The following is a 57,671-nucleotide window of genomic DNA, read 5'->3' on the forward strand; positions in this document are numbered from 1 at the left end:
AACCTAATGCAGAGGATGGTGCAGGCACAACCTTGTTATATCAAAAATATTAGTAATTAAATGCCTAAGTCAATAAAATTATTAGTACGAGCAAAAAGAATCTGAAGTAGTAATATTTATTACTTTAAAGTTACATTCAAACCGTTGATAAATTATTAGATTAAGATTAAGCGACTGTTACATAGATATCTTATTATATGCGTAAATTAACTCTATGTATTGTTACATTGGTAAATTATTACATTAACCTATTTGTATATTAGTACATTGATAACTTAGTACATTGTTAAATTGGTATACTAAACCATTGTTACATTGGTAAATTATTACATTAACCTATTAACATATGCTCGATAAAAACGGAATAGCAAAACGCATCGCACAGGAGGTTAAAGATGGGTACTATGTTAATTTAGGCATTGGAATCCCTACTTTGGTAGCAAACTACGTTAGAGAAGATATCAGTGTGGAATTTCAAAGTGAAAACGGCGTATTGGGCATGGGACCATTTCCTTTTGAAGGAGAAGAAGATGCCGATATTATTAACGCAGGAAAACAAACAATTACGACCTTACCGGGAGCTTCCTTCTTCGATTCGGCCACCAGTTTTGGAATGATCCGAGGGCAGCATGTAGACTTAACTATTTTAGGCGCCATGGAAGTTGCCGAAAATGGGGATATAGCCAATTGGAAAATTCCCGGCAAAATGGTGAAAGGCATGGGTGGCGCCATGGATTTGGTAGCCTCTGCCGAAAATATTATTGTGGCCATGATGCACACCAACAAAGCCGGCGAGTCTAAACTTTTAAAGCGATGTTCCTTGCCGCTAACCGGTGTAGGCTGCGTTAAAAAAATCGTAACCAATTTGGCGGTACTGGAAGTTACCGATGAAGGTTTTTTGCTTTTAGAAAGAGCACCCGGCATATCTGTAGAGACCATAAAGGAAGCCACCGAAGGCACGCTCATCGTTAAAACTAATATTCCGGAAATTGTGATCTAGGCAAAGTAGTCATCGTAGGTTGTCAAACCTATACTTTTTCGCGTTTTACCACATTTTCCTGGAATTTTACAACAAGATGTAAAAGGATGTTTGGATTTTAATTATATTTAATCCGAACTTAAATGTTGAACCCCGAATTTAACATTTTTAAACCTATTGCTTATGGAACCTCAAACGAATCATGCCCCACCGCCGGAAGATGAAATCTATGTGTATCGAAACAGCTTTTCAAGAGGCATCTTGGAGTTGACGAAAAAGCTTTTTATGCTGTAATTCCCATTCTTAGAATGCGAATGCTAAAAAGGAGCAGTGCTTGTGGGTACTGCTCCTTTTTGTTTGCCTTTTTTGCTAAAGAAAAGGATCTAAAAACGTATTTTTAGGACTATATATAGAATATGAACCTCCGATTCCACAGATGTACCTTAGCCGATTTGGAGGCTGTTTCAAAACTCTCTAAAAGCACATTTTGCACTGCATTTGAAGCCCAAAATAATCCGGAAGACTTTAAGACCTATGTGGAGTTTGCCTTTGATAAAAAAAAGCTAAAACAGGAACTGCTATGCGTACATTCTTCCTTTTATTTTGCATACTATAATGATATATTGGCGGGTTATTTTAAAACGAACGAATCTACCGCCCAGACCGATCTCAAGATCGAAGAAGCTTTAGAAATTGAACGCATTTATGTAACTAAAGATTTTCAAGGGAAGGGTCTTGGTCATAACATGATACAGTATATAAAACAAATAGCCTTTGCCAAAGAAAAGCGATTTTTGTGGTTGGGGGTATGGGAAAAGAATACCAAGGCCATTGCATTTTACCAGCGAGAGGGGTTTATACAGTTTGGTACCCATCCTTACTCTATTGGCACAGACCAACAAACAGATTGGCTCATGCGGTTAGATTTACTTACCTTAGACAAGGCTTAATTGTTTTAATGTATGAAGAAGTGTATCAAAATATTTTTGTTAGTCCTAGTTGTAAAGGTTGGTTCGCTAGCCGCTCAAGAAGGCTATTACTTTCCGGAGCGCAATGCCGAATGGCGTATAAAAACTCCGGATGAACTTCAGGTAAACGCCAAAAAATTAGATGTAGCTGTGGCCTTTGCTGCGAATAATGAATATTCGGAGCCCAGAGATTTACGCATAGCCATCCTAAAAGGATTTGAACGAGAACCTTTTCATGAATTATTAGGACCCACCAAAAAAAGGGGCGGCCCTGCAGGAGTGGTGTTAAAAAAGGGATATATCATAGCACAATGGGGCGATCCTAAACGGGTAGACATGACGTTTAGCGTTACCAAAAGTTTTTTGGCTACCCTAGCGGGCTTGGCAGAAGATCATGGCTTAATTGCCGATGTAAATGATAGGGTAGATTCCTATATCTGGGACGGCACCTTTGAAGGCGAACACAACCGTAAAATTACGTGGGAACATTTATTGCACCAAACTTCGGACTGGTCCGGAGAATTATGGGGCGGTAAGGACTGGGCAGACCGACCACCGCGCGAAGGAGGTTTAGACGACTGGAAATACCGAAAATTGAACGAACCGGGCACAGTAATGGAATACAATGATGTGCGTGTAAATGTGTTGGCCTATGCCTTAACGCATTTGTGGCGTAAACCACTACCCGCCGTACTTAAAGAACAGGTAATGGATAAAATTGGCGCATCTACCACATGGCGTTGGTTTGGCTATGACCATGCTTGGACGGAGATTGATGGCGTACAAATAAAATCGGTTACCGGAGGTGGACATTCAGGAGGCGGACTCTTCATCAACACCTTAGATATGGCTCGTTTTGGACTATTATTCTTGCACAATGGCAAATGGCAATCCGAACAAATCATTAGTGAATCTTGGATAAAAAAAGCGCTAAAACCCTCTGTGCCAAATGCCAATTACGGGTATATGTGGTGGTTAAACACAAAAGGTTCCAGGCATTGGGCTGGTCTTTCCGAAACGATCTACTATGCCACGGGTTTTGGGGGCAATTTTATCATCATCGACAAAGCCAATGACCTCGTTGTAGTAACGCGTTGGATTCAACCCGATAAGGTTGCCGAATTTATGTCCTTGGTACATGCCGCACTAAAGTAGCCAAAATACAACAGGTTCATTTTATGGTTAAGAAGCGTATCACTCCCAACTTTTTTAGAGCGCAGCGAGAATTTCTGCCGCCTGTTGTAGCGTATCTTCTGTCTTGGCAAAGCAAATACGAATAATCTTATCATCGCGCTCGCCCTCATTGAAAACAGAAATAGGAATAGTAGCTAATTTGTGCTCTAAAATGAGTCGTTTTGTAAGGGCTACATCGGCTTCATCGGAAAGGTTGGCATAACGCAGCAATTGAAAATAAGTGCCTTGAGACGGCGTAAAAGTAAATTTAGATCCTTGAAGACCGGAAAGGAAAAAATTACGCTTGTTTTGATAAAAATCAGTAAGCCCCAAGTAATTTTGTCTGTCCTGCAGGTATTCTGCCAGAGCATGTTGCATGGGGTGGTTTACACAGAATACATTGAATTGATGTGTTTTTCGAAATTCGTGCATTAGGGTTGCAGGTGCTGCACAATAGCCCATTTTCCATCCAGTAGCATGAAAGGTTTTTCCGAAAGAGGCACAAACAAAACTCCGCATAGCTAAGTCTTCAAAACGAGAGACGCTTTCATGTTCCTTTCCATCAAAAACTATATGCTCATATACCTCATCACTAACCACTAAAATTTGGGTGTCTTGAAGAATATGTTGCAGTTGCATCATATCTTCTTTCGAAAAAATACGTCCGCTTGGGTTATGCGGGGTATTTATAATTACCATTCTTGTTTTCGACGAAATCTTGCTTTGGAATTCTGACCAATCCATGGCATAGTTCGGCGCTGCCAGTTGCACAAAAACCGGAGTTCCGCCATTAACCACAATAGCCGGCTCATAACAATCATACGCCGGTTTTATAACGACAACCTCGTCTCCGGGATGTACAAATGCAGTTATAATGGTAAAAATGGCTTGTGTGGCTCCTACGGTAATGGTTATTTCAGATTCGGAATCATAGGTTTTTCCATGAAGAAAAGCTATTTTCTCCGAAATAGTATCACGTAAAGGTGCGGCTCCTATCATGGGTGCATATTGGTTGTGACCATTGGCCATTGCCTTAGTTACCAAGGCAAGTAACGCAGGATCCGGATCAAAGTTGGGAAATCCTTGGGAAACGTCTAAGGCTTGGTTTGCCCGCGCCATGTTGCCCACCGTAGTAAAAATAGTAGTTTTTACGTCGGGTAATTTGGAGTGGAAACTGGGTGTAAACGAGGACATTCTAAAAAATTAAAATTCTACGATCTCAAAGGTACGTATTTGTCGTAAACCATGAATAAGGATGCAAATAGGCACTAATGTCCGTTTTCTAAAAGGCATCTAAATATTTTCTGACGTTGTTCGCTCAATTTTTTACCCAAGGTTCTTCTAACAATGTAAATTTCGCTTGGATAAACGTCTTTACATAGTTTTTAAATGCGGTTAGCAAGCGGCGTTTATTTGTCAAACTATTTTTTTTGACGCTTACAGAAGTTACGTCCCCAAAAAATAAAATCTACTTAAACAACCATTTGTAAAGGTCATTGCCGTTGGCGAACAACAATAAGGCAATTAAAATGAGGAAACCGGTTATTTGGGCATACTCTAAAAACTTATCGCTCGGCTTTCTTCCTGTGACCATTTCGTACAATAAAAAGACGACATGTCCGCCATCTAAGGCAGGAATGGGCAATATGTTCATAAACGCTAGGATGATCGATATAAATGCTGTGGTAGCCCAAAAAGCAGGCCAATTCCAGGTGCTTGGAAACATGCCTCCAATAGCTGCAAAGCCGCCCACCTCTTTGTAAGCGCCTGTATCTGGATTAAATATCATTTTCATTCCTCGAATATAGTCGGTAAGCACTTTTACACCTCGATCCCACCCGGCGGGAATAGATTCTAAAACACCATATTTTTTGGTTTCTACCCTCAAAATACCTCGTTTGGCATACTCTTCAAAAGATCCGGCTAGCGCAATTCCTAATTTTCCTTCTGTGGATACTGTGGGGTGTAGTACGGCCAAGCTTCCATCTTCTCGCAGCACATTCACTTCAATGGTCTTACCTTTGTTTTGCTCTAAAATGGGAACAATCTCGTCCATATAGCTTACGCTTTCCCCATTGATGGCTGTAATTTCGTCGTTTTCCCTAAAATCAATATTGGTATTGGGGGAATCTTTTGAAACCTCTCGCACAATAAATGGCGTTCTAAAGCTTATAAATGGCGTACGCTGTTTGCGGTCTGACAGGGAAGCTATAAAATCTATTGGGATTTCCTGTTCAAAAGTGCGACCGTCGCGTTCTATGGTCATGACACTTCCGTAAATAATTTCGGGCATTATGCTTTGCAATGATTTTATGGGCTCTCCATCTACGGCACGCACATGGTCGCCTGTTTTTAAACCCAATTTATCACCCAATTCCGGTTCTACCACATAAATACCGTCTCGCAAACTATCAGCCGGGATATACTCTTCTCCATAGGTAAAAACCAACCCAATAAATATGACTACCGCCAAAACAAAATTTACGGTAACTCCGCCTAACATAATAATAAGCCGTTGCCATGCCGGTTTACTTCGAAATTCCCATGGTTTGGGTTCTTCTTTCATGGCTTCGGTATCCATACTTTCGTCGATCATCCCGGCAATCTTTACATAACCGCCAAGGGGCAACCAACCTATGCCATACACGGTTTCTCCTATTTTCTTTTTAAAGAGGGAGAATTTTACATCAAAAAATAAGTAAAACTTTTCTACTCTGGTTTTGAACAATTTAGCCGGTATAAAGTGTCCTAACTCGTGCAGCACTATTAATAGGGACAGACTAAGAAAAAACTGAATGGTTTTGATTAGTATGGGACTCATGTAGGATATCTAAAATTTAAAACGCACAAAAGTACACTTTTAGCTAGTCTTAAAAAAAGAAACTCGAGATGCGACAATTATTTTAAGAAAGTTTTGGCATCAAAACCCTTTGCTATTTTTTTTCATTGCGTGCAGCACCTTACCTTTGCCTTAAAAAAGATGGTGTCCTTTTTTAGCAGATTCAAGTTGTTTGGATGGGTATTATTAGGGCTGTCTGCCCTTATCATCACCTTATTTTACAATGCACTTACCCCAAAAAAAACACTGCCTATTTACCAACCCGCTATGGTAAATCCGGAATTGGTAGACAGTAGCTTGCATTACACAAAACGCTATCATACCATAGCCGATTTTTCGCTCATCAACCAAAATGGGGAAACCATAACCCAAGCGGACTATACCGATAAAATTTATATAGCCGACTTCTTCTTTACAACTTGCCCTACCATTTGCCCTATAATGACTACAAACATGGTTGCCATACAAAAGCACATCCAAGATGATGCAAACGTGCTTTTATTGTCTCATTCTGTAACCCCTGAGATCGATTCCGTTGCCCAATTAAAAAAATACGCTTTGGAAAAAGGGGTAAACGACCAAAAATGGAATTTAGTCACCGGAGATAAAAAACAAATTTATGAACTGGCGCGCAAATCGTACCTCGCCGTTAAAACCGATGGCGATGGGGGTCCGTTTGATATGATCCATACCGAGAATTTTATTTTGGTAGACAAACAGCGCCGTATTAGAGGCTTTTACGACGGTACAAATACAGAAGAAATACAAAAGTTGCTCAGCGATATCGAAGTTTTGAAAGCCACGTATCGCTAAGCCAAGTTGCACTAACGCGTACGGCATTATTGCCTCCTTTCAGAACCCGATCGTCTTGGTCTCGTTTTTCAGTCTAATTTCACATAAAACAACCTCATTTATCGGTATATCCTTAAAATGAACCGATAATTTTATGCTTTTGTGATGTTAAATTCAATAAACGGTCTGTTATTTCAGCTTTTTCTCTTACTTTTGTTCTTACTTAAAATCAATCTAAATAAAAATTGATCATTACAGTCGCAGATTTAAAACGAGGCCAAAAGGGCATCATTAAAGAATTTATAGAAGATATACTTCCTATAAAACTCTTAGAATTGGGTTGTTTGCCGGGTAATGAAATAGAATTGGTACAAGTGGCTCCTTTACGAGATCCAATTTACATTAATGTTAATGGTTCTCATATCGCTATACGAAGATCTGTAGCTCAATTGATAGAGCTAGAGCTTATAGAAGAATCCCGAATCCTATGAGCAAAAACATTAATGTAGCCCTTATCGGGAATCCTAATACAGGCAAAACCTCGGTATTTAATGAACTTACCGGACTGCAACAAAAAGTAGGGAATTATCCCGGTATTACGGTAGAGAAAAAAGAAGGCCTTTGCAAACTGCCCCGGGGGGTTAAAGCCCACATTTTAGATTTACCGGGCACCTACAGTTTAAACACCACCTCTTTGGATGAAAGTGTGGCCGTAGAATTACTGTTGAACAAAAACAGTAAAGATTTTCCGGATGTGGCTGTTGTGATTGCCGATGTGGAAAACCTAAAACGCAACTTGCTCTTATTTACCCAAATTAAGGATTTAAAAATACCGGTTATTTTGGCCATTAATATGGCCGATAGAATGTCTAGAAGAGGAATTTCATTAGATATTGCACTATTGGAAGAGAAGTTAGACACCAAAATAGCCCTCGTAAGTACCCGAAAAGGCTACGGCATAGACCGCTTGAAAGAACTCATTGCCGACTATAAAAATATTTCTACCAAGGCCAATATTGATACTACGGTAATAGCTCCGAATTATTTTGAGAAATTAAAAAAAGCCTTTCCCAAAGAAGAGGTGTATAAATTGTGGTTGGTTATTACGCAGGATGTTAATTTCATGCCCATCGAAAAAAATGTAATCCCGGACACCTCTGCATTCGCCACTAAATCGAAATCGGAACTGAAGCGGCTTCAGCAAAAGGAAACTATTTTGCGGTATCAGTTTATCAATGGCATCTTAAAACAGGCACAGAAAATTGATGTAAACGCCGCCAAAGGACTAAGAGCCAACTTAGATAAAATCTTAACCCATAAAATCTTTGGATACCTTATTTTCTTTTTAATACTGCTCACTATTTTTCAGGCTATATATGACTGGAGCAGTTACCCCATGGATTTTATTGACGAATTCTTTGCTTCTGCAAGTGAGTGGGTAAAAGACACCCTACCTCCGGGTGTTTTCACCAATTTATTGGCTGAAGGTGTTTTGGCCGGTATAGGAGGCATCGTTATTTTTATTCCGCAAATTGCGTTCTTGTTTTTATTTATTTCCCTTTTAGAGGAATCCGGATACATGAGTAGGGTGGTCTTTTTAATGGATCGCGTAATGCGCCCATTTGGACTTAGCGGTAAAAGTATTGTGCCTTTAATTTCGGGTACAGCCTGCGCCATACCCGCGGTTATGGCAACCCGTACCATTGAAAACTGGAAAGAACGACTCATCACCATTTTGGTAACTCCGTTTACGACGTGTTCTGCCCGACTCCCGGTGTACCTTATCATCATTGCCCTAGTCATTCCGGAAGGGCGGTTTTTTGGATTGGGCTATCAGGCATTAACCCTAATGCTGCTTTACCTCATTGGTTTTGCAGCGGCCATCTTTTCGGCCATGATTTTAAACCGTATTCTCAAGATAAAAAGCAAAACGTTTTTTGTGGTAGAAATGCCAAATTATAAACTGCCCCTATTTAAAAATGTGGCGTATACTGTTTTGGAGAAAACCAAAAGTTTTGTTATTGGTGCAGGGAAAATTATTTTGGCTATTTCTATTGTGCTTTGGTTTTTAGGGTCTAATGGCATCTCTCATCAGTTTAAAAATGCAGAAACCATTGTACAAAAAAGAATTGCGGTCGAGGGATTTTCCGATTACAATCAATCGCTTATCGCAACAAATTTGAGCCTATATGAAGCTGCCTTACTAGAAGACAGCACTAAAGACAATGTCATTACTGCAGCTGCAATCGCAGATTCCCTGGAGGTGCGCAAAGACCTTCTTTATGACCGTGCCACCCACGAGGAAATTGCAAGTCATAAATTGGAAAATTCGTATATGGGCTATATGGGCAAAGCTATTGAACCCGTTGTGCAACCGCTAGGGTATGATTGGAAAATAGGGATTGCCGTATTAACGTCCTTTGCCGCCAGAGAAGTATTTGTAGGTACACTAGCTACGATCTACAGCGTAGGTAGCGATGAAGAGGAGACTATAAAAAACAGAATGGCTGCAGAAGTAAACCCTGTTACTAAAAAGCCTTTGTTTAATTTGGCGTCTGGCATTTCATTGATGTTGTTTTATGCATTTGCCATGCAGTGCATGAGCACCTTAGCCATTGTAAAACGGGAGACCAACACCTGGAAATGGCCTATTCTACAATTAGGTATTATGAGCATTTTTGCGTATATTGTAGCGTTCATAGCCTATCAAATTCTAAAATAAATGAGTAGTCTACAGCCCATTTTAGTGTATGTGCTTTTGTCCATAGCCGTGGGGTATTTGGCTAAAAAGTTTGTACTGCCTAAGTCCCTTTTTTCCTCAAAAAAAGGAAAGTCTAGCGGTTGCGGTGATGGAGAATGCGGGTGTCATTAGTTTTCCAAAAGATTACCGAACGGAACTGCGTCCAGATCTAGGATCGAATCTTTTATTTTTAGTATTACTTCGCTAATGCTGTTGCAACAAAATCCATCTATAATCGTCTCCCTTCTATAAAAGGGCTTATTCTTAAACAAAGACTAAATCTTTCCTAAAGAAAATAGAAAGTCTGTCGATTTTAAAATAGCAATTCTTTAGTTTGTGCACACAAAACTAGTTGTACCTATGGAAAAAATAGCATCTTGGCTTCTAGCCCTGTTTCTCTCCTTATATTTTTCCACTCTCACAGCACAAACCTTAAGCGCTAAGGTACTAGATGCTGTTACTCAAGAACCCATTGCCTACGCTACCGTACAGCTCAAGAAAAAGGGTGTAATTACCAATGAAGAAGGCCGCTTTAATTTGCTCATAGAAACTGATTTTACCCCTACAGACTCGCTTTTTATCTCCTATATGGGGTACGAAACCCTAGGCAAACCCATTCGGGAATTTACGGACGCTGTCATCTATCTGAGGCCACAGCCCATAGAACTTAGGCCTGTTATTGTGAGCAATAAAAATTTTACGGCCGATGAAATCATGGATTTAGTCAAAAAAAACATCGCTACAAATTATGGTAAAGAAGGCAGTAAAAGGCGCTTTTTCTTCCGAGATTCTCATCATCAAGCCTTACAAAAAATGGACTATACGTTTGTAAAATCGACCATAGACGAGCTCAATATACCCTTTTTAGATCAGGTGCTTCACTCCCTACCCAAAAGCAGCAGCTACTACACAGAAATTTTGGCAGACCTCTATGAGCATCCGACCGAAAAAGACCATAAAATAGAAGTAATTAGAGCTTCCGAATTGTACGACAAAAACAAAGAATTAGACATGAACGCTTTAGAAGAAAAGTTCAATGCCATCATAAAAGCGAATGTAAAACCCAATTCCTATTTCAAAGTAAAATCGGGGCTTTTTGGAACAAAAATAAAAGGAGAAGATTTTGATGAACTCTATAAACCCGAAAAAGATTCATTAGACGCCCAGATGTTGGAAAAAGAATTGGAAGCACAAAAGAAAAAGGAAGTAGAACGAAAGACCAATTTTGCCAAGTACCGTAAAAAAACTGTTGCGCGGATGCTTCAAAATCAGTTTTATTTGAAAGACGCCAAAGTAAATCTCATCCAAAAGACTCGAAAATATGAATTTACACTGGCAGACTTTACCTATTTTGGAGCGGATGCGGTCTATATTTTGGATTTTACCCCAAAAGGTTCGGCAGATTACCGAGGAAGAATTTATGTAAATGCCGATGATTTTGCCATTATTCGGCTCGACTATGAAAACATAAAACCGATAAAAACGTTCAAATTACTGGGCATTTCCATGAACAATTACCTCTCCAAAGGAAAGATGATTTATGCCAAGAACGACCAAGCCTTGTATGCCATTCGCTATCTTGAAGAAGAATTTGGGACACACATTGGCGTAAAGCGCCCTTTAAAAATCATCGAAGTAAATAATCACGTTAAAGGAAGGAACAAGCAAAACGAACTTGCCCTAAAACTAGATATGGCTACCACCAGCACCAACAAACACGAACTCATCATCTTTGAACACCAACCTATCAGTACAGCCACCTATGATGCGTTTGCGGAAAACAATACGGTATTGCCCACATACATGCCCAATTACGATCCTAATTTCTGGGCAGATTATAGTATTATAGAACCCAATAAAGCGATTACGGAGTTTACTTCTGAATAAGGTTTTTCGTTAAAACTACGAAGTGGGAAAGTGGAGCGAAATTAGAATTCTGAATTCTGAAAACCCAATAGCCAAAAGCCATAAAGCACGAAGTGGGAAAGTAAAGCAAAATTAGAATTCTGAATTCTGAAAACCCAACAGCTAAAAGCGAATAGCCAAGAGCCATAAAGCACGAAGTAGGAAATTCATTCTAAAGTCTCATTTCCACACCAAACGATGAACTCTCAACAGACAACGAGCACAGGTTTGCGAATTTGATAATGTGTTGATTTGAAAATGTACCAATGCAGTAATGAAACAATTTACCATCAACAAACAACTAAAAAAATCTGGTTTGAATTTGTTTTTGTTTTTTGAATTTATTTTGCGCTTTACTCTTGCCTATTTTTACTCTTTTCCTTTACTATCAACAAGCAACCAACAACGGATAACGAGAGTTTTACACAAACTCCGCCACAAAATAATAAGCCAACAAAGCCCAACCCACAGCCAAAAACAGGCCTCCTAAGGGCGTTATAGGGCCTAAAAATGGTAGCTTTTTTCCTTTGGAAGCACTCAAACACAGTCCATAAATGCTGAAAGAGAACAAAAATGTTCCGACAATAAAGCAAAAAACGATGACATTTTCCAGCTGTGAGTTGAAACCAAAATTAAATCCAATAACTATCAATAGTATAGCGTGGTACATCTGGTACTTTACGCCAGTTTCAAAACTTTGGAGTTGCTCGGAAGTAAATCTTTTTTTAAGACGATGCGCCCCAAATGCACCGAAAAGTATGGCTAAAAAACCCAAGAGAGCGCCGATAAATGGTGTTAGTAAAATCATATTACGTTTTTAGCCAAAAATAAGGAACTAGCGGTTACATCGGTACTTTCGCGGTTCACTTCTACAAAAAAGCACCTAGCGAGCACCATAGCGCTAGGTAATTTAATGGAATGCCATAACTAGGGTTCTGTCGTTTTGAAGAGGAAAAGCACAGTCTTCAAAACAAGGAGGACCAAATTTCTTCATTTTCGACTTTGAGAATGCCACACGCTCCTTAGGAATACCCAACCAATTGGTGTCTAACTGTTTGTTGCTATTGATATCATGAAAAAGGGCAATTGCGTAGACCCCTTCCGGCAAATTTTCAATGGTAAATGCTGTGGTTCCTTGCTGTGCCTTGGTGCTATCGGCTTTAAACGCACGATCGAATTTTAAAAAACCATGTGCCTCATTGTAGAGGGCAATATTAATTTCACCTTCAGAAGATTTTACGCCTTCTACGGTCACAGAAAGGCGATGTTGCGCTGAAACTGCTATAACACATAGAAGAAAAAGTACCGTTGTAATTTTCATAAGATTTTTAAATAAGAGCCCAATAGGAACTGCAAAAATGGAGGAAAACGCCTATGAATGCAAATTTTTGTTTACTCTTTTTTGTTAAATTTTATACAAAAATCAAATGAATTTTTATTGCAAACTATTCATAATGTGGATGCCAAGGACATTCTTACTTGAGTGGCTCCTTGGTTTTAGAATGCAAAAACTCAAACAATTTTCGGGTTCTTGTAGTGTCCTTAAGGTTTAGGTACAGTTGTAATGAATCTTGATAGACCAACCTTATCTTGGGATACCTTAAATCATCGATATATACCCTAACAGTATGGCCCGTTATGGAATCCTTGAAAATGCCCTTTTCCAGAGCCATTGCAGAAAACCCATTAATACGTTCCATTTGAGGAATTTTGGGAGCGATGGTTACCGTTCCCAAATTGGAAAAAGGAATTTTAGTATAATATATCCCCGAAAAGACGCTCACATAATCCTTTTCTATCGTAATCCAGTTTTTGCAATGGGCCGTAAACGCCATCGCAACGCCAAAGAGTACTACTACTATCAGGAGATTCCAAAACCAATGTTTCTTTTGATGTGTCATACGTTCGTAAGTGAACTCCAATTCCTATGCGGCTGCAAGGTACATCATCCCGATAAAAAAAAGAACTACGTAAGAGGCTTAAATGTAACGCTTCCGTTTAGGAATCTAGGCACAAATCCTAAGGCGCAAAGCTGTACCTAAACCCTAAAATAACAAGATCTGTGGTCATATCAAAGGCGACTTCACTACCTGGAACAGCCCCTGTGGGATTTGTAATTGCGTTCCAAGGACCACCTGCAATATCTGGTGTGGGATTTAGTAAAGGCCCTTTTGTGCTGCCACTGCTACTGCCGTGATGATAGGTGGCGTCCAAATGCAGTCGGTCATGAATCGCATAACTAAATCCGAACTGAAACGCATTCTTTATAATGGCGGTGGCCGGAGATGAAAGAAATGCAAATTTCTCATCGATAGGATTTTCACTGTACGTATACCCAATCCGTAGCGGGAGTTTTGCGATTCCTTTGTATTGCAGCCCGGTAGAGATTACAGAAATACTTTGCCATCCAAATCCTTGCACAGCTCCGGTAGGAAATCCGGCAAAATCGCCACTCTCGGCCAATTGCCAGCCTGCCTTTTTAAACCCATCCGTATTTTCATAGTCAATATAACGATAATCTAAGGCATAGTCAAACTGTCCTTTGGAGTAGCCTAACCCCAAAGAATAAATCGCAGGGTAGTCCATGTTAAAGTCAACCCCCGGTGCTTCACTGCCGTCCAAAAAGGTATTGTTAAAATTGAAATCGCTAAACAGTTGGGGCGATTTATAAGAAGCCCCCAATTTTAATCCACTTCCTGAATCATAAAAAACACCTACTTGTACCCCAAAACCGATCGCATCTGCGGTATCACTATTAGGATAACCCAGCGTCTGGCTGGGTGTAGCCAACGGATTCGGATTTACTTCTAGGGTGGCATAATTAAGATTAGGTTGTATGCCGATAGCAATTTTATCGGTGAGTTGGTACGCATACGCAAAACTAAGCTGTAATAAGGCATAATCCGATTCTATACGGCCAAAACCACCCGCGCTCTGCGGTAAGGTAATAGGATTGTCTTGGCTTTCGGGAAAGGTTACCCCAAACCCGGATACGCCAAAGGCCGAAACCCCAAAGGTATGTTTGCTATCCGGTTTGCCCCAAACATAGGCCAAGGAAGGCAAAAGAGAGGTGCCGCGATCATCGGCCGTGTGGCCACTGAATGGGCCATTTTCCGTGGGAACGGTAGACGAAATAGACGGATCGGAAAAAAACAAACCTGCATTGAATGACAAATGCCTTCCGCTAAAAGCAGAAAGCGAAGCCGGATTCCATAGTAGGGCTCCGTTAATATCCAAAGGTTGCCCCGTAGCGGCTCCACCCATAGCGGTATTGGTGGCGCCAACGCCTTGGAGAACGTGACCTACTTGTGCTTCAGAATGTCCATACAGCAGCGCAAATAATATCACAAGATATAGGGTACGCTTCGGAGTAACAGAAAACTTAATGCTTATTTTAGACATGAGTATGTATAGTTTATACGTTGTAAAATAGCCCACTTTTTTAGGGTTCTTTAAATCCGACACAAACTTATAAAATAAATTCTATAGATTTAATAGGTTAATATAAATTATTTTATGTTGGATATTCTTTTTTATACCATCATTAAAAAACAAGAAGCAAGTGCACATGAAAGTACGTTGCACGATAGCTGCAGCAATGTACCATTGTGTTGGAATTCAAAAAAAACAAACCATCACTACTGGGATAATGGGGTTATCCCAAACCAACATCGAGTGCCATCATAATGATAAATCCTCCAATAAATCCCAATGTGGCAATATCAGTATGGTTGTCTTGTTGGGTCTCTGGGATTACTTCCTCTACGACCACAAAAATCATTGCGCCAGCCGCAAAGGAAAGGGCATAGGGCAAAATGGGCTGAAAAGTTAGAACCGCCCAGGCTCCTATTACGGCGGCTATAGGCTCCACGAGTGCGGAGGCCTGACCGTACAAAAAACTTTTGGTTCTGCTTAGTCCTTGTCGGCGCAACGGCATGGCTACTGCAAAACCTTCAGGAAAATTTTGTAACCCGATGCCCATGGCCAAGGCTACTGCACCCCCTATGGTAGCGCCATCAAAACCCGCTGCGACACCTCCAAACAAGACCCCTACAGCCAAACCTTCCGGAATGTTATGCAACGTAATCGCTAACGTTAATAAGGTGGTTTTATGCCAAGGTGTTTTGATGCCTTCCTTCTCACTTTCCTTAAAATTGATGTGCAAGTGGGGTAGAATTTTGTCCATTCCATATAAAAAAAGCGCCCCAAGCAAAAAGCCCACTGCTGCGGGAATCACTTTTACAAAGCCTTCTCCCGGACTCATTTCTATTCCCGGAGCCAAAAGGCTCCAAAAACTGGCAGCAACCATAACACCGCCCGTAAATCCCAACATGCCATCTAGCAGGGCTCTGTTCATCGTTTTAAAGAAAAAAACCAAGCCTGCACCCAAAGCGGTAAGTCCCCACGTAAACAAGGTAGCATAAAAAGCTGCCAAGATGGGATTTATAGATTCAAAGTAATGCACAATAGCTTCCATAGGAATCCGGATTTAAATTTTTAAATATAGGTTAGATGCAATTTGATAGGAAATACGTACGTCCCGATTGGAGATTTGCAATAACAAAGAGCCGTCGAAAGCCTCTCTTTCTAGGACTTTAATATGCTGCCCCAATGCAATATTGTGCCGGTCTAAAAACTGCAAAAATGTAGTAGAAGAATCCTTAACACCCACACAAATCCCTTCTTTATGTACAGCAACTTCGCTCAGTAACTGCCTATCGCGATCCTTAACGTTTCCATTTTTATCGGGTATAGGATCACCATGTGGGTCGTATTTGGGATATTCCAAAAGCCAGTCTAATTTATCTATTAATTTCTCACTATTGATATGTTCCAATTGCTCTGCCACTTCATGTACCTCATCCCATGAAAAGTGCAGTTTCTCTACCAGAAACACCTCCCATAGGCGATGCTTCCGCACAATGGAAAGGGCCTTGGATTTTCCCAACTCCGTTAAGCGCACCCCTTGGTATTTCTTGTAATAAAGCAGCTCCTTATCAGCCAATTTACGCACCATATCTGTTACCGAGGAGGGCTTGGTGTCCATTTGCTCGGCAATGGCGTTCGTATTTACTTCCTGCGAGCCGCCCCGCCCCAAATGAAAAATAATTTTTAAATAGTTTTCTTCAGAATGCGTCATCTTGTTTAGAATGTCATTAAAGGCTCATGAATATGGGACGAAGCCCTATCCCTAATGCTTCTCTCATCGCATTCGCAATCCATCACTATAGATGAACATTAGAAACAAAATGGGAAAGATTTTCAAGAGCAAAAAATCATCGACACAAAAATACATTTTTATTTGTAAAAACAAATTTTTAGATTTGTCTAAATTTATATTTAGATGAATAAAATATACATTTTTGTTTTGGCACTCTCTTATCTTTTAATTAGCGTGCCGCTTTGGGCTCAGGAAACTTATGTAATTCAGGGAGATGTTACTGCCAACGGAGTGCCCATTGCCTTTGCCCAAATATGGATGCAAAACACTGCTTTGGGAGCGCAATCCGATGCCGAGGGTCATTTTATACTACAAGTTCCATACCCTCATTTTACGCTGGAAGTACGGTCTATGGGCTACCTGCCCTTTACGAAAACCTTTGATTTGGATAACACACCAAATAGACACTTACAAATCCATCTACAAGAATCGGCCATAGCGCTGGAGGGTGTTGTTCTTTTGGATAAACAATCGGGGCTTACACGGCGCACACCTTACGCTATTGCTACTATGGAAACGCAATCTATCACCAAAATGGCCAATCCTGGCGGCGTGGCTGGGCTCTTAAAAGAAATCCCCGGAATAAGTGGTGCGGAGATGGGGCCGGGCATTGTAAAGCCTTTTATTCGGGGACTCGGCTTTTCTCGGGTGGTAACTCTTTTTCAAAATAACAAATTAGAAAATCATCCTTGGGGTCAAGACCATGGTCTTGGACTCAATGCAGTAGGGGTTAAGGGGGTAGATGTTATTAAAGGACCTGCTTCCATACTGTACGGATCGGGTGCCGTCGGCGGGGTTCTTTTGGTGCGGGACGATGAGGAGTATTTGTCTTCCGAAGGTTCTACTGCCACCATTGGAAGCAGTTTTAACGGCGTTTCTAATGGTATTCGAAACTTCGTCTCGGTAGGAAATACGTTTACGAACGGACTTTTTATGGCACTTGATGCGGGCATAGAAAGCCATGCCGATTATAAAGACGGCAACAACCGCATTATTGGGAATAGTCGCTTCAACAACAAAACCATAAGAATCCATTCTGGTATTTATCAAAAGAACCAATTCAAAAATAAGCTCTCCTTTACTTTTCATGAACAGCAATTGGGCATCATAGACGACAATGAAATGCAAGTTTCGTTGACAACTTCGAGAAACGATAGAAAGCTGCAATTGCCCTTTCAAAAAATCCGGGATTATTTGCTTTCCTATACCCAGGAACACACTTTTGACAACAGCGAAATTAATTTTCATCTTTCGCATCATTTTAATGATCGAAACGAAATAGAAACCGATTTCGACGCGATCGATTTAGGATTGAAACAATATCATACCTTCATGGCTACACGATTTACATGGAAACCAAAAAATGGATTTATACACACTTTGGGCACTCAAGGCAGTCTTATTAAAACCCGCAACAAAAAGGGTACTTTGGAACTCCTGATTCCGAATGCCAATACGGCAGACATTGGCTTCTATTATTTAGGAAGCAAACCCTTGGGAAAGTTCTATCTACAGACCGGCCTTCGTTTTGATTACCGAAGGATAAGGGCCTTGGCCAATTCACAAGATTTTATAGATTTTGGCTTTACGCTAGCGGGAGACCCGGAAAATAGAACCCTTACGACAGACTTTAGTGGGTTTACCGGTTCCTTGGGCGTAAGTTATACTCCAGATGATCGGCAACAATGGAAGCTGAATTTCTCCTCCGGTTTTAGGGCGCCCGATTCGGCCGAGCTGTTCTCAAACGGAAACCACCCGGGAACAAGCAGGTTTGAAGTAGGAAGTCCAACTTTTAACAGAGAGCAAAGCCTGCAAACCGATCTCAGCTATTCCTTTGCTTCATCGGCGATTTCCTTCGGAGCTTCCGTGTACACCAATGTGATTTCCAATTATATTTTCTTTACAAATACAGGAGAAGTACGACAGGAAGACGGATTGGAAATCTGGGCCTTTCAACAGGCCGACGCCCTGCTTTATGGCTCGGAATGGGAACTAACCTATAACCCACTGGACGATGCCTCGCTTCAATTTAACCTAAATGGTGCTGTAGTTCGTGGTCGCCTTTCAGATTCAAAGGAAAACCTAACCTTTATTCCGGCTGATAACTTTGGATTTTCTACTACCTACAAACCCTCCTTTTTGGAGGATTACAAGTTCAATACACAAATAACACACCACAGCACACAGTCCCGTCCGGGTTTTAATGAACTTTCTACGCCACGCTACACCCTTGTGCAAGCCGGTATTTCCAAAGCGTTTCGGTTACCCAAAGGCACCCTAAATACCAGCCTTAGCGTACAAAATCTATTCAACAAAACGTATCTGGATCACCTATCCATATTGCGTGCCTTTGCGATTCCGCATCCGGGAAGAAATTGGCAATTGGCCATCATGTATCGTTTATAGGGTGATATTCAACAGATATAAAGTTTCGGCTTTTACGCACTATAGTTTTAACTGTACGGTGTAGAACTTTATTAACAGGGTTCATCTGCAGAAAAAACATATCGAGAATGAATCAAAAATCAATAAAACCTCACTTTTGAGCGTATTCCCCTACTATTTTATTCACATTAAAGATAACAAACGTTAAATACACACTTAGAAAACATAAAAAAAGCCCGATTTAACATAAAATTATGCAAAATTACTATATTTGTTAATCTAACAACTTTTACACTCTAATTTTATGAACTACCAAACAAAGCAAAGTGCAAAGTGCGCATTTCGTAATTATGCGCTACTTATGATGTTTTTACTGTCTGGAGGGCTCTTTTGTACCTCCGCTCAAGGACAAGGAATTACGGTTACAGGAACGGTAACCGCTGAGTCGGATGGATTGCCGTTACCCGGTGCTTCCATCGTGGACGCCAACGACCCTACCAAAGGGGTGATTACCGATTTTGATGGGAATTATTCCATTACCCTATCCTCCGGAACTACCAGCCTCCGCTTTAGTTCTATAGGATTCAAAACGGTTTTAATTGCCGTAAACAATCGTTCTACGGTCAACGTGGTGATGGAAGACGATGTGGCCAACTTAGATGAAGTTGTGGTCGTGGGTTATGGTACCCAGAAAAAGGCCACCGTTACAGGTGCCGTAACGGCAGTAAAAGGGGATGTTTTAGAAATCGCTCCGGCCATAAGTTTTTCCAATACCTTAGCCGGTAGGCTTCCGGGGGTGGTCATTATTCAGACGAATGGGGAACCTGGGAACGATGAATCTACCATTACCATCAGGGGAAATAACACGCTTGGAAACAGCAGTCCCCTAATCGTTATTGATGGTATTCCCGATCGTGATGGTGGTATCGGAAGGTTAAATGGACGCGACATTGAAAACGTTACCGTCTTAAAGGATGCCTCTGCGGCCATTTATGGTGCTAGAGCCGCCAATGGCGCATTAATTGTTACCACCAAGCAAGGAAAAACAGGCAAACCAACCATTACCTATGATGCCGACTTTGGTATTAACCAACCTACAAGAGTACCGGCAATGGCGAATGCCAGACAGTATGCCAATATCAGGAACGAGCTTCCTATTTACAATTTGCCTTCTAACGAGTGGGCTGCCGCTTCCAGTGCCATACAGTCGGCTGGTTTCTACACCTCTCCTACACCGGGGCTGGGTACTATCGACGCTGTTTTCAGCCCGGATGCTGTTAGTCAATTTGGAACCGATCCATACCTTTTTCCCGATACAGATTGGTTTGGAGCCACCTTTAAGGAGTGGGCCGAACAGAGCAACCACAACCTTTCTATAAGCGGAGGTAGCGAAGACATCAAGTATTTTTCTTCCGTAGGGTATCAAAACCAAGACGGTATTTATAAGAATTCCAATACTCGTTTCCAGCAGTATAACTTTAGGATCAATACCGACATTAAGATAAATGACTATATCAGCACTAAACTAGGGGTCATGTTCCGTAAAGAAGAACGCAAACTGCCCACCGAAGAGGCCGGTGCTATCTTTAGAATGTTGATGCGAGGCAGGCCCACCGATGTGGCTATTTTTCCCAACGGCTTGCCAGGTCCTGATATTGAAAACGGTCAAAACCCGGTAGTGATTACCACCAATGCCACCGGATTTGACAGCAGACCAACCGATTTCACCCAATTTACGGGCTCTGTGGATATTAAAAATCCTTGGGTAAAGGGACTAAAACTCACCTTGCTCGCCGGAGTCGATTTAAGCAACGAACGTCAGAAAAAATGGGAAACCCCATGGACATTGTATAGCTTGGATAGAGCCACCTATTTGGACACTGGTGTACCTGTGTTAAATAGTTCTATTCGTTCTACCTTTACGGATGCCCGTTTATTCGAAGCTTCTTCCAATATCACCAATACCAATTTAACAGCAATGTTGAACTATGATTTCAATCTGGGAGAAGACAATACTTTCAATATTTTGGCGGGTGTTACCCAAGAAAAATTCAGAGGTAATTTCTTCTCTGCGTTTAGACGTAACTTTATTTCTACCGCTATTGACCAATTGTTTGCGGGAGGCTCTGAACAGCAAGACACCAACGGTTCTGCCTTTAATAGAGCAAGATTGGGCTATTACGGGAGAGCGCAATACAATTACAAGGAGAAATACTTGGCTGAATTTATATGGAGATACGATGGTTCCTTTATTTTCCCTGAAGCAGATCGCTTCGGTTTCTTTCCCGGGTTTTTGGCCGGTTGGAACGTATCTAATGAAGACTTCTTCAACGTAAAATTTGTTGATTTTCTTAAAATTCGCGGTTCGTATGGAGAAATGGGGAACGATCAGGTGTTTTTTGGCGGAGAATTACAGGAGTTTGCCTTCTTATCTAATTTTGCGTTCAACCAGTTCCCGGTAAACAATCAGGTGGTTACCACCCTAGAGGAGGCCATTTTGGCCAACCCCAACTTTACTTGGGAAAAAGCCAAAAACTTTAACATTGGTTTGGATGCCATCTTATTTAATGGGAAAATTGATCTTACCTTAGAATATTTCCTTAACCAAAGAGAACAGATTTTGATTCAGCAAACGGGATCTACGCCCGGCTCTTCCGGAATTGGAAATTTGCTACCTCCTGTAAATGCAGGAGAAGTAGATAACGAAGGTTTTGAATTTGCCATTAACTACAATGGCGGTAAGGATGGGGGTTTAAAGTATGACATAGGTTTCAATGGAGGCTATGCCCAAAATGAGGTTGTCTTTATGGATGAAATTCCCGGGGCACCCTCTTACCAACGGCAAGAAGGCAAGGCCATTGGCGGACGTCTAGTATATCTGTCTGATGGGGCTTTTTTAAACCAAGCAGAAATTGATGCCAACACCATAGATTACAGTGCAGCTACGGCCACTTTACGTCCTGGAGATATGAAATTCAAGGATTTCAATGGGGACGGTAGAATTGATGCCGATGACCAAGTGCGTCTGGATGAAGGAATTACCCCAACCTTTAATTTCGGAGTCACTATGAACCTACATTACAAAGGGTTCGATGTATCCGTTTTGTTCCAAGGAGCCACCGGTGCTTCCCTGCCCATACAAACGGAGTCCGGGGATATAGGGAACTATTTGGCGTGGAGTGCCAACAACCGTTGGAGTATTGACAATCCGAGCAGTGTACACCCCAGATTAGCAAGTAGAGGAGATACCTTCTTTACCGGAGGTAATTTTGGCAACAACACCTACTTCCTTTTCAGCAAGGATTATGTGCGGCTTAAAAACCTTCAAGTAGCCTATAATTTTCCATCGAAACTGGTAGAGCCTTTCGGTCTATCCAACTTTAAAGTGTATGTAAGCGGGCTTAATTTACTAACTTGGGCTAAAAGTGATATCTTTGATCCTGAATCCACTAACGGTGCAGGTACTATTTATCCCCAATCCAGAGTCATTAACACAGGTTTTAGTTTAACCTTTTAATACATAGTTATGAAAAAAAGAAGATTATTTCCATTTTACACGTTCCTCATTGCTGTGGCATTGACCGCATGCAACGACGATTTTTTGAACACAAAGCCACTGGATTCCATTTCCAGTGAAGCCACATGGGCCGATGGTGCCCTTTCTGAAGCATTTCTATTTAATGTCTATGCCTCTTTGGGCAAAGGTGGTTTTGAAGAGCAAGGGCTCTCAGCAATAACCGATGAGGCCATGTTTACCCACTCCGGGCGAAACATAGATCCTTTTATGGAAGGCACCGAAACCCCAGGGGCAGTAGCATGGATGAGTGAAACCTATGCGTGGGACAATATGTTTGCTGCCATCCGCAAAGCCAACATTGCCATAGAACAATTGCCTGAGGCCAGCTTTACAGATACGGTCTTAAAAGAAAGGTTGCTGGGAGAAGCTCATTTTTTAAGAGCCTATTACTACCACCAATTGTTGCGTTTCTATGGCGGTGCACCCATCATAGACCGAAGCTTTAATCTTGGGGAAGATCTGTCTGTGGCAAGAAATACCTTTGCCGAAAACGTAGACTTTATTGTCAGTGATTTAGACCAAGCTGCTGCTTTATTGCAAGGTAAGGAATTTACCCCGGGTCGTGCCACGCAGTTGGCTGCCCTAGCTTTAAAATCGAGAGTGCTTTTATATGCCGCAAGTGATTTGCGTGATGGCCCTACAGCCTCGGCTACATCTTCCGTTCTAGGATCGTATTCTAATTTGGAGCTTATTGCCTATCCTTCAGGAGATAGAACAGCACGATGGATCGCAGCCAAAAACGCTGCTCAAGCTGCTTTAGACTTAGGTACCGGTTACAAATTGAATTTAGGCGCTCCGGTTTCTGCGGAAGAAGGAAAGGCCAATTACCTGTCTATAGCCATGGGTGGTGGTAGTGCTGTTGGAGACGCAGCAGCACGATCAGAATTAATTTTCGAACGTACCCATACTGCCCTTTTTGTGCCGGACACGGAATGGCCCTTAGGTGGAGTGCATAACGGTATTAACAATGGCCCGAACGGGTACCACAACTGGGCCGGTAATACACCTATTCAACAATTGGTAGATGATTATGAAATGATGGACGGTTCCAAATTTGATTGGAACAATCCTGCACACGCTGCCGATCCGTATGCCAATAGGGATCCCCGTTTTTACATGACCATTCTTTACGATGGAGCCGATTGGAAACCCCGCCCGGATGATGTGGTGAGTTTTGATCAAGTAGACCAAGTACAAACAGGGACCTATGATAACGGAAGTGGCGGTACCGTTCCTGGCGTGGACACACGATCGTCTCCCATTGAAGACTGGAACGGCAGTAGATCGGGCTATTATGTTCGTAAATACATTGATGCCGATCCTTCTATGACGGATAATCAATCGAATACGCAAGTGGTGCCATGGCCTTTTATTCGCTACACCGAAGTTGTACTAAACTTTATAGAAGCTGCTATTGAAACCGGAGATGAAGCTGCCGCCAGAGATTGGCTCAATAAAATTAGGTTTAGAGCAGGAATGCCCGCTGTAACGGAATCGGGAACGGCGCTTAGAGATCGTTACAGGAATGAACGACGCATCGAAATGGCCTACGAAGAGCAACGATACCACGATGCACGACGTTGGATGATTCCGGCAGAAACGGTGGGCAGAGGTATTAAAGTCATAAATGTCCGCGGCACCTTAAAACCGGGAGCTACACCACATTCTCCCTATCGTCATGACAAAAACGTATACAACTATACGTATAGCGTGGTGGATAATACGGACAATGAAACAAGAGTATGGAATGATAAAATGTATTATCGACCCATTAGCAGGGATGAGATTAACAGAAATGACTTGTTGATTCAAAATCCAGGATATTAGGTTCATTTAATTTAGAATAATTAAAAAATCTATCCTTAGAAAAGGATAGATTTTTTAATTTTAAGGTAGTATAAATGTCTTCACCTTGCTAGAACGGCAAGGTTGTTGGCGCTTACTAAGTGGGACGTATGTTTTGCTACTTTCGCAAAATCCGACATTCTTGAGCGTTAGATCCACTGTTTTTTTTGACGGTGATACCCGGCAGAACAATGGTATCGATACCGCGTTTGCATTGACAAGGTTTGGCTGTTCTCGATACTTGTTTTCATTTTCCCTGCCTTGCTCTGCAAAATGAAAACCAAAATCGCACGAACGATAATTTCGATTGACTATTAAAAAAAGCTGAAGTTAAAAATAAAGAAATGAAGGGATTGGGATCGCCAACTATTTTTTGCATAATTGCCACGATTGTTATGGTAGCATTTTTGAGCTGTAAAAGAACGGCACCCGTAGGCGGATCAGAAGAAACGGAAAGGAGGCCACCACTTTTTACACTATTATCCCCAACCGAGACCCATATCGATTTTCAGAACACCCTTATTGAAGGGCTAAACACCAATGTATTGATGTACGAATACCTCTATAATGGAGGTGGTGTGGCCACAGCGGATTTTAACGGAGATGGTCTTATCGATATCTATTTCACCTCCAATATGAGCGAGAACAAATTGTATCTCAATAAAGGTACTATGGAGTTCGAAGATATTACCACCCGAGCTAAAGTTTCGGGTAGATCCGGGCCATGGAAGACAGGGGTGACCGCAGTGGATATTAACGGGGATCACCAAATGGATTTGTACCTATCCTATTCCGGTGCAATGCCGCCTGACAAGCGCACCAATCAATTGTTTATAAACATGGGTAACGATGAGAACGGCGTACCTTTTTTTGAAGAAAGGGGAGCCGCATACGGGCTAGATAGCCCCGCCTTTAGCAATCAGGCTTATTTTTTTGATTATGATCATGATGGCGATTTGGATATGCTCTTATTAAACCACAATCCGAAATCACTTCCCATCTTAAATGAAGTTAGCACCGCAAATTTGCTTAAAAAGGACGGCCCTCTTCAAGGGGTACGTCTCTTTCAACAAACCGACGGAAAGTTTACCGATGTTACCCTAAAAGCGGGTATCAGCGGATCTGCGCTCACCTATGGTCTGGGAATAGGAATAAGCGACATCAACAACGATGGATGGGAAGATTTCTATGTTTCCAATGATTATGCAGTACCCGACTATCTTTATCTCAACAACAAAGATGGCACCTTTACGGATGTCTTGTCGCAAAGCCTCGGACATATCAGTCAATTCTCCATGGGGAACGATATTGCAGATGTAAATAATGACGGCTGGGCAGACATCCTCACGCTGGACATGCTTCCGGAAGACAACCGCCGGCAAAAATTGCTATTGGCGCCGGATAATTATGAAAAATTTGACTTAAATGTGCGCAGCGGATTTCACCATCAATATATGCGCAACATGTTGCAATTAAATAACGGCAACGGTACGTTTAGTGAAATAGGCCAGTTCGCAGGCATATCGAATACCGATTGGAGCTGGGCCGCCTTACTCGCAGATTATGACAATGACGGTTGGAAAGATTTGTACGTAACTAATGGCTATGTACGAGATTATACAAATCTAGATTTTATCAACTATATGGATTCGTACGCCCAGACCAAAGGACGGTTACAACGGGAAGACGTATTGGAAATAATTAAAAAAATGCCCGCCTCAGATATTCCAAATTATATGTTTCAGAATGTTAATGGCACTATGTTTATAAATAGCACAGTGCTTTTTGGCCTGGATAATGTAGCCAATAGTAATGGTGCGGCCTACGCCGATTTGGATAACGATGGCGATTTGGATCTTGTAGTAAATAACATCAATAAACCTGCCTTTATTTACAGAAATGAGTCCCAGCAATCGGGTAATAACTACCTAAAAGTGCAACTCCTTGGAGCCGGATTAAATACACAAGGCATCGGCGCAAAGGTTACGCTATTTTCGGGTGACAGTCTACAAACGCTTGCCCAATTTCCAACACGTGGCTACTTATCTTCTATATCACCCATACTACATTTTGGATGGGGTACCGTGCAAAGAATGGACTCTTTAACGGTGAAGTGGAATTCCGGAAAACAAGAAACCCTTCATGGTGTAGTGGCAAATCAACTGATAACGCTTCAGGAAACCAACGCAAAACCCCAAAGAGCTTCAGCCGAAAAGGTAAAGTCCATTTTTTCGGAGGTTACAACTCCCATTCGATATCAACATCCTATCGATAATACAAATGATTTTAAACGGCAACCTTTGTTAACAGCGCAATTATCGCATACGGGTGCGCTCCTGGTTAAAGGTGATATGAACAATGATGGGCTTGAAGATTTATTTATTGGAGGTCCCAAAGGGCATAGTGCCACTTTCTTCATTCAGCAAAGCAATGGAACATTTACAAAGGGCAATAGCACCGTTTTTGATGAAGACCGCGAAAGCCATGATACTGCGGCGGCATTTGTAGATGTAAATGGTGACGGATATGTAGATATTTATGTGGCTAGTGGGGGATACCATAATTACGAAGAAAAAGATCTAAGGCTCCAAGACCGCCTCTATCTTGGTGATGGCAAGGGCAACTTTAGAAAGGCTGAGAATGCGCTTCCAAAAATGTATTCTTCCAAAAGCTGCGTAGCAGTACATGACATTAATGGTGACGGATACCCCGATATTTTTTTAGGCAGTAGGCATATTCCCGGGAAGTATCCGGTAATCCCTGAAAGTTACATCCTTATAAATGATGGAAAGGGTAATTTCTCTAATCAGATTGGCACTATTGCTCCCGAACTGCAGTTCATAGGTCTGGTAACCGATGCCCTTTGGGTAGATTTAGATTTGGACGCACAAAAGGAATTGATCGTGGTAGGCGAATGGATGCCTATTTCGGTTTTTAAAAATAAAAAGGGGGCACTAGAAAACAGCACTACAACCTTCTTTGAGCATTCCTACAGCGGCTGGTGGAATACAATCGAAGCAACGGACCTAAACCAAGATGGAAAGCCCGATTTAGTGGTGGGAAACCTTGGAACAAACACTCAATTTAAAGCCTCTGATGAAGAACCCCTAACCCTACACTATGATGATTTTGACAAAAACGGATCTATAGATCCCCTTTTTTCATACACTATTCAAGGGCAAAGTTATCCGTATATTACCCGAGACGAAATATTGGGTCAGCTTGCGGGACTACGATCTAAATTCAACAATTATGAGAGTTATGCCAATGCCAACTTGACCGATATTCTAAGCTCAAATGAGGTAGAAAATGCGAAAGTGCTAAAAGCCAATCATATGCATACAAGTTTGTTTTTAAGTACGCCTACTTCCATCCTAAAAATAAGTGAACTTCCGGAACGGGTACAGTACGCACCCGTACATACCATAAATATCAACGATTATAACGGCGACGGAAACAACGATATGTTACTCTTTGGTAATAGTGCTCATTATAAATTACGTATCGGTAAGTTTGATGCCAATTACGGCACACTACTAATTGGAAATGGAAAAGGAGAATTTGAGTATGCGCCGCAAAAAGTATCCGGATTTAATGTAACCGGAGATGTTCGAAGTGCTGTTGAGCTGAATGGGAAATTATTTCTAGGTATTAGTCATGATCATATAAAAACCTACAATCCGAATTTTTAAACTATTTTATACAATTAGGCATGAAAAACAATAACGCAATATGGAGTCCGAAGCTGTTGTTCGGCCTTCTAAGTGTTCTCTTAGTAGTGCGCTGTAGTGTGCCCGAAATAAAAGATTACACACCACAGGATGTGGCCTTAGAATGGGCAAAAATGGCGCTTTATATCACCCAGCATACACCACAAAACTCACCTCCCTATTCTGCCCGGGGATTTGGTTATATCGGGTACACCATGTACGAAAGTGTAGTACACAGTTCGCCGAAGCATCAATCTGTGGCAGGTGAACTAAACGATTTACAAAAACTACCCGAACCCGAAGCAGGCGCTCCCTACGATTGGGTAATCTCTCTCAACGCTGGTCAAGCAAGTATTCTTAAAAACATTTACAATCAGACTTCGGACGACAATAAGGCCAAAATAGATTCCTTGGAACAGCTTTTTAATACCTACTTTTCTAATAAAATCAATGATGACGAAATCTTTAACAGATCTGTGGCGTATGGCAAATCTATAGCCAACACCATTTTTGAATGGTCTAAAACCGATGGGGGGCACAGAGCGTATTTAAAGAATTATGACAAGGAAGCCCTATTTACGGAAAAACCCGGTTCTTGGAAACCTCCTTTATACTCCCAATCGATAAGTCATGTACCCTTATTACATGAATGGGGAAACAATAGGACATTCTTAAAGGCTAATCGAGAAATGCCCACCCCGTATATGATTCCTTATGACACGGTACCGGGAAGTCCTTATTATGAGGAATTCATGGAGGTTTATAAAACTGATTTAGTATTAACTCAAGAACAAAAAGAAACCGCCATTTGGTGGGGCGATGATCCGGATGTAAGTTTTACCCCTTCGGGTCATTCCTATTACATTGCAACAATAGCCTTAGACCAGACCAGACCTTCCCTTATAGATTGTGCAGAAACCTATGCAAAAGTAGGAATGGCCGTAGCAGACGCCGTACTAAAGTGCTGGGAATGGAAATATCACTATTTTTCTGAAAGACCCAATACCTTTATTCCTCAGTTTATAGATCCCGACTGGGTCTCTTTTTGGCCCGATCCTCCGTTTCCCGCATTTCCTTCAGCACATGCCGTTCAGGCAGCCGCAGCCGCAGTGGTATTGGAAGATATGCTCGGAAATCCTTTTCACTTTACGGATAATGCCCATTTGGGTCGCGAACGTGATGAGGTGCGCGATGTAGATTTTGTACCCCGCTCTTTCAACACCTTCTGGGATGCCGCACAAGAAACTGCAGATTCTAGACTCTACGGAGGTATTCACACGCCACAAGATAATATCGTGGGGCTGGAAGAAGGAAAAAAAGTAGCCGAAAATATAAATTCACTGCAGTGGAAAAATGAATAACTAGTTATTCCCTATTATATTATGAGAGTCTTCGTTCTTTTTCTATTCACACCCCTTTTGTTAAATGCGCAAACTGGCTTTACTGACATTACTGAAGCGGCAGGGATTGACCATTATTTCGAAGTTTATGAAGGCTTGTTTGGCGGAGGCATTGCGGTATTAGACCTCAACAATGACGGCTATGAGGATTTTTACATGACCAGTGGAATGCGTAACGATGTGTTGTATCTCAACAATGGGAATGGAACTTTTACTGATATCCATAAAAAAGCGGGCTTAGGCATTACCTATAATTATGTCACTCAAGCTGTTGTAAGTGCAGATTTCAACCGGGATGGTTGGGTAGACCTATTAGTTACTACCATAAACTCCAAAGACAATCTGCAACAAATTCCGCGTGCTAAAAATCTTGTTTTTCTAAATAATGGAGATTATACATTTCGTGATGTAACGACTGAATATGGTCTGGATGATATGTATTCCTTTAGCACGGGTGCTAATGTAGGCGATATCAATGCCGATGGGTATCCCGATGTATATATTGGGAACTATTTTTTGGAGTACGAAGGTAAGTTAAGCCATATCAGTGATGCCACTATTGTTAATGCCAACAACAAAGCCAAGGGGTATTTACTGATGAACAAGAACGGAAAAAGGTTTGAAAACGAATATGCCAAGTATGGCCTAACCCATACCGGATTTGGGTTTGGGGGACTTTTCACCGATTACGATAATGATGGAGATCAAGATCTTTTTATAGTTAATGATTTCGGTTACAAAGCCATCCCCAATTTTGTATGGGAGAATTTATTCCCAAAAAAGAAATTCAAAGACGTTTCTAAAGAACTGGAAATGGATCTTAAAATAAATTCTATGGGCGCAGCGGTGGGTGATTATAATAATGACGGCTATTTAGATTATTTTATGACCAATATTCGGGTGAATAAATTTATGGTGAATCAAGGTCCGGGAAATGCCTTTGTAGATCAACTTAAAGAACTGGGATTGAAGTATATTGGCATAAGCTGGGGTGCCAATTTTGCAGACTTCGACCATGACGGGGATCTCGATCTTTTTGTAACCAATGGCGATCTTAACCCCAATTGTGTGCCCATGGGCAATTTTTATTTTGAAAATGAGCATGGGGTTTTTAAAGAAAAAGGGAGGGAAATGGGCGTTAACGACTACGGATTAGGACGTGGCTCTGTTATTTTGGATATCGATAATGATGGCGATATGGATATTTTATTCATCAATCAAAAAGCGGTTTTAGAGTATCCGGTAGCGTCTACCACCCGGCTTTTACGAAATGATCTAGCCAAAGGCAATTGGCTGAAGGTTCAATTAAAGGGCATTGAGGCGGAATCTAACGGTATTGGCTCTAGGGTACAAATTGTGGTCGGAAATACCCGTATGTTACGAGAAATAGATGGTGGCGGATCCAGTCATATGTCCCAAAACTCTACCATTGCCCATTTTGGACTTGGTACCGCTACTAAAGTAGACTCAGTAATCGTTACCTGGCTCGGCAATAAAAAACAAATACTGCTGAATCAGGAGGTTAACCAGCTCCTGACAATTACAGAAAATCAATTGAGTCCTTCCTACCTTACCTGGTATACTATCGTTATCGTACTAGGTATTGCTTTGGCTTCAATACTGATAATATATTTCAAAAAAAGTACTAAAAGAGCACATTGAGAATGCAGTCGTTATATCGTATGGCATTGCTTCAAATTTTCTCCGTGCTGCTTTTCTTATTTCTCTACTGTGAATTTATCAAAAATAAATTCCGCTACGGAACTGATATGGGTTTTGCAGCCTTTTAATTTTATAGTCGTTATATTGCAATTTAATTTGTGTCCTCTTTCTACATTTCTTCTGTGATAGAATGTGTGAGAGCTATTTTTAATTCGGCGTTTAGTACGCCTAATTCGGTTCCTATAAAAAATGACCTACGACTACATTATCATTGGTGCCGGTGCCGCAGGATTACAGTTAACCGTGGCTATGGGTAAAAGCAGTTTTTTTGACCAAAAATCCATTTTATTGATAGACAAGGATGCTAAAAAAACCAACGACCGCAGTTGGTGTTTTTGGGAACAAGGCCTAGGGTCTTTTGACGTCATTGTACACCGGCACTGGGATCAGGTTTATTTTGCCGGAAAATCTTTTTCACAAACGCTAGCTATTGCGCCGTATCAGTATAAAATGGTGAGAGGAATTGATTTTTACACCTCACTTATCGCGCAGCTAAAAACCTTCCCTAACGTTCAATTTTTACAGGAGACCGTCACCGAAATAACCGAAGACAAGCATAGCGTACAGTTGCATACGGCTCAGGGTATTTTTTTAGGAAAGCAAGTTTTTAACAGTATGTTGTCTGCCAAACCAATGCAGCTGCAAAAAAAGTACCCTGTTTTACAGCAACATTTTTTGGGTTGGTTTGTTGAAACGACAACCCCTGTTTTTGATGCGGGCCAGGCTACCTTCATGGATTTCTCCATACCCCAAAAAAACAATACCCGTTTTATGTATGTGCTGCCATTTTCGGCTACCACTGCCTTAGTAGAATACACCCTATTTTCGGAGCATCTCTTAGCTGAAAAGGAATACGAAACGGCGATAGAGGCATACCTAAAAGAAAAATACAATTGCGAATCGTATCGCATTCTGGATAGGGAAAAAGGGAGCATTCCGATGACATGCTACAATTTTGCTTCTCAAAATACCCAACGCCTTATGCATATTGGTACCGCAGGCGGATGGACCAAAGCAAGTACAGGCTATACCTTTCAAAACACTAGCAAACAGATACGCAAGCTCATAGCCCAAATGGAAGCCGGTACGCCAAGGCATAGGCCATCTCGGAAAACCAAGTTTTGGTTCTATGATCTCATTTTGTTAGATGTCCTGCACCAACATAATGACCAAGGTCAGTTGATTTTTGAGTCGCTTTTTAAAAAGAGAGACCCCCGATTAATCTTAAAATTTTTGGATGAAGAAACCACGCTTTGGGAAGATCTTTTAATCATATCGGCCTGTCCGAAACGCCTCTTTATTACCACCTTTTTTCGTAGGTTGCGCTATACGTTGCGTTGAACAAGACTTTCGCCAATACGTTGTAGCAACTGTTTTTTTTCTAAATCGATATCTAAAAGCTCTAGAAGCTGAAAAGCCTTGTCGGTATATGATTTCATTTCGGCTCTAATACGTTTGGATGCGCCCGTGGCCGTATAGAGCGATTTTACCGCTTGGATTTTGGTGGTATTGTCGTTTGACCCTTTAGAAAATAAATGGGCTAATTCTTGTTTTTGAGCGCTATTGCCCATAGCCATGGCTTGAAGGTATAAAAAGGTTTTTTTGTTGGCTATTATATCGCCACCTACTTGTTTTCCAAAGGTTTGTGGATCACCATAAGCATCTAAATAGTCGTCCTGCAATTGAAAGGCAATACCAAGATTTTCGCCAAAGTTATAGATGGTTTGCTGATCCTTAACCGAAGCACCTGCAATTAAAGCGCCCATTTTTAGTGCAGCACCCAACAGCACAGAGGTCTTGTAGGCAATCATTTTAAGATATTGGGCAACGGTAACATCGGTTCTGGTTTCAAATTCAATGTCGTACTGCTGGCCTTCACAAACGGCAACGGCTGTTTCACTAAATAAGGCTACCAAATCCTTGAATAAAACAGTGTCATACGCCTCTAAAAACTGATACGCTTTTATTAACATGACATCTCCGGATAAAATACCGGTGTTGATGTTCCATTTTTCATGTACTGTTTTTTTTCCTCTTCGCAAAGGTGCACCATCCATAATATCATCGTGAACTAGTGAAAAATTATGAAAAACTTCTATGGCTAAAGCCGCATGTAACCCCTTTTTATACGATTCTCCAAAAATCTCTGTAGCAATTAGCGTAAGCACGGGGCGTAAACGCTTGCCCCCTAGCCCCATTATATAAATCATAGGGTCGTACAAATTGGTTGGCATTACTGGCAGCAGCACTTTTTCCTGATACGCTATAAATTCATTTCGGTAAAATTCAATACTATGCATGTGCAACTTTTTTTCAAAAATACGATAATTGATTTTATCCCTGTTGGTTGTGCAGCTATGGTAAGCCATTGTAACAAAAATGACTAAATGAGTACCAATCGATGGACATTGTTAAGAAATTGCAAAACTTTAGAAACTTTTTTTGTTTCCAAAGTTTCCTGCATTACATTTGCCCCCGATTATGAAAGCTAAAATTTTAGAAAAGGCCGAAGACCTGTTTATAACCCTTGGTTTCAAAAGTGTTACCATGGACGATTTGGCCAATGCATTAGGAGTTTCAAAAAAAACCATTTACCATCATTTTCCCAATAAAACGAAATTGGTAGAAGAGACCACCTTAAATTTGTTTTCAAAAATTAATGCCCGTGTAGATCATATTAGAGCCGAGGCCAAAAATCCCATTGAAGAGCTTTACGAGATCAAGAAGTTTGTGATGCATTATTTGAAGGATGAAAAATCCTCACCTCAGCATCAACTTCAAAAATATTATCCAAAAATATTTAATAACATCCGTCAAAAACAATTTAATATGATGGAAACGTGCACGGTAGATAATGTGAAGCGAGGCATACAACAAGGGATCTACAGAGAAAATCTGAATATAGATTTTATATCTCGAATCTACTTCTCGGGAGTTATTAGTATTAAAGATCCTGTGCTTTTTCCCGTGGAAAAATTTCCCGTAGTAGCCTTACAGGATGATTTTTTGGAGTACCATCTTCGGGGAATTGTAACACCCAAGGGAAGAAAAATCTTAAATGAAATCATCAATTCAAATCACGATTAAATGAAGTTATACCCTATACTATTTTTAGTGCTTATGGCACAGCTTAGCGCATTTTCTCAAGAAAGTCAGCAAGGTTTCAGCCTACAGGAAGCTATAGCGTATGCGTTAGCACATAATTACAGCGTTATTAATGCCGGGCGAGATGAAATTGATGCACAAAAGCAAAAATGGGAAACTATTGCCGGCGGATTGCCTCAAATTAGTGGCGATATTAGCTATCAAAACAGACTTAAACAACCTATCTCCCTTATTCCGGCAGAATTTACCGGTGGAGAACCGGGCACGTTTCTTCCTATCGTTTTTGGTCAGCCGCAACAAGCCACCGCCACGGCTACGCTGCGTCAACAAATTTTTGACGGCTCCTACATAGTGGGCATACAAGCCACCAAAGCATTTATTGCTTTTAGCGCCAACAATAAGGAGAAAACAGATTTGGAAGTGCGCAAATCGGTGGTAGCGGCCTATGGCAATGTGTTACTAGCCAAAGAAAGTGTTGCCATTCTTCAAAAAAATAAAACAGCACTGGACAAAAATCTTTTGGAAACACGAAAAATATACGAGAATGGCTTGGGCGATGAAGAGAGTGTAGAGCAATTACAGATTACCTTGTCTTCCATAGACAACCAATTGCGAAACGCCATTCGACTAGAAAGCATTACGCTTCAGATGCTAAATTTGGTCATGGGGCTTCCCATAGACACCCCAACCTTGTTATCCGAAAATTTAGATGCATTGGCGCAGAAACAAATCGACCTTCAACTCTTAGAAAGCGATTTTAATGTGGCTAATAACGTAGATTACAAATTAGCTCTAAACCTAAACCAGCAACGTTTTTACGAAATGAAACTAGCCAAAAGCAGGGCGCTACCCACATTAAATGCGTTTATAAATTATGGATCTTCTGCTTTTAGCGATTCGTTTACCTTCTTAAACAGCGACCAAGAGTGGTTTGATTCTTCTGTACTTGGTTTTGATCTCAGCATTCCCATTTTTAGCTCTTTCCGGCGCAGTGCCAGCACACAACGCGCTAAAATTGCTTTGGAAAAAGCCAAAACACAATTAAAGGAAGCCGAAGAAACCATACGCTTGCAGCTAGAACAAGGCCAAAGCGATTATTTGTTAGCGATAGAACAGTACAACGCTGCCAAAGAAAACCTCAGACTATCGGAGCGCATAGAACAAAAAAATCAAATAAAGTATACCGAAGGCCTTGCCACCAGTTTTGATTTACGACAAGCGCAGACGCAACTCTATGCCATTCAACAAGAATATTTGCAATCTATGGTCGATGTCATCAATAGAAAAACTGAACTGGAAACACTAATCAATAACTAAAAAATTGCATATAAAACGACCCTTATACTGTACCATTATGAAAAACACTTTGTTTTTATTTATTATCATAGGCACTCTCTTTTCCTGCGGAAATACATCCGAAAAATCAATTGAAGGTATTCTGGATCAGGGCGATCTAAAAACCATTAGAGCCACAAAAAATGAACTCGCTACCAAACAACGATCCTTACAATTAGACATTGCAAAACTCGACTCCATGATTGGTGTTCTGGAAGGTGCCGATAAATTGCCTTTGGTAACTACTTTGGCCGTGCAAACACAAGCCTTTAATCACTATTTAGAATTGCAAGGCGATGTCATGACCAAGCAAAATGTTTTAATATTTCCTGAGATACAGGGCACTTTACTCAACGTTTATGTTAAAGAAGGGCAACGGGTAACTAAAGGGCAACACTTGGCTACCATCGACGATGGGGGCTTGGCCAGTCAGTTACAACAATTAAAAACACAGGCCGAGCTTTCTAAAACCACCTTTGAGCGTCAAAAAAGACTGTGGGAGCAGCATATAGGCTCCGAAATACAGTACTTGCAGGCAAAAGCCAGCTATGAAGGACAAGAAAATACAGTAAACCAAATGCAGGCGCAACTGGCAAAAACCCAAATACGCGCGCCCTTCTCGGGGATTATAGACGACGTAATTAAAGATCAGGGAACCGTGGTATCGCCGGGTCCCGGTTCGGAAATTTTCAGAATAGTAAACCTATCCGAGATGTTTATACAGGTAGATGTTCCCGAAACGTATTTAGCGGACATTGTAGTGGGCAAAGAGGCTCAGATTTATTTTCCGGTGCTTCAGGATACTGTTTTTTCTAAAATTCGCCAGACCAGCAACTTCATTAAACCGGGAAATCGTTCCTTTAGTGTAGAAATACCTGTACCCAATGCTAATGAACTCATAAAACCAAATCTTAATGCCAAAGTACGGCTAAACGATTATTCTAATACGCAAGCTATTTTGGTTCCTCAGAGTATTATATCAGAAAATTCGGAAGGCCAACAGTACATCTATGTCGCTGAAATTGATGGTTCAGATACAGAGGCTGAGGTACACAAAGCCATAGTTACTACCGGAAAAACACAGAATGGTTATGTAGAAATTCTGTCAGGCATCGCCGCAGGAAGCCATATCATTAAAGAAGGCGCTCGGAGTGTAAAGGAGGGACAAAAAGTAAAAATCGCAAACTAGGCCAATTATGAGTAAACATAAGAAAAACGCTGAAAAAGAATTTCGTCTTTCCTCTTGGGCCATAGACAACCCCTCGGTAATCTATGTAATGATTGGTCTTTTTTTATGGATTGGTTTCAATTCATATATGGCCATGCCAAGAGAAGATTTTCCGGAAATTGTAGAAACCAAAATTTATATTAGCACACCTTACCCCGAAAACACCGCAGAAGACATAGAAAAACTGATTACAGATCCGTTAGAAGACCGTCTGAAAAACATCAGTAACGTAGTGGAAATTGTGTCAACTTCGCAAGAAGATTATGCCATAATTACCGTAGAATTTGACGAGGAACTTACGGTGGAAGCGGCCAAACAAAAGGTTAAAGATGAGGTAGACAGTGAAAAGGCCAGTGAAGATTGGCCTACATTTAATGGCGCCAAGGTAGAACCCAATGTGTTCGATCTTAATTTTTCTGAAGAGGTGCCCATAATGAATATCAATTTTACCGGAGATTATCCGGTAGAGCGGTTAAAGGAGTTTGCGGAGTACTTGCAAGATGAAATAGAAGACTTACCCGAGGTAAAGAAGGCAGATATTCGCGGCGCCCAAGAAAAGGAAGTAGAAGTTGCCGTAGATGTGTACAAAATGATGGCGGCCAAGGTAAGTTTTGACGATATATTAGGTGCCATAAACAATGGTAATATGACCTTGTCTGCCGGTAATTTTAAGGCTAGTGGGCAACGCCGCACCATTCGTATTTTAGGTGAGATCGAAAACCCTGCCCAGTTGAAGGATTTTGTGGTAAAATCTGAAAATGGTACGGTATACTTAAAAGATATCGCCCAAGTTCATTTTAATGAAAAAGATAAAACTACGTTTGCGCGCGAATTTGGGGAAAATGTGGTGATGCTCGATGTAAAGAAAAGAGCCGGGCGCAATGCCATATCTGCCGCAGATCAGATTCGGGAAATTATCGCAAACACCAAGGCCACGTATTTCCCCGGTGATCTGCACATTTCTATTGCCAACGACTCCTCTACCAAAACCTTAAATCAGGTAGACGATCTGGTAAACAACATCATTTTTGGGATTATTTTGGTGGTCACCGTGCTTATGTTCTTTTTAGGCTTTCGAAATGCCCTTTTTGTAGGTTTTGCCATCCCCATGTCGATGTTTATGTCCTTTATGATCCTTTCCTTATTGGGGTACACCCTGAATACCATGATCCTTTTTGGGATGATCATGGGTCTTGGTATGCTGGTAGACAACGGTATTGTGGTTGTAGAAAACGTGTATCGCCTCATGGACGAGGGCATGCCCCGTATTGAGGCAGCCAAAAAGGGCATCGGAGAAATTGCGGTACCCATTATCATTTCCACGGCTACTACCGTCGCCGCTTTTGTGCCTCTCGGACTTTGGCCGGGCATCTTTGGCCAGTTTATGATTTATTTCCCCATTACGCTTTCCGTGGTTTTGGGCTCTTCCCTATTTGTTGCCATCTTTATGAATTCGATGCTGGTTTCCAACTTCATGGAGGTGGGGGAAAAGGAATTAACCCGGAAACAACTCATCCGAATTAGTGCTATTCTAGGCGGTCTAGGTCTTTTAATCCTCATCTTTGGGGGTGCCCTTAGAGGATTGGGTAGCGTCATGATCATTACGGCAGCCATGTTTTGGGTCTACAAGTATTTTCTAAAAAAATGGGCTTTGCGTTTTCAAAAAAACACGATGGTTCGTTTTGAAAATTGGTATGAAAAACGCTTGGCGCATGCCCTCCGAGGTGCTAATGTGTATTGGTATTTTGGGTTTACTTTTTTATTGTTGCTGGTTGTTTTTATGCTTTTTGGCGCATCGGTGGGAAGTGGACGTACTAAAATAGAATTTTTTCCGGATAATAAACCCAATGAAATCTATGTGTATATAGAATATCCAGAAGGTACCGCCATAGAAAAGACCAATACATTAACCCTAGATGTAGAAAAGATAGTCTATGCCGTGGTAAACGATGATACATACCTTGCCAGCGGAAACAATTTTATGGTTACTTCGGCAGTTTCTCAAGTTGGTGAGGGAGCCGGAAACCCGTTGACCGATGGTGGTTCTGCAGCCGAAATGCCACATCGAGGAAAAATAACGGTAAACTTTAGCGAGTACAAATATCGAAACGGCATTAATACCGAAGACATTAGAGCAAAGGTGCAAGAAGCTGTTGGGGGCGTTTTCCCGGGTGTGAGTATTTCGGTAGAAAAGGATGCCAATGGGCCTCCGGCAGGGTATCCTATCAATATAGAAATAGAAGGTAAGGATTACGACCTCCTTATTAATACAGCAGAAGACATCCGTAACTTTATCAATACCAAAAATATTGCCGGCATAGAAGAGCTAAAAATTGACGTAAATAAGAGCAAACCCTCTATGCAGGTGCTTGTAGATCGCGAAAAGGCGGGTGCCTTAGGTGTTGCCGTGGGCCAAGTGGGGAATCAGTTACGGCGCTCCTTGTTTGGAGAAAAAGCCGGTGTGTTTAAAGAAAGTGGGGAGGACTATGATATTAACGTACGGTTTAACCAAGATCTTCGCTATAATAAAAGTGCCCTATTTAATCAGAACATTGTCTTTAGGGATCCTGCCAACGGGCAAATCAAGGAAATTCCTATTTCTGCTGTGGCTCAAGAACGAAATACCTCTGCATTTAGCGCCATAAAACACCGAGACGGCAAGCGTGTGGTTACCGTATACTCCGGTCTTAAACCCGGATTTACCGATGCTGCTGCGATTGTAGGAGAAATTCAGAAAGAAATGGAGAATTTTGAAGGTTTGCCAGACAGCGTTTCTATCGATTATACCGGACAGATCGAGGAACAAAACAAGCAAATGCTTTTTTTGGTAGGTGCCTTCTTTTCCGGTTTGGGATTAATTCTGTTGATCTTGATTTTCCAGTTTGGGGGTATCTCTAAACCCATCATCATTATGTTGGCTATTTTCTTAAGTTTTATTGGGGTTTTCGGAGGTTTAATGCTCACCGGGTGGTCTTTTGTGATTATGATGTCGATGATGGGCATTATTTCGTTGGCGGGTATCGTGGTCAATAATGGGGTAGTACTGCTCGATTATACTCAAATTTTAATAGATCGTAAAAAATTAAAATTAAAATTGGACGAAAAAGATCTTTTATCCAGAGATGCCGTTACGGAGGTCATCATTAAAGGAGGTAAGGCGCGATTGCGACCTGTGCTGCTCACCGCCATTACTACCGTTTTGGGCCTTATCCCGTTGGCTATTGGGTTAAACATTGATTTCTTTTCGTTGTTTACGTCCTTTAACCCCAATATCTATGTGGGTGGGGACAATGTGATCTTTTGGGGGCCATTGGCATGGACGGTGATTTTCGGCCTTATCGTGGCCACCTTTCTCACTTTAATCATTGTGCCGGTGCTTTTCAATATTGCATATCGTTTTAAAATAAGGCTAAAAGGCACACCCGTAGAAGTTAAACCTATAGGTATTCAGGATTTGGCATAAACCAAAATTTTTTCGTTTTTTGTGACGATGGGCATTGTCATTAGGTTTTTTTTGCTGCATCTTCGCAGTTGTGCGACAAATACCGAAGGAACTGAAACGAAAGCGTCTAATCATGAAAATCATCCGCATTCAGTGCTCCTCGCAGGTTGTCTGTGATATCCCGAAGGATTTTGGCCAATTGTTTTTGGTCTTTACGTTGAGACGCAAGATTTTGCGTCTGTACAGGATTCTTTGATTTCATTTAAAAAATTTATCCCCTTTCCAATTGGCGGGGTTATTTATAATGTAATTGGAAATGTTTTGAAATGATTTATCATCGCGGATGATGTGGTCGTGAAACCGTGATTGCCATTGAAAATCAGGATGAATCAATCGGGCGTTTTTTGTGACCCCAATTTTAAAACCACGTATGATGGATGCTAAATTTTTGGATTGCGGCCCAAATTGGTTTCTGGGTTTGTCCAATTCTGTTGGTGGCGTTGGTAGAGACGCAGAATTTTGCGTCTCTACGTTTTGTCCATCAACCGATTTATTGATAATCACAATTCCGTGAACGTGATTAGGCATAATAATATGGACACCCAATTCAACAAATGGGAAATGGGTAGGTATTTCCAACCAACAGGAATTTGCAATATTTCCAATGGCAGATAATTCCATCTTGCGGCCCTTCATATCACCAAACCAATATAACCTATTTTGGGTGCAAATGGTAACAAAATACGCTGCATTCCAACCATAATCCCAAAACGAGGCACGGGCAGAAGAAATGCGGTATTTGTTGTTGTATTTTTTCATTTTTTATATTCCTTTTGGAGGCGCAATGCATTGCATCTTTACGGAAACAAACCCTGCATCAAACCCATTGTCTGAACCACTGATTTGTTAGATTTTTGGATTACCTTAATTCTTCTCCATTTCGTAATTCGTAATTCGTAATTAATTTCGGAATAAATGGCTTTCTTAATCTAGAATAAACCCATTGGTATGTTATGCCCTTACTGCGTCAGCACTGTTCTTGCTTCGTCTAAAAGGGCAAGTCGCTTTTCCAAATCCATTTCTAAAGGTAATTGTGCCAAGCCCAACATACGCCGAAGCAGTTCAATGGCCGTAAACTTTTGGCGAAGAGTATCCTCTAAAGGTGCCAAGGCAGTATAGTGTGCCAAGCCTTTTGAAATAAGTGTTTCAGGTTGGTCTGCCATTTTTAAGTGTGCAATGGTGACGCCTATCTCAAATTCCGGCGGGCCAAAAAAACAAAATTCGGGGTCTATGACTTTTACGCCATGTGCCGTGCGCAACCAACTCCCCGGAAAATAGTCGCCATGCAAGAGACTAGGCCCATCTGCCAGGTATAACTCGCCCAATTCGGATGCTCTTTGCGCTAATAGGACATCATTTTTAAAGGGTTGGGCTGCTGCCTTTAGTCCAGGGAGTACCATCTCTAAATCTAAACCGTTGTCCTGTAAAAAGGGATACCGAAATATATGTTCGTGGTTTAGAGCCCGCATTTCCCTATTGTAGATGATTTTTGATGTGGTATTGCTCCGAATCCCCAGATGTAATTTGGCCGCAAATTCCATAAGAGCCAACAGCTCATTTTCCGGCATTAACGCTCCTATGCGATAGAGATAGGTATAATCGTTTCCCTTACCTAAATCGTCCATGAGCATTATGCTGTTAGCCGCATCGAGTCCAATAAGACCGGGCATCATAGCCGCCAATTCCGGTATCGTTTCAACTAAAGCGTAAAACTCGGTCTCTTTGACCACTCTGTCTTTTGGAGCTGCTAATTGCGGATATTTTTCTACGTATTCCCGGCTTTGTTTTACAATGAAGGAACGCTTGGTAGTCGCTACCCGTAATGTAAAATTCATGTTTCCCTCTCCGGGTTTTTCTATGTATAGCACAGTTTCATTAGCGGACAACCAGCCGTTTTCTTTCAGGTATTGGGCTATAGCATTGGTATCGGCGGTTAATTTTCTCATAGGGTGTTTACTTTTAAGCTTTGTAGCAGAAGATTGTGGTAGGCGGGCACCACATCATAACAATAGGTTACCGGATAACCGGATTGTGTATCGCATAGTAAATAGGCTTTAAACACCTGGTTTTTATTTTCTTTGACGGTATCGTCCGGATGTATTTCCAAACGAGCATATAATGGCTCTAAAACGAGGTCTTGGGGGGCTATAATATAATGGCTCGCTAACACATCAAAAGGGTTAAACCCATTTGCGCCCTCTTGTTCCCATTGTTGCAGCCAGTTTTGGGAGGCTTCGGACAACCATTCGTTGCCGGGTATCCCGTTGCGCATGGCTTCCAAATCGGTTTGGGTAATCCAAACCTTACTGGAAATCTCAAAAGGGCAAAGTACTACAGGCACTTGGTGTTCAAATAAAATACGGAATGCATCATTATCTAAGTCAAAATTAAGGTCTTGCGCATGATTGCCTTTGGTGCCAATTTTAAAGTAATCTGTGGGTTTTCTGCGCCCTGCCACTAGGACAATTTCGGTAATTTGGGATTTCAATTCGGGGTACTTCAGCACTAAAATTCCAATATTGGTGGCCGGGCCAATAGCGAGAATTGTCAAAGGTTCCTTTTGCAAGGCAGCCGCTAACGCCTCTACAGCTTCATTTGTTGACACATTTTTTAGATCGATAGCCGCTCCGGCACCTTTATATACAGGGATTTGCTGATCTGCCAACTGATCGCTTATAAATTGCCCTATACGAAATGCATTTTCGATACTGGTATTTCCAAATACGGTGCTGATGCCTTTAATTTCGATATGCTCCGCATATAACAATTGCAAGACGGCATACCCGTCATCTACGTCGCTATACCCATCGCTGTGGAGTCGTTTTAGTCCTACCGACAAATCCGTGTCAATCCAAACTTTCTTTTTCTTCATCGTTTCAAATTTTAAATGTCTTTGCCCTTTCATGGCTACCCTCATTGGCAGAGAACTTCCGTTATAATTGCTATGTACCCTTAGGCGTTTTTATGCCCACAGCAACAACCCTGCATGGATAGGCCATCACTTTTTAGGTTAGGCCGACTCCGGCAGCAAATTGCCCCAAAATTCTATTTCATTTTGCACTCCGGTTTCAGGGTCTTTTATAAACTCTTTTTTAGTTTGATATACTTTAAGCACACCCTTTTGCATGTACCCGATTTGATCGCCCATAAGCACCGCTTCCTTAAGGTCGTGGGTTACAAAGAGGGAGGTGATACCGTAATCCTTGGTCAGCTTTTTAAATAATTCTTGCATCCGTTGGCGCGTTCCGGTATCCAGACTGCCGAAAGGCTCATCTAGCAGCAAAAGGGATGGATTTGTGATAATAGCTCGTCCGAAGGACACCCGTTGTCGTTGCCCGCCGGAAAGCTGCGTCGGCATTTTTTTTGCTTGTGCTTCTAATTCTAAACTTTGAAGCATGGTGTGCACACGTTCCTTAATCTCTTTTTCGGGCCTTTTCTTTATACGCAAGCCAAACGCAATATTTTCGTAGGCATTGAGATGCGGAAAAAGCAAATCTTCCTGATAGAGATATACAATATGGCGCTTTTCCGGTTTTTTTAGGGTGATGTCTTCTCCGTTTAACACAATACGCCCGGCATCCGGAGTAACCAATCCGCCAATGGTTTTTAGCATGGTAGTCTTGCCGCAGCCCGACTTTCCTAAAATGCTGAGCGTATCTTTGGCTTCGAGGGTAAAACTAAGGTCTTTTACCACGCGTTCAGAACCAAAACTCTTTACAATATGGGCTACTTCCAGAAACATCACACTAAATTTTTAAAAACATACCGTTTGTTAAGGTACAAAAGCACTACCGGCGGAAAAATGAGCAAACAACAGCTAAGTGCCCCATAATGGTAATTGGCCTCCTTAATAAAGAGAAATACCTTTATCGTTAAGGTCTGTACTTTTCCAATGCCTATTATGGAGGTGAGCCCAAACTCGAACCAAGAAACTAAAAATGTTTGAAAGAAACAAATAAGCAACAAGCCCTTGGCCAGCGGTAAAACTACCTTGGTGAGCCTTTGACAAGGATTGCTCCCCAACGTGGTAGCCAAGTCTTCATAATTTTTAATCGTAGTATTCCAAAAACTGCTGAAAAAGAGTAGTGCATAGGGAAATGCGATACTAAATTGCGCCAAAATAACGCCTGCCATATTTCCAAAAAGTCCTAATTTTAAGAAAAAATAACTTAAACAAGCTGCGAATACCACAGGTGCCAAAATGTACGGAAAATAGGCAAATAAGGTTAATATTCTTTTTTTAGGGTGATAAAATACGGCTTTACTAATTAAAAAACCCATACTAGTAGCTGCAACGGCCACCGACAACGAAATAAGTACCGACGACAAAAAACTTTGTAAGAGCCCAACCTCGGAACCTAAAACCATATGCCAATTTTTAAGCCCAAAATAGGTAGGTTTTAAGTCGGGAAACCGCCAATCTGATAGTAGCGACAAAAACACCATATACACAAACGGGAACAAAATTAGCCCTATAGCTAAGGCCAGCACTAGGTGTTTCCAGTTAAGTTTCATGGCTCCAATGGCGTTTAGGTAAAAATAAAAGTACAGCAGCGATGGCCACGATGAGGGTATATAAAACGGCTACCACGTAGCCTTCCGAAATCTTATCCAAATCAAATTGCTTGAGTTCTCTTATAATCAACACAGAAAGCATTTGGGGCGATTCTTGCCCAAGCAGCAGCGGCACTTCATAGGCACCCAGTAAAAAGATGAAATACAGCACAACCAACACCCAAGTTTTTTTTAGCAATATGGGTAAAAAGACGCGTTGCGTAACTTGCTTGGGACTAGCACCTAGCGTAGTGGCGAGCGTGGAAAGTGCCGCTACCCTTTCGTTCTTATACACATTTAGAAAAAGGAGGATAAAAAAGGGCATAATAAGGGTTATGAAAGACAGCACAATACCAAAAGCCAGTGCGTCGTTTACAAGATCGGGAAATTGCGAGGGTTCGGTAATCCAGCCAAAGGCGTACGCTAAACGGGCAAAAAACCCGCCTTTAGAAAATAACTGTAGCGTAAAAAAAGCGGTGACAATGCTGGGGACTGCGAGCGGAAGATAGATTAAAAACGACACCCATTTATGCTCCAGATGGTTTCTGAATTTGAGGGTTACCCACAAAGCACCTCCTACCGCAAAGACTATAGCCACAAGTGCTATTTTAAAACTGTAGAAAAAGGATTTAAAAAACATTCCCGATTCCAGAACCGATACCCAAAATTGTGTTGTAAATCCGCTATTGGCAGCTCCCACAATGCCGAAACTGTATAATAGGGCATAGCCTAGTGCTGCAGCAAAGGGGACAACCCCAATGAGCACAAAAAAAAGTAGGCTTATATGGGTGCTTTTATTTTTCAATTACATATTTCCTAAAATCTTCATAAAGTCTGATCATATATTCCGGAGCCGGTTCGGCCATGGCATAATCGGCCAAATCACTCATTGCGGGACCGTACTTGGGTTTTGGAAGTGCGGTAAATTGAGCCTGCACTTCGGCGGGCAACCTTGGAATGTGAAGCACGGTATTCGAATTCATTCCTTCCGCATCGGCCTTTTGGTACTGTGCTTCGGGCGACATTAAGAAATTAATAACTTGCATGGCTCCGGCCTTTTGCGGTGCGTTTTTTAAGATTCCCAAATAGTTTGCATTCTTTATTGTTCCATTTTCCCAAGCGTACCCTTTGGTGGATGATGGGTACAAGCCGCTTCGCACCTTTTCTTCGATCCCTCCTTCACCAAAACCATAGGTGATATGCAACTCGCCATTCGCAAATAACTGACTGGCTACCGTTTGTTCCTTTGGAAACGTGGTGCCCTCTTTCCAAAAGTAGGTTTTATGTGTATTGATGTACTCCCAAAGCTGTTTGGAAAGCGTATCGTATTTAACCGCATCAAAAGCACCATCCAAGCTGGTGGAGCTCCCGCCAAGTTCGGCCAAAAAACTTTTTAACAAGGTCATCCCCGTAAAGTCATTAGATATGGTAAATGTGCCCGGATGTGCTTTTACATAGCGGGATAATGCCTCCAAATCTTTTGGCGGATTGGGAACATGTACCGAATCGTAGACCATGGCAAACTGGCCTATGTTCCACGGTGCTTCCATTCCGTTGATGGGCTGTTGAAAATCAATACTAATAAAGCGATCTTGAAAATCAACATAGGCGGCATGCGGAAGTTGCTCCACAAAAGGCCCCCATAAGCCGTCTAATTTACGTAATTGAAAAAAAGTCTCGCCATTTATCCAAACCATATCCACCTGACCCCTTTGGATTCCGGCCTCCATTTCTCCCATGACCAACTGTACTATTTCCGGACCTTGCCCATTACTGATACGCAAATCGATACCAAAACGTTCTTTTACCGTGGGCACCACATAGTTATTTATATAGGCATTGATTACGGGGCTACCCTGCCACATCATAAAATGTACCGTGCTACCCTGAGCTTCCTGAGCAACCACTTCCCACTGAGCCGCTAAAAGATAGTCATCGTCCTTTCCGGCAGACGAGCCGCAAGCACAAAGCAAAAGACAGCCAAAAAAGCCAGTCCATATCATTTTAAAATTCCGACTTAAAAGATGCTGTTTCATTGCTTGTTTCATTGCGAATTCTATTTATTCAATCTAAAGATTCCGCGACCCTTAGGTCGGGGTTTCCCATTTACCTCTCCTTTGGAGAGGTTGGAACTGTCTTTTTACAGTTCCGGGTGAGGTAAAATACAAAATTTCGGTTTTTGGCCCAAAGGCCAAAATGAAACTGGCGAAATACCCTATGGCTTGCCTCGGGGATAGTCAGTTTCAAGAAATTTTTTATTGCAGCCGAGGCCGCTTTTTTTCAATCCCTGAGTCCCTAGTCCTTTTCCCACCAGCCTTTACTATTAATATTGTCTCCACCAATTCGTGCTACCGCCTCCTGATAATTAGCACTATTGGTGGCCTGTTCGGATTCCGGATAAATATACCGAACGGGATATTGATTGTCGTTTAAATTATCCGGTCCCGGTTTTAGTGCAGGAATTCCTGTTCTACGCACATTAAACCAAGCTTCGTGTCCCACGGAAATAAGACTAAGCCATTTTTGGGTAAGAATTTTATTCAAATTATCAACCCCATTTAAGGCTACGGCTTCCCTCGTAAAATAATCGGCCGGTAATGCCACATTGTAATATTCAAAGCTTGCCCGAATACCTTCCTGATAAAACGCCTCTACGTCGCCACTAATATAACCTCTTTCTGCGGCTTCTGCCAAGGCAAATTGCACTTCGGCGTATTGCATAAACTGTGCATCTACCCCATCGGGCACATCCCTAAAAATAGCACCAAACAAGGAAATATCATTGAGATTTATCCCTGCCTCAGCAATGGTCTCTCTAGCCTGACCGTTTAGCAGTCCTTTGTATTGGGGCGTTCCCGCATTAACACTTATTTGGGTAGGTTTGTACAAAACTGCTACTCGGGGGTCGTTCCAAAGTGTAAGTACAGAGTCTACGGTGCGTGTCATTCGATGCTCTTGATACAGCCCAAGGGATGTAGAAAACAAGGGGTATTGGTTTGGTGCAGCACCTAAGTACGGTAGTACCGCATTGTCGCTGTTAGAGGCGATCAATTTTCCGGAAGCGACTAAATTCTGCATTTCTGAAAAATTGGTCGTTCTTTTGCTAATTCGTAAGCGATACCGCAATTGGAGCGAATTACCAAAACGCACCCATTTATCGAGATCGCCATTGTACATGACATCGCCGGCAATGGTAGCCGAAGTACTTTCTAAGGTAGCTACCGCTCTTTGCAATACAGCCAGAATACCCGTTTGCGGATCGGTATATATACTTTCTTGTGTATCGTATACAGGGGTGAAATTTCCTTCTAAGGCCTGTACCGCCTGAGTATAGGGCACATCGTTCCACATATCGGTCAGTTGCGAAAACAAATAGCTTTGTAAAATATCGCCCACCGCAGCATAGGCTTCGTTAGTGCCTTCGAGTTCCTTCATGGATTTAATGTCTGACAACAGCCTGAAAATAGAATTCCAATAATCGCTATTAGACCCCATTTCATACCGATCTATGCGTTCAAATTCTACGCTTGCTGCAAATTGACCCAAATAATTAGCCAGTCTAAATCCCTGAAAATAGGCATGCTGATCGGCTTGAATAGAGATAATATTAGTTAACAAGAATTGAGGGTTTACATTTTGCGGTACATTTGGGTTTTCATTGATTTCCTCAAAATCTTCAGTACATCCCTGCATCCCTATACCCGTAAGGGCCAAACAAAATACAATATAGAGTGATTTTTTCATTGTGATCGTTTTATACATTCCTTAAAATTGGGTTTTTACACTTACACCGAAACTCCGGGTCGATGGATAGGATACATCCTCTACGCCACTGACGATATTCCGCTCTTGAAAGGCATTTAGTTCCGGATCAAAATGGGGATTTTCGGTAAATAAAAGTAAATTATTACCCACCAAGCCCAGTTTAATACTTTGAAACCCTAATGATTTTGTTAGTTTATCCGAAATGTTATAATATAAGCTAACTTGCCTTAATTTAAGATAAGAAGCACTATACAAGGCACTGGCCTCATTGCCCCGATCAAAAACAGTATTGTAATATTGACTAGCCGATACCGAAGTGGTATTGGGAACAAATTGAGGATTTTCTGCGGTGCCCACATTCATTACGCCGTCGCCCACAATACCGGTTTCTCTTCCTGCCAGGGTTTCTTGCAGCACCCCGGCGGTATTGCCTATGGCTCTGGTACGTGAAACGATGGTACCGCCTTGTCGCCAATCCCAAAGCACGGTCATTTCTATTCCTTTATATGAAAATTTGTTGCTAAACCCCATGCTAAAATCGGGATTGTAATTCCCCAAAAGCCTCAGGTTGGGATCCTGAATGGGTAGACCGTTGGCGCCAAACAGCGTTTTTCCGTCGACTTCCACAAAACCACTGCCAAACATATCGCCTACCCTTCCATTTTCGCGGGCAATAAAAAATACGGTATTGGATCCTCCGGAGCCCGAAAACACATTGGCGGTACCCGTTACAAACTGATCTACGCCATCTGGCAGCTCCTTTACCACACTGCGATAGATGGAAAAATTTACGGAGGATTGCCATTGAAAATTTTGGAGTTTTATAATAGCGCCACTAAGCATGCCCTCAAAACCCCGGGTACGTACTTTACCTCCGTTTTGATTGACATTGGCAAAGCCACTACTCTGCGATACCGGTCTGGAGATAATCTGATCTATACTCGTGTTTTGATATCCGGAAAGGTCTACCTGAAGTCTGCCGTTGAACAACCAAGCCTCTAGCCCGGCCTCCACCGCATTTAAGCGCTCCGGTTTTAAATTGGCATTTTTTAACACCGTCTCATTCGTAACTCTAAAGTCAGGTCCAAAATTCTGATTCAACAGAAAGTTTTGAGCGTTTTGAAACGGATCGGTATCGTTCCCTACACTGGCGTAACTTGCCCTGAAATTAAGATACGAAAGGGCATCGGGCATGGTAAACATATTGCTTGCCACGTAACTTGCGCCTACGGAATAATATCCAAAAGAATTATTATTCTCGGGAAGCGTGCTACTCCAATCATTTCTATAGGTGGCATCTACGTAAAGCCAGTTTTTGTAGGCCAAGTTGGCGGTACCATAGATGCTATTGATTCGTTTGGTGAATTTTTCGCTAACTCCTTTTAGCGGTGTTCTGGAGTTCGCCAACGTATAAATACCAGGGATGGCGAGTTGCGATGCCTCAGCGAATTTATAGTTTACAATTTGGTCGAATCTGTTGGCGCCGGCAGAGACGCTATATTTCCAATCGGTATTAATTTGATCTTTGTAGGAGAGCAACACGTCGGTATTGATTTCCCTAAAGAATACATCGTCCTCTCTATAGGTGCCAAAAGGGTTTGAAATGGTACTAGCTGCGCGTCTAAATTCTCTGTTGTCATTATAGGTGTCTAATCCGGTTCTTAGGCTAAGGCTAAGTTTATCCGAAAAATCATAGATACCCGATACATTCCCCAAGATTCTGTTTTTCCGAAAACTGTTGGTGTTCTCGAAAAGGGTGAGGTACGGGTTGGTCACCCATAAATAATTAAAGTTAAATTGCTGCAAGCCTTCTTGTCCTGCTTGCCAGTAGTTTCGAAGGGACGAAATGTTGGTTTGGCGGCCTGTCCATATAAAACCGTACAAAGGATTTTCGAAGCCATACCCTAAATTAGGTCGGTTATCGCTTCGGGTATAGATATAATTTACAAAGGTCTTCACTTTTAATTTATCACTAAGATCGTGATCTAAACTAAAAGCCAAGCCATCCCTGTCTAAGTTGGTATTTGGCATTATCCCTTCGTTGCGAAGATTGCTGTACGAGAGTCGCACACTGCCATTCTCGCCAGATGAAGTTATCGCCACATTGTTTTGATAGGTTACCCCGGTATCAAAGAAATTGCGCACATTATCGGGTCTAGAGACCCAAGGGGTAGGTGTAATTTCGGTGAAAGAGCCATCCGGAAAGGTTCTGGAAATAACATCGCCTGCACGAACAGGATTTCCGTTGATATCTGTAGAAGGACTATCGAACTGGGCAATGAGTTGACCTTGATCCAAACGCGGCCCGAAACTGCTGATCCCTCCATCGTTAATGCCTGCTCCTATCCCATTTTGAAAGGAATATTGCCCATTAGATCCGCCGCCGTATTGGTTTTGGTAATCCGGTAAGGTAAGTAAGGTTTCCAGCGTAATGGTGCTGCTGGTACTTACCCCAAACCCTTTCTTTCGAGAACCTCTTTTGGTGGTTATCACTACCACTCCATTGGCGGCTCTAGCCCCATATAAGGCTGCAGAACCCGCCCCTTTTAGTATGGATATGGAAGCGATGTCATCGGGGCTTATTTCTGAGGCGCCATTGCCATAATCTACTTCTTGCAACGCTCCGTCATTAACCAAATCGCTGGTAATTTGCTCATTGCTAATGGGCACGCCGTCGATTACAAATAGCGGCTGATTGCTGCCACTCAAGGAATTCTCTCCTCGGATAACAATACGCGAAGAAGACCCTACCCCCGATGATCCGTTGGTGATTTGTACCCCGGCCACCTGTCCTGCTAAACTATTTACAAGGTTGGTCATAGGCACTTCGGTAAGTTGGGCCGAAGAAACGCGAGTAACGGCAGAGCTCAACGACTGCTTTTCTCTTTCGATACCCAAAGCGGTTACCACCACACCTTCTAACTGTTCGGAGGACAATTCTAATACAATACCTTCGGGCATTTGTCCGTTGGAAATGCTAATCCTCCTGTTTTTATACCCAATGGAAGCGATATCCAATTGAAAATTAGAAGTGGCCAACTCCAAAGAAAACACCCCGTTTTCATCGGTTACGGTATATGTTTCCAACCCAACCACTTGTACTGTGGCATAGGGAATAGGCTGTGCGTCTTCATCTACCAATTGGGACGTATAGGTGTTGGTTTGGCTCCATGCAGTCCATACCAAAAACTGCAGGAATCCTACTAAAACTATTTTCATATGTTACTATTTATTTTTTTATTCGGTTGCATGGAACATCCCAGTCCGTATTTCGCTGTGTGATCAAAAATTAATCATGGGCGTTTCATGTATTCTTAGTTTTTGATTTTTTTCGCAGCCCACCGTAACGAACAGAATCGTGTTTGGGCTATGATTTAATTTTCCATAATTCCGTTCTACTATTTTAATAGCATACACCACATATTGGCGCAAACAGAGTTTGCGTTAGCAATGAAGTGGTTGTTATGTTTAGAAGGAAAATTAGTGGCCGGGAGGACCGCGAAGCGTATGTGCCTTAGCTAAGGCCGAAGGCATAAAAAGTACCCTATTCTTTGTATAGGTTAGGTTAGGTCTTGACAGTTGGCCTAAAACAAACTTAGAAAGTGCCAAAAAAGGGTTTTCAAGGGCAAAAGTTAGCATATCCTTAGCCGTGTCAATGTCGGCAAGGGGTTGTAGCAGTGCTATAGTATCTGTATTTCCTAGCGCATTTTCGGCTAGATGCTGGAATAAGGTGTCTTGCAACCAAGGCAAAGCACTAAAAGTGTTTTTAGTAAAGGAAGCCTTTTGGACTCCTATAAGATATACGCCGCCATCGGTAGAAGGGCCTACTACCACCTTATGTTCTTGTAATTTGTCTATCGCAGTCCTAAGAAGATCTGTGGTAAGCAAAGGACAGTCGTTTCCAATGGAGACTACTTTGGTATATCCTTGATCATATAATTCTTGGAACGCATTGGCAAAACGTTCGCCAAAGGTATGGCCACGTTGCTTTTTTTCGTCAATCCAAACTACATCTACGCCACTTTTAAGCGCTATATCGGCAGTTTGTTTGATAAGGATATTAAAAAAATCCTGAGTTGCTGCTTGTTTTCCACTTCCAAAAAGTGCCTTTCTCTTGGCTTCCTTTTGCGCTGAAAGTGAGAATACTAATAGGGCAGTATCGTTGATTTTTTGCTTCATTAACGGACTTAGTCGTAAAAAAAATAAAACCTTAATTTATTTCCAAAAAAATAGTCGCCTTCTCTCAGAAGCGATACGCGCTGTTAAAATCGATAAAAAATTTCTTGAAAAAGGCAGTTCCGATCGCTCCAAAGGTGCGATAAATAGGAAACCACGATCCAAGGGTCGGGGGCTCTTTAGATTGAAAGGAATACCACATAAACTACCTCGGTGCATTTAAATCGCCACGATCGCGCAAAACCATCCTATAGATTCGCAAAACTAAGAAAAAAGCCTGTGCCATACTACTCGGATACAAGGCGACGTACTAAAATTAGACCTTAGTCCCTGAGGCAAAACAAACCAATTGGTAAACTAGCGCTACAAGGGAAGCCTTCTTTAGTACGATTTTTACTTTTGAACGAATTTTGAAGCGCTTCAACTTCTAATTTTCAAGAACCACGGATTTCATCAGTTCTTTGTTACAGACTTAACGGTCTGTTTTACCCAAAACCCAAATCTTATGGAAAAAAACCTAAAGCGCATGGCCACCATGCACCGCATGCAAATGACCGGATTAGCCTTGTTCTATCAAAACGGCTATTTCAACACCAGTATCGACGATATCCTAAAGGAGCTTCATCTTTCTAAAGGGGCATTTTACTACCACTTTAAGTCGAAAGAGGATTTTTTTATCAGTATTATTCAAAACTTGGTTGTGCAAAAAGTATATCATCTTCTGGTAGCACCTATCACCGGGAAGCAGGATCCCCTCTATGCCATTTCGAGTTGTTTTGACGATGCCTTGGAAACCGCCGAACACAACGAAATGGATAATGGATTTATACTCAGTAATTTTATCACGGAGTTTGGCCGAAAAAATCCTGAAATCAGCGGCTATCTTCAAGATATTTTAAAAATTTGGGAAGTAAACCTCATCACGGTGCTTCAGAAAGGAAAATCGGACGGGTATATAGAACGCCATGTAGACAGCGAAGCTGTGGCAACCTACCTTATCTCTTCATATATAGGTATTCGTACCCAAATGGTAGCCGGAAATTCGAAAATACTGCGGTATAAATACATGCAGCAATTACGGCAGTATTTCCGTGCTATTGCCGTAAGGCAGTTGGTGTAGGGGTGCTTGCAAGGTTTACAAACGTGTTTCGCTACACACGGATACCCCTTGCTTCTATTGCAAAATGGTTTCAATTTTTTGAACAACGGCGGATGGAGGTATTGTCTCCATGACCGTGTCATAGCCTGAGGGCATCTTGTTGCCGTAAACAGAGGTGGGAATCTGTGGAAATTTTTTTCGGTCGGCAAGCAGGGCATAGTGAGGGTCTTGTGCATACGGATAAAAGCCGGCAAACGGATGGGTAACCCCCCAAAGTGTGATTACCGGTACGCCGTACATAGCTGCAAGGTGCGCATTGCCGCTATCCATGGCCACCATAAGATCTACGTGGGAAATCAACGCCAATTCTTGCTCAAAAGAAAATGTACCGGCCGCATTAACACACCCGCTAAACTGATTGGCCCATTTTTGAAGTACGTCCTTTTCAATCGCGCCTCCTCCAAATAAAATTATTCTATACCGTTTGGTGTTTTTTAATAAACGAAGTACTTCTTCCATTAAGAAAAGAGGATACATTTTACCCGGAAAGGCAGCGAATGGTGCTATTGCTATCACCTTTCTTTTTTCAGTTCTGCCCAAAAATTTGCTGCTTTTTGGTGTCAAGGCTTGTTTATGGAGCACCGCTTTTGGCGCTAATTCTAAAGGAAAACCGGATTTACGAAACACATCGGCATACCTCTCGTGGGTAGATTTCAGCGATTGAAAGACCTTGTTTTTACCGCGTGTCAACGCCCTTTTTTCCGATCTTCCTTTGTCTATCTTTATAACGGTAACACCCCCCATTTTTAAAAAAACCCCCAAAATAGTACTGCGCAGTACGTTGTGCATATCCAAGACCTGCGTTATATGCTGCTCTTTGAGTTCTTTATAAAGCTTCCAAAGTCCAAAAACACCCTTATGCCGTCCTTTTACATCGGCACAGTACACCTTTACTTGTGGAATGGGGGTAAACATTGGGGCAAAAAAAGGTCTGGTAAGCACCGTTATTTTTGCACGTGGATATCTTTCTGTAAAACTTAGGATGACCGGCACCAACATGGCCACATCGCCCATAGCAGAGAGACGGATAATGAGCAAATGAGGGGTTTTGTCTGCTGTTTTTTTACTTTTGACCACGAAGGATGGGGTTTAGTTCCTCGTCGTTATACATTTTCATTTGTTTATAGACCTTCATGTATTTGTTGCCCGCCTCAATATCGGCCAAAAGCTGATCGATAGCTACTGAGAGATCGGTCCGTTGTTCTAACAAGACTTGCAGCTTTTTTTGACAAGCGGCCACATGAGCCGTTGTAGCATCCTCGCGGGCTACTTCTTCCTGCATATGGTATATTTTTAAGGCTAAAATAGACAAACGGTCTAGTGCCCAAGCCGGACTTTCCGTATTAATAGCAGCTGTTGATTTTATTTGAACTGATTGGTATTTTTCCAAAAAATAACTATCAATATATTCTACCAGATTGGTTCTGTCCTGATTGCTGGCATCTATTTTTCGTTTTAAATCTAACGCCGCCACCGGATCTATTTGAGGATCCCGAATAAGGTCTTCGTAGTGCCATTGTACGGTATCTATCCAGTTTTTTCGATACAATAGACGCGCAATAGGCTCTTCCTTTTCAAACGGATTGGTAAATGGCTGATACACATCATCTACCTTATGGTAATCCTGAATACTTTTTTCAAAAATAGAATACGCAAATGAGCTAAACATGACTGTGAGAGATTTGATACAAAGATACTTGATTTTTATGGGAATGCTATATTCCAGACAAAAACCAAAAAGGGAATTAAGGTGAAGGCCGTAAGTGCCAACTCTTTTATTCTAGGCTTTTTAAGGGTGTCTATAAAATTATTGAGAAAAATAGCCGCCGGAAAAAAGGTAAGCATTAGGGGTGCACCCGGGTTTTCGGTTTCCAAAAAATGAAGCATCATCCCCAAATAAAAAAAAACCACCAATAACCGCAGCATCATGATCCTGCCTAAGCCCAATTTGGCGGTCTTGGAAAAAACCGTTATCCCAATACTACTCATACATAGGAAATAGAGCATCCATTTTAGACTTTGCACCCAGTCAAAAAAATACCCGGCGGGCAAGGAGAGCGAAAACACATAATGCGCCCTGAGAAAGTTTTGATTTCCGGTAAGCATCATTATCGCCACAATGAGGAGTAAAAAAGTGGCGACAGACACCAGAGGTACTGTCCAATTTCTGATGTTTTTAGCATCATAAAAATAAATCGCAATAAATACCAACACCAAATACATTAACGCCCAATCGTAGAACAAACTGGCGATTAAAATCCACAGCGTAGCATCAAAAACTTTATGCTTCACCTCTTTAAGAGATTTAATGCTGATAATGCGCCGTATGGCCAACAACATAAAGAAATTGCATAATATCGCATTTCTATCGGCTATACTCTCGGGAAAAAGCACCACCAAGACCGCAAAAAACAAAATGGCATAGGAGTTCCCTTCGGTGATTTTATTACGAGAAACGATAAAATGAATCAAAAAAACACTGAACAGCAACACGGCCAAAACAAGCGTTTTAGTCAAAAATTGTGCTGATGTAACTTGCTGATCCAACAAAAAGAAGTGTACAAGGCTGTAGAAGGTAAAGAGAAAAACAAGTACGATGATATAATTTATGGGTTTTGTTTTTCCAAAAACACTTGAAATCATCCGCAGTTTTTATATTTTTGTAGTAAATATAAAGAACATGACCGCATTTTTTAAAGGGATCGAGGATTTATTTGTAAACTTTCTGTTTTTACCGTTTGATGCCATACGATCCATGGAGAACTGGTGGGGAGCCAACACATTGAATTGGGTGTTTATGTTGATTGGTTTTGCCGGAATGGTGTATTGGATGTTGCAATTGAAAGATTTTGATCAAAAAGGCGAAGAAGACAAATCGATCACGGCGCATTCCTATCTATAAATCGAACCCCAAGTCGGTGCGATAATACATGCCTTCGAAATGCAATTTTCCTATATTTTTATAGGCTTTTTGCAGTGCCATGTTGTAGTCGTTTCCAAAAGCGGTTACGGCGAGTACCCGACCTCCATCGGTGACTATTTTGCCATTGCGCATTTGTGTGCCTGCATGAAATACTAAGGCGTCTGTACTATTTTCAAACCCTGTTATTTCTTTGCCCTTTTCATAGGCCTCCGGATATCCTCCTGAAACGGCCATTACCGTAGTGGCACTACGCTCGTCAATCTCTAAATGAATGGTATCTAAGGTCTGTTTCGCCATAGCCTGAAAAAGCTCCAGCAAATCATTTTTGATACGGGGTACCACCACTTCCGTTTCCGGATCGCCTAAACGAACGTTATATTCAATAACAAATGGTTCCCCTTCCACTTTTATTAATCCAATAAAAATAAAACCAACATACGGTAAATTGTCCTTTTTAAGACCTTCTATGGTGGGTTTTACTATGCGCCGGTGTACTTTGTCCATAAAATCGGCATCTGCAAAAGGAACCGGCGATATGGCACCCATTCCGCCTGTATTTAGTCCGGTATCTCCTTCGCCAATACGTTTATAGTCTTTTGCCGTAGGCAGCACTTTATAATGCGCCCCATCGGTTAACACAAAAACACTCAATTCTATGCCCGACAAAA

45 protein-coding genes (1 of these 45 running past the window's edge) are annotated in these 57,671 nt (G+C 41.6%); 21 read left to right on the forward strand and 24 right to left on the reverse strand.

The genetic code is table 11. From position 1 onward, the window contains the following. Positions 1-346 precede the first annotated feature (346 nt). The 3 genes from U1E44_RS09820 to U1E44_RS09830 all read left to right on the forward strand — a co-directional run bounded on the left by U1E44_RS09820 (position 347) and on the right by U1E44_RS09830 (position 3,102). Entirely contained in the window at positions 347-1,000 is a 654-nt protein-coding gene (locus U1E44_RS09820) for a CoA transferase subunit B (RefSeq protein WP_322930904.1), read from the forward strand. 395 nt (positions 1,001-1,395) lie between these two features. Continuing rightward, entirely contained in the window at positions 1,396-1,929 is a 534-nt protein-coding gene (locus U1E44_RS09825; RefSeq protein ID WP_322930905.1) for a GNAT family N-acetyltransferase, read from the forward strand. A gap of 12 nt (positions 1,930-1,941) precedes the next feature. After that, positions 1,942-3,102 carry a serine hydrolase domain-containing protein gene (locus U1E44_RS09830; protein WP_322930906.1) on the forward strand — a complete coding sequence of 387 codons (1,161 nt, stop codon included), beginning with the start codon at positions 1,942-1,944 and terminating at the stop codon, positions 3,100-3,102. Positions 3,103-3,156: 54 nt separating this feature from the next. Here U1E44_RS09830 and U1E44_RS09835 read toward each other — a convergent pair whose 3' ends face one another. After that, positions 3,157-4,314 (reverse strand): methionine aminotransferase, encoded by a 1,158-nt coding sequence (locus U1E44_RS09835; RefSeq protein ID WP_322930907.1) that lies wholly within the window; start codon positions 4,312-4,314, stop codon positions 3,157-3,159. Positions 4,315-4,588: 274 nt separating this feature from the next. Then, positions 4,589-5,941, reverse strand: coding sequence for an RIP metalloprotease RseP (gene rseP, locus U1E44_RS09840; RefSeq protein ID WP_322930908.1), 1,353 nt, complete (start codon positions 5,939-5,941; stop codon positions 4,589-4,591). Positions 5,942-6,100: 159 nt separating this feature from the next. On the opposite strand from rseP, the gene U1E44_RS09845 reads away from it, so the two are divergent. From U1E44_RS09845 to U1E44_RS09865, 5 genes are all read left to right on the forward strand, one after another. Beyond that, positions 6,101-6,772, forward strand: coding sequence for an SCO family protein (locus U1E44_RS09845; RefSeq protein ID WP_323673876.1), 672 nt, complete (start codon positions 6,101-6,103; stop codon positions 6,770-6,772). Positions 6,773-6,996: 224 nt separating this feature from the next. Further along, positions 6,997-7,242, forward strand: coding sequence for a FeoA family protein (locus tag U1E44_RS09850; RefSeq protein WP_322930910.1), 246 nt, complete (start codon positions 6,997-6,999; stop codon positions 7,240-7,242). Beyond that, on the forward strand, positions 7,239-9,473 hold the full coding sequence (gene feoB, locus U1E44_RS09855) for a ferrous iron transport protein B (protein WP_322930911.1): 2,235 nt from the start codon (positions 7,239-7,241) through the stop codon (positions 9,471-9,473). The genes U1E44_RS09850 and feoB overlap by 4 nt, the downstream gene beginning before the upstream one ends. Further along, entirely contained in the window at positions 9,474-9,623 is a 150-nt protein-coding gene (locus U1E44_RS09860; RefSeq protein WP_322930912.1) for a hypothetical protein, read from the forward strand. It abuts the gene before it with no gap. 228 nt (positions 9,624-9,851) lie between these two features. Beyond that, positions 9,852-11,378 (forward strand): carboxypeptidase-like regulatory domain-containing protein, encoded by a 1,527-nt coding sequence (locus U1E44_RS09865; RefSeq protein ID WP_322930913.1) that lies wholly within the window; start codon positions 9,852-9,854, stop codon positions 11,376-11,378. Positions 11,379-11,817: 439 nt separating this feature from the next. On the opposite strand, the gene U1E44_RS09870 is transcribed toward U1E44_RS09865, so the two are convergent. From U1E44_RS09870 to U1E44_RS09895, 6 genes are all read right to left on the reverse strand, one after another. Further along, on the reverse strand, positions 11,818-12,204 hold the full coding sequence (locus U1E44_RS09870) for a DUF423 domain-containing protein (RefSeq protein WP_322930914.1): 387 nt from the start codon (positions 12,202-12,204) through the stop codon (positions 11,818-11,820). A gap of 102 nt (positions 12,205-12,306) precedes the next feature. Beyond that, positions 12,307-12,717, reverse strand: coding sequence for a DUF2141 domain-containing protein (locus tag U1E44_RS09875; protein ID WP_322930915.1), 411 nt, complete (start codon positions 12,715-12,717; stop codon positions 12,307-12,309). Positions 12,718-12,871: 154 nt separating this feature from the next. After that, positions 12,872-13,297: a hypothetical protein gene (locus U1E44_RS09880; RefSeq protein WP_322930916.1), complete on the reverse strand. Its 426-nt coding sequence runs from the start codon at positions 13,295-13,297 to the stop codon at positions 12,872-12,874. Between the two features lie 118 nt (positions 13,298-13,415). Continuing rightward, positions 13,416-14,798, reverse strand: coding sequence for an OmpP1/FadL family transporter (locus U1E44_RS09885; RefSeq protein ID WP_322930917.1), 1,383 nt, complete (start codon positions 14,796-14,798; stop codon positions 13,416-13,418). A 253-nt stretch (positions 14,799-15,051) separates the two neighbouring features. Further along, positions 15,052-15,873, reverse strand: a complete 822-nt coding sequence (locus tag U1E44_RS09890) for a ZIP family metal transporter (protein WP_322930918.1) — start codon at positions 15,871-15,873, stop codon at positions 15,052-15,054. Between the two features lie 12 nt (positions 15,874-15,885). After that, the gene (locus U1E44_RS09895) at positions 15,886-16,536 is read right to left on the reverse strand and encodes a metal-dependent transcriptional regulator (RefSeq protein WP_322930919.1); all 651 of its coding nucleotides are present in this window, start codon (positions 16,534-16,536) and stop codon (positions 15,886-15,888) included. A gap of 204 nt (positions 16,537-16,740) precedes the next feature. On the opposite strand from U1E44_RS09895, the gene U1E44_RS09900 reads away from it, so the two are divergent. From U1E44_RS09900 to U1E44_RS09930, 7 genes are all read left to right on the forward strand, one after another. Beyond that, positions 16,741-19,023: a TonB-dependent receptor gene (locus U1E44_RS09900; RefSeq protein WP_322930920.1), complete on the forward strand. Its 2,283-nt coding sequence runs from the start codon at positions 16,741-16,743 to the stop codon at positions 19,021-19,023. A gap of 283 nt (positions 19,024-19,306) precedes the next feature. After that, positions 19,307-22,519: a SusC/RagA family TonB-linked outer membrane protein gene (locus U1E44_RS09905; RefSeq protein ID WP_322930921.1), complete on the forward strand. Its 3,213-nt coding sequence runs from the start codon at positions 19,307-19,309 to the stop codon at positions 22,517-22,519. Positions 22,520-22,528: 9 nt separating this feature from the next. Beyond that, complete coding sequence (locus U1E44_RS09910) at positions 22,529-24,406, forward strand: RagB/SusD family nutrient uptake outer membrane protein (protein WP_322930922.1); 1,878 nt, start codon at positions 22,529-22,531, stop codon at positions 24,404-24,406. Between the two features lie 362 nt (positions 24,407-24,768). Continuing rightward, a complete protein-coding gene (locus tag U1E44_RS09915) occupies positions 24,769-28,116 on the forward strand; it encodes a VCBS repeat-containing protein (protein ID WP_322930923.1) in 3,348 nt (1,115 codons plus the stop codon). Positions 28,117-28,136: 20 nt separating this feature from the next. After that, the gene (locus tag U1E44_RS09920) at positions 28,137-29,495 is read left to right on the forward strand and encodes a vanadium-dependent haloperoxidase (protein WP_322930924.1); all 1,359 of its coding nucleotides are present in this window, start codon (positions 28,137-28,139) and stop codon (positions 29,493-29,495) included. Between the two features lie 21 nt (positions 29,496-29,516). Continuing rightward, positions 29,517-31,196: a CRTAC1 family protein gene (locus U1E44_RS09925; RefSeq protein ID WP_322930925.1), complete on the forward strand. Its 1,680-nt coding sequence runs from the start codon at positions 29,517-29,519 to the stop codon at positions 31,194-31,196. Between the two features lie 249 nt (positions 31,197-31,445). Continuing rightward, the gene (locus U1E44_RS09930; protein ID WP_322930926.1) at positions 31,446-32,597 is read left to right on the forward strand and encodes a lycopene cyclase family protein; all 1,152 of its coding nucleotides are present in this window, start codon (positions 31,446-31,448) and stop codon (positions 32,595-32,597) included. On the opposite strand, the gene U1E44_RS09935 is transcribed toward U1E44_RS09930, so the two are convergent. After that, entirely contained in the window at positions 32,582-33,556 is a 975-nt protein-coding gene (locus tag U1E44_RS09935; protein ID WP_322930927.1) for a polyprenyl synthetase family protein, read from the reverse strand. The genes U1E44_RS09930 and U1E44_RS09935 overlap by 16 nt on opposite strands. A 181-nt stretch (positions 33,557-33,737) precedes the next feature. On the opposite strand from U1E44_RS09935, the gene U1E44_RS09940 reads away from it, so the two are divergent. The 4 genes from U1E44_RS09940 to U1E44_RS09955 are packed head-to-tail and all read left to right on the forward strand — an operon-like array spanning position 33,738 to position 40,387. Continuing rightward, a complete protein-coding gene (locus U1E44_RS09940; RefSeq protein ID WP_322930928.1) occupies positions 33,738-34,343 on the forward strand; it encodes a TetR/AcrR family transcriptional regulator in 606 nt (201 codons plus the stop codon). Beyond that, on the forward strand, positions 34,344-35,678 hold the full coding sequence (locus U1E44_RS09945; protein ID WP_322930929.1) for a TolC family protein: 1,335 nt from the start codon (positions 34,344-34,346) through the stop codon (positions 35,676-35,678). A gap of 37 nt (positions 35,679-35,715) precedes the next feature. After that, positions 35,716-36,885, forward strand: coding sequence for an efflux RND transporter periplasmic adaptor subunit (locus tag U1E44_RS09950; RefSeq protein WP_322930930.1), 1,170 nt, complete (start codon positions 35,716-35,718; stop codon positions 36,883-36,885). A 7-nt stretch (positions 36,886-36,892) separates the two neighbouring features. Next, positions 36,893-40,387, forward strand: a complete 3,495-nt coding sequence (locus tag U1E44_RS09955) for an efflux RND transporter permease subunit (RefSeq protein ID WP_322930931.1) — start codon at positions 36,893-36,895, stop codon at positions 40,385-40,387. Positions 40,388-40,493: 106 nt separating this feature from the next. Here the strand turns inward: U1E44_RS09955 and U1E44_RS09960 are convergent, their stop codons facing one another. The 11 genes from U1E44_RS09960 to U1E44_RS10010 form a co-directional block, all read right to left on the reverse strand. Further along, positions 40,494-40,628: a hypothetical protein gene (locus U1E44_RS09960; RefSeq protein WP_322930932.1), complete on the reverse strand. Its 135-nt coding sequence runs from the start codon at positions 40,626-40,628 to the stop codon at positions 40,494-40,496. Continuing rightward, positions 40,625-41,185: a hypothetical protein gene (locus U1E44_RS09965; protein WP_322930933.1), complete on the reverse strand. Its 561-nt coding sequence runs from the start codon at positions 41,183-41,185 to the stop codon at positions 40,625-40,627. The genes U1E44_RS09960 and U1E44_RS09965 overlap by 4 nt, the downstream gene beginning before the upstream one ends. Positions 41,186-41,385: 200 nt before the next feature. After that, the gene (locus U1E44_RS09970; protein WP_322930934.1) at positions 41,386-42,372 is read right to left on the reverse strand and encodes a phosphotransferase; all 987 of its coding nucleotides are present in this window, start codon (positions 42,370-42,372) and stop codon (positions 41,386-41,388) included. Beyond that, complete coding sequence (locus tag U1E44_RS09975) at positions 42,369-43,298, reverse strand: nucleoside hydrolase (RefSeq protein ID WP_322930935.1); 930 nt, start codon at positions 43,296-43,298, stop codon at positions 42,369-42,371. The genes U1E44_RS09970 and U1E44_RS09975 overlap by 4 nt, the downstream gene beginning before the upstream one ends. A 138-nt stretch (positions 43,299-43,436) precedes the next feature. Next, the gene (locus U1E44_RS09980) at positions 43,437-44,168 is read right to left on the reverse strand and encodes an ABC transporter ATP-binding protein (protein ID WP_322930936.1); all 732 of its coding nucleotides are present in this window, start codon (positions 44,166-44,168) and stop codon (positions 43,437-43,439) included. After that, entirely contained in the window at positions 44,168-44,941 is a 774-nt protein-coding gene (locus tag U1E44_RS09985; protein WP_322930937.1) for an ABC transporter permease, read from the reverse strand. The genes U1E44_RS09980 and U1E44_RS09985 overlap by 1 nt, the downstream gene beginning before the upstream one ends. Further along, positions 44,931-45,785 (reverse strand): ABC transporter permease subunit, encoded by an 855-nt coding sequence (locus tag U1E44_RS09990; protein ID WP_322930938.1) that lies wholly within the window; start codon positions 45,783-45,785, stop codon positions 44,931-44,933. Before U1E44_RS09990 ends, U1E44_RS09985 begins: the two co-directional genes overlap by 11 nt. Continuing rightward, positions 45,775-47,028, reverse strand: a complete 1,254-nt coding sequence (locus U1E44_RS09995; protein ID WP_322930939.1) for an ABC transporter substrate-binding protein — start codon at positions 47,026-47,028, stop codon at positions 45,775-45,777. Before U1E44_RS09995 ends, U1E44_RS09990 begins: the two co-directional genes overlap by 11 nt. Before the next feature lie 247 nt (positions 47,029-47,275). Then, positions 47,276-48,724 carry a SusD/RagB family nutrient-binding outer membrane lipoprotein gene (locus tag U1E44_RS10000; RefSeq protein WP_322930940.1) on the reverse strand — a complete coding sequence of 483 codons (1,449 nt, stop codon included), beginning with the start codon at positions 48,722-48,724 and terminating at the stop codon, positions 47,276-47,278. A gap of 21 nt (positions 48,725-48,745) precedes the next feature. After that, the gene (locus tag U1E44_RS10005) at positions 48,746-51,964 is read right to left on the reverse strand and encodes a SusC/RagA family TonB-linked outer membrane protein (protein WP_322930941.1); all 3,219 of its coding nucleotides are present in this window, start codon (positions 51,962-51,964) and stop codon (positions 48,746-48,748) included. Positions 51,965-52,225: 261 nt separating this feature from the next. After that, positions 52,226-52,924: a TIGR04282 family arsenosugar biosynthesis glycosyltransferase gene (locus U1E44_RS10010; RefSeq protein WP_322930942.1), complete on the reverse strand. Its 699-nt coding sequence runs from the start codon at positions 52,922-52,924 to the stop codon at positions 52,226-52,228. Between the two features lie 502 nt (positions 52,925-53,426). On the opposite strand from U1E44_RS10010, the gene U1E44_RS10015 reads away from it, so the two are divergent. After that, on the forward strand, positions 53,427-54,041 hold the full coding sequence (locus U1E44_RS10015; RefSeq protein ID WP_322930943.1) for a TetR/AcrR family transcriptional regulator: 615 nt from the start codon (positions 53,427-53,429) through the stop codon (positions 54,039-54,041). Positions 54,042-54,095: 54 nt separating this feature from the next. Here the strand turns inward: U1E44_RS10015 and U1E44_RS10020 are convergent, their stop codons facing one another. Genes U1E44_RS10020 through U1E44_RS10030 form a run of 3 tightly spaced genes read right to left on the reverse strand, consistent with a single transcriptional unit; the run spans position 54,096 to position 56,723 of the window. Then, positions 54,096-55,157: a glycosyltransferase family 9 protein gene (locus U1E44_RS10020; protein WP_322930944.1), complete on the reverse strand. Its 1,062-nt coding sequence runs from the start codon at positions 55,155-55,157 to the stop codon at positions 54,096-54,098. Next, entirely contained in the window at positions 55,144-55,749 is a 606-nt protein-coding gene (locus tag U1E44_RS10025; RefSeq protein ID WP_322930945.1) for a DUF4254 domain-containing protein, read from the reverse strand. Before U1E44_RS10025 ends, U1E44_RS10020 begins: the two co-directional genes overlap by 14 nt. A gap of 35 nt (positions 55,750-55,784) precedes the next feature. Then, a complete protein-coding gene (locus tag U1E44_RS10030) occupies positions 55,785-56,723 on the reverse strand; it encodes a hypothetical protein (RefSeq protein WP_322930946.1) in 939 nt (312 codons plus the stop codon). A 37-nt stretch (positions 56,724-56,760) separates the two neighbouring features. On the opposite strand from U1E44_RS10030, the gene U1E44_RS10035 reads away from it, so the two are divergent. Continuing rightward, on the forward strand, positions 56,761-56,982 hold the full coding sequence (locus U1E44_RS10035; protein ID WP_322930947.1) for a DUF6341 family protein: 222 nt from the start codon (positions 56,761-56,763) through the stop codon (positions 56,980-56,982). Here the strand turns inward: U1E44_RS10035 and purD are convergent. Then, on the reverse strand, positions 56,977-57,671 hold the 3' portion of the coding sequence (gene purD, locus U1E44_RS10040) for a phosphoribosylamine--glycine ligase (RefSeq protein ID WP_323673877.1). 577 nt of this gene lie beyond the right edge of the window; only the last 695 of its 1,272 coding nucleotides appear in the window; the start codon falls outside the window, past its right edge; it ends in the stop codon at positions 56,977-56,979. The two genes, U1E44_RS10035 and purD, sit on opposite strands and share 6 nt — an antisense overlap.

Source organism: Aurantibrevibacter litoralis (assembly GCF_034651555.1).
GTDB lineage: Bacteria > Bacteroidota > Bacteroidia > Flavobacteriales > Flavobacteriaceae > Aurantibrevibacter > Aurantibrevibacter litoralis.

What these genes read in the sequence shown, in the direction of transcription:
- U1E44_RS10030 (WP_322930946.1), bottom strand. Translation starts at nt 56,723, where the DNA reads ATGATTTCAAGTGTTTTTGGAAAAACAAAACCCATAAATTATATCATC.
- U1E44_RS10025 (WP_322930945.1), bottom strand. Translation starts at nt 55,749, where the DNA reads ATGTTTAGCTCATTTGCGTATTCTATTTTTGAAAAAAGTATTCAGGAT.
- U1E44_RS09910 (WP_322930922.1), top strand. Translation starts at nt 22,529, where the DNA reads ATGAAAAAAAGAAGATTATTTCCATTTTACACGTTCCTCATTGCTGTG.
- U1E44_RS09880 (WP_322930916.1), bottom strand. Translation starts at nt 13,297, where the DNA reads ATGACACATCAAAAGAAACATTGGTTTTGGAATCTCCTGATAGTAGTA.
- U1E44_RS09930 (WP_322930926.1), top strand. Translation starts at nt 31,446, where the DNA reads ATGACCTACGACTACATTATCATTGGTGCCGGTGCCGCAGGATTACAG.
- U1E44_RS09865 (WP_322930913.1), top strand. Translation starts at nt 9,852, where the DNA reads ATGGAAAAAATAGCATCTTGGCTTCTAGCCCTGTTTCTCTCCTTATAT.
- U1E44_RS09950 (WP_322930930.1), top strand. Translation starts at nt 35,716, where the DNA reads ATGAAAAACACTTTGTTTTTATTTATTATCATAGGCACTCTCTTTTCC.
- U1E44_RS09970 (WP_322930934.1), bottom strand. Translation starts at nt 42,372, where the DNA reads ATGAGAAAATTAACCGCCGATACCAATGCTATAGCCCAATACCTGAAA.
- U1E44_RS09945 (WP_322930929.1), top strand. Translation starts at nt 34,344, where the DNA reads ATGAAGTTATACCCTATACTATTTTTAGTGCTTATGGCACAGCTTAGC.
- U1E44_RS09890 (WP_322930918.1), bottom strand. Translation starts at nt 15,873, where the DNA reads ATGGAAGCTATTGTGCATTACTTTGAATCTATAAATCCCATCTTGGCA.
- U1E44_RS09825 (WP_322930905.1), top strand. Translation starts at nt 1,396, where the DNA reads ATGAACCTCCGATTCCACAGATGTACCTTAGCCGATTTGGAGGCTGTT.
- U1E44_RS09875 (WP_322930915.1), bottom strand. Translation starts at nt 12,717, where the DNA reads ATGAAAATTACAACGGTACTTTTTCTTCTATGTGTTATAGCAGTTTCA.
- U1E44_RS09980 (WP_322930936.1), bottom strand. Translation starts at nt 44,168, where the DNA reads ATGTTTCTGGAAGTAGCCCATATTGTAAAGAGTTTTGGTTCTGAACGC.
- U1E44_RS09845 (WP_323673876.1), top strand. Translation starts at nt 6,101, where the DNA reads ATGGTGTCCTTTTTTAGCAGATTCAAGTTGTTTGGATGGGTATTATTA.
- U1E44_RS09870 (WP_322930914.1), bottom strand. Translation starts at nt 12,204, where the DNA reads ATGATTTTACTAACACCATTTATCGGCGCTCTCTTGGGTTTTTTAGCC.
- U1E44_RS10000 (WP_322930940.1), bottom strand. Translation starts at nt 48,724, where the DNA reads ATGAAAAAATCACTCTATATTGTATTTTGTTTGGCCCTTACGGGTATA.
- U1E44_RS09965 (WP_322930933.1), bottom strand. Translation starts at nt 41,185, where the DNA reads ATGAAAAAATACAACAACAAATACCGCATTTCTTCTGCCCGTGCCTCG.
- U1E44_RS09835 (WP_322930907.1), bottom strand. Translation starts at nt 4,314, where the DNA reads ATGTCCTCGTTTACACCCAGTTTCCACTCCAAATTACCCGACGTAAAA.
- U1E44_RS09900 (WP_322930920.1), top strand. Translation starts at nt 16,741, where the DNA reads ATGAATAAAATATACATTTTTGTTTTGGCACTCTCTTATCTTTTAATT.
- U1E44_RS09955 (WP_322930931.1), top strand. Translation starts at nt 36,893, where the DNA reads ATGAGTAAACATAAGAAAAACGCTGAAAAAGAATTTCGTCTTTCCTCT.
- U1E44_RS09915 (WP_322930923.1), top strand. Translation starts at nt 24,769, where the DNA reads ATGAAGGGATTGGGATCGCCAACTATTTTTTGCATAATTGCCACGATT.
- U1E44_RS09860 (WP_322930912.1), top strand. Translation starts at nt 9,474, where the DNA reads ATGAGTAGTCTACAGCCCATTTTAGTGTATGTGCTTTTGTCCATAGCC.
- feoB (WP_322930911.1), top strand. Translation starts at nt 7,239, where the DNA reads ATGAGCAAAAACATTAATGTAGCCCTTATCGGGAATCCTAATACAGGC.
- U1E44_RS10010 (WP_322930942.1), bottom strand. Translation starts at nt 52,924, where the DNA reads ATGAAGCAAAAAATCAACGATACTGCCCTATTAGTATTCTCACTTTCA.
- U1E44_RS10035 (WP_322930947.1), top strand. Translation starts at nt 56,761, where the DNA reads ATGACCGCATTTTTTAAAGGGATCGAGGATTTATTTGTAAACTTTCTG.
- U1E44_RS09935 (WP_322930927.1), bottom strand. Translation starts at nt 33,556, where the DNA reads ATGCATAGTATTGAATTTTACCGAAATGAATTTATAGCGTATCAGGAA.
- U1E44_RS09995 (WP_322930939.1), bottom strand. Translation starts at nt 47,028, where the DNA reads ATGAAACAAGCAATGAAACAGCATCTTTTAAGTCGGAATTTTAAAATG.
- U1E44_RS09960 (WP_322930932.1), bottom strand. Translation starts at nt 40,628, where the DNA reads ATGAAATCAAAGAATCCTGTACAGACGCAAAATCTTGCGTCTCAACGT.
- U1E44_RS09940 (WP_322930928.1), top strand. Translation starts at nt 33,738, where the DNA reads ATGAAAGCTAAAATTTTAGAAAAGGCCGAAGACCTGTTTATAACCCTT.
- U1E44_RS09905 (WP_322930921.1), top strand. Translation starts at nt 19,307, where the DNA reads ATGAACTACCAAACAAAGCAAAGTGCAAAGTGCGCATTTCGTAATTAT.
- U1E44_RS09820 (WP_322930904.1), top strand. Translation starts at nt 347, where the DNA reads ATGCTCGATAAAAACGGAATAGCAAAACGCATCGCACAGGAGGTTAAA.
- rseP (WP_322930908.1), bottom strand. Translation starts at nt 5,941, where the DNA reads ATGAGTCCCATACTAATCAAAACCATTCAGTTTTTTCTTAGTCTGTCC.
- U1E44_RS09985 (WP_322930937.1), bottom strand. Translation starts at nt 44,941, where the DNA reads ATGAAACTTAACTGGAAACACCTAGTGCTGGCCTTAGCTATAGGGCTA.
- U1E44_RS09895 (WP_322930919.1), bottom strand. Translation starts at nt 16,536, where the DNA reads ATGACGCATTCTGAAGAAAACTATTTAAAAATTATTTTTCATTTGGGG.
- U1E44_RS10015 (WP_322930943.1), top strand. Translation starts at nt 53,427, where the DNA reads ATGGAAAAAAACCTAAAGCGCATGGCCACCATGCACCGCATGCAAATG.
- U1E44_RS09925 (WP_322930925.1), top strand. Translation starts at nt 29,517, where the DNA reads ATGAGAGTCTTCGTTCTTTTTCTATTCACACCCCTTTTGTTAAATGCG.
- U1E44_RS09920 (WP_322930924.1), top strand. Translation starts at nt 28,137, where the DNA reads ATGAAAAACAATAACGCAATATGGAGTCCGAAGCTGTTGTTCGGCCTT.
- U1E44_RS10005 (WP_322930941.1), bottom strand. Translation starts at nt 51,964, where the DNA reads ATGAAAATAGTTTTAGTAGGATTCCTGCAGTTTTTGGTATGGACTGCA.
- U1E44_RS09885 (WP_322930917.1), bottom strand. Translation starts at nt 14,798, where the DNA reads ATGTCTAAAATAAGCATTAAGTTTTCTGTTACTCCGAAGCGTACCCTA.
- U1E44_RS09830 (WP_322930906.1), top strand. Translation starts at nt 1,942, where the DNA reads ATGAAGAAGTGTATCAAAATATTTTTGTTAGTCCTAGTTGTAAAGGTT.
- U1E44_RS09975 (WP_322930935.1), bottom strand. Translation starts at nt 43,298, where the DNA reads ATGAAGAAAAAGAAAGTTTGGATTGACACGGATTTGTCGGTAGGACTA.